The sequence below is a fragment of the Conexibacter stalactiti genome (genome assembly GCF_033542075.1).
Taxonomy (GTDB): Bacteria; Actinomycetota; Thermoleophilia; order Solirubrobacterales; family Solirubrobacteraceae; genus Conexibacter; species Conexibacter stalactiti.
Window position 1 is genome coordinate 1 of sequence record NZ_JAWSTH010000015.1, and the last position, 55638, is coordinate 55638.

Below are 55638 nucleotides of genomic sequence, written 5' to 3' on the forward strand. Positions count from 1 at the left end.
GCAGGTCGTGCTCGGCGACGAACGCGCCGCGCGCGACTACCTCGCGACGCTGCCGGTCGCGCTGCTGCGCGGCCGCGAGGCGACCGCCGCGCTGCCGGAGCCGCTCGGGCGCCTCGGCATCGAGACGCTCGGCGAGCTGGCGGCGCTGCCGCGCGCCGCGGTCGCCGACCGCTTCGGCGCGCCCGGCCTGCTCGCGTGGGAGCTGGCGCAGGGGCGCGACGGAGCGCTGAGACCGCGCGAGGAGCCCGAGCGCGTCGAGGAGGAGCTGGAGCTGCCGGAGGCGATGTCGGGCGTTCAGCTGGAGCGCGCGCTCGGCCTGCTCGTCGACCGGCTGCTGGCGCGCAGGGAGCGGCGCGGCCGCTCGCTGCGCGCGGTCGTGCTGGCGGCGACGCTGGTGGAGGGCGGCACGTGGCGCGAGCAGGTGCCGTTCCGCGAGGCGCACGCCGACCCGCTGCGGATGCGGCTGGCGCTGGCGGCGCGGCTGGCGCTGCTGCCGGCGCCGGCGGAGCGGCTGCGGCTGGCGGCGGTCCGCTTCGGCCCGGCCGCCAGCGATCAGCGCTCGCTGCTCGACGAGGCCGGCGCGGAGCGGCGCGCGCGGCTGCGCGAGGGTGTGCGCCAGGCGCGCGCGGCGGCCGGTCCCGACGCCGCGCTGCGCGTGCTCGCCGTCGATCCCGACTCGCGCGTGCCGGAGCGGCGCGCGGTGCTGACGCCGTTTGAATGAGCGCGCGCGGGATCACGTCCGGCCGTGCCGTCGCGGGCCGCGCGGGCGCCTCCGTCGCCGGCGGCGGCGCGACCGCCCGCAGACACCGGCTCGCGACGCCGAGGCGCGCCCGCGTGCGCGCCGACGAGCACGACGGCCGCCCGCAGGTCGTCGACGGGCGCGAGATCGACGCCGTGCGCGAGTCGTGGCTGGTTGAGGACCGCTGGTGGAGCGAGGCGCCGCTGCGGCGCCGCTACTGGGAGGTCGTGACGGTCTGCGGCCGCAACCTCGTCGTCTTCCACGACCTGCGCGAGGGCGGCTGGTTCCGGCAGCGGTGAAGCGTCTGCCCACCCCGCGTCCGCGGCTCGCGCGCGGGCGCTCAGCGGGGCTCTCTCACCGTCCGCACGACGGTGCCGTCGGCGGCCCGCCAGATCATCTGCGGCGGCATCGCGTCCTCGGCCGGGCGGTCGACCTTGAACGCGACGACGTTGTCCTGGACCGGCAGCGTCAGGCGGATCTCCTCGCCGTAGACGATCGCCGGCCGATGCGGCCCGCGGCTGACGCGCTCGGGGTAGATCGCCTCGATCGTCGCGACGCCGTCGGGCACGAAGCCGGAGACGGTCGAACGGTCCTCGGAGCCTCGCTGCGAGGAGCCGAACAGCCCGTGTCTGCGGAACCGGGCGAGGTCGACGCCACCGCCCCCGGCGCCGCCGCCGAAGCCGAAGATCACCTCTCTGGCGGGGAAGCCGCCGGCCGGGTGCTCCTGGCGGTTGAGGCGCGCCTCCTCGCTCAGCGTCAGTCTCCGCAATCTCGGCCCGGCGCCGTCGAGCAGGTCGACGAGCAGCCGGTGTCTCGTGCGCAGGCAGGCGCGTGTCAGTGGCTCCGGCAGATCGCGGCTCTTGGCGATCACGAGGTAGTGCTCGCTGCCGTCGGCGGCGCGCGCGAGCCGGATCCAGTCGATGTAGACGCCCTCGGCGAAGGAGAAGGGGAAGCGCGGGAGGTCGGCAGCGAACTCGCGGTCAGCGGGGATCTCCGGCCGTCGCAGCAGCGCGAAGGTGTCGCGCATCGCCTGGCTGGGGGCGTCGTGCGTGACGGTCGTCTCGTGCTCGGGGTCGAACTGCTGCACGCAGCTCGTGTCGGCGGCGCGCATCGCTCTCGTGGCGGCGTTGATGAGCGCGATCGCGCGGCTCTCCAGCCGCTGCGCGGCGGCGTCCTCGCGCGAGATCGCGGCGGCGCCGGCGGGGAGGGCCGTCAGCGCGATGGCGGCGCCGGCGGCGGCGCTCAGGATCGTTCGACGCATTCACCAACCGTACGAGACGCGCGCGCGCCAGGTCGCAGACAACAGATATCTGGTGCGTGCTCTGAGTGGCGTCCGTCCGCCGCGCATGCGAACATATGTTCGTGTCATATGTCGAGCTGCACGCCCATTCCGCCTTCTCGTTCCTCGACGGCGCCTCGCTGCCGGACGAGCTGGTCGCGGCTGCCGTGGAGCTGGGACACGACGCGCTCGCGCTGACCGACCACGACAACGTCTGCGGGGCGATGGAGTTCGCCCGCTCGGCCCAGGCGCTCGGCCTGCGGCCGATCCACGGCGCCGAGCTGACGCTCGACGACGGCCGTCACCTGACGCTGCTGGTCGAGGACGAGCGCGGCTGGCGCAACCTCTGCCGGCTGCTGACGCTCGCCCACGCGCACACGCGTGGGGAGGGGCGCGCGGGCGGCGCGTCCATGGGGGAGGGCGGCGGCGGGCGCGCGGGGGACGCGCCCGCCGCCACAGACCTCGCGCGCGTCGAGGGGGACGCGCGAGGAGGACGCACATCGGGGGAGCCGGAGGCGGGGACGCCCGCCTCCGGCGTGCGTCCGGAGGGAGCCGCCGAGCTCGCGACCGCGCCCGGCTGGGCCGGCGCCGCGGAGGGTGGCGCGGCCGGCTTCGCGCGCGGGTCCTCGCGCCCCGCCAGGCGCGAGGACCCGCTCGTCGCCGCCGCGCTGCCCGGCGCGCGCATGGGGACGCGCGCGCTGCGCGGCCGCACCCGCCAGGCGAGCCAGCCGTTCGTCTCGCTCGCCGCCGTCGCCGAGCACGCCGAGGGGCTCGTCTGCCTCAGCGGCTGCGCGACGCACGGCGTCCACGACCTCGCCTCGCTGCGCCTGCTGCGCGCCGCCTTCGGTCGCGAGAGCCTCTACGTCGAGCTGCAGCGGCCCTACCTGCGCGACGACCGCGCGCGCAATCGCCGGCTCGTCCAGCTCGCGCGCGAGCTGGAGCTGCGCTGCGTCGCGACGGGCAACGTGCACACCCACACGCGTGCGCGCGGGCCGTTGCAGGACGCGCTCGTCGCCGTCCGGCTGCACACGACGCTCGACGCCTCCGAGCCTGGCCGCCGTGGCAACTTCAGTCACGTGCTGGCGAGCCCGCAGGCGATGGCGGCGCGCTTCGCCGCCGATCATCCCGACGCCGTCGCCGAGACCGCCCGCCTCGCCGACCGCCTCCGCTTCGACCTGACGCAGGGGCTCGGCTACCGCTATCCCGGCGCCGAGGACGACAGCGCCGATCGCAGACTGGCGGAGCTGTGCGGCGACCGCCTCGCCGACCGCTACGCCGACACCAGCGCCGCCCATCGCGCGGAGGCGCGGCGCCGGCTCGACGAGGAGCTGCGGATCATCCGCAAGCTCGGCCTCGCCGGCTTCTTCCTGCTGCACCGCGACATGCTGGAGCTGGCGCGCGAGGTCGCCGTCGAGGTGCGCGGGGCCGACAGCGCCCGCGCGCTGCTGCCGCCCGGCCGCGGCCGCGGCTCCTCGGTCTCCTCGATCGTCTGCTACCTGACCGGCCTCTCGCACGTCGACCCGGTCGCCAACGAACTGTTCATCGGCCGCTTCCTCAACGAGGAGCTGCAGGCGCTGCCCGACATCGACCTCGACTTCCCGCGCGACGTGCGCGCGGCGCTGATCCCGCGCATCCACACGGTCTTCGGGGAGCGCAACTCGGCGCTCGTCGCCGCCTTCCCGACCTACCGCGCGCGCGGCGCGATCCGCGAGCTGGGCAAGGCGCTGGGGCTGCCGCCGGGGGAGATCGAGCGCGTCGCGCGCGGCTCCGAGGGCTGGTCGGCGCGCGACGTCGCCGCCGACATAGCGAGCGCGCTGGGGGAGCGGCGCGTCGGCAGCGGCCGCTGGGCGTGGCTGGCGCGGCTGGCCGAGCAGGCGCACGGCCTGCCGCGCCACCTCTCGCAGCACTCGGGCGGGATGGTCGTCGCGACGCGTCCGCTGAGCGACTGCTGCCCGATCGTCCCGGCCGCGATGGAGGGGCGCCAGATGGTCCAGTGGGACAAGGACTCGTGCGCCGACGCCGGCTTCCTCAAGATCGACCTGCTCGGGCTCGGGATGCTGTCGGCGGTCGAGCGCGCGGTCGAGTCGATCGCGGCGACGCGCGGCGAGCGGATCGACCTCTCGCGCATCCCCTACGACGACAGCGCGACCTACGAGGCGATCCAGAACGCCGAGACGACCGGCGTCTTCCAGATCGAGAGCCGCGCGCAGATGGCGTCGCTGCGGCGCACACGGCCGTCGAACCTGAAGGAGCTGACGATCCAGGTCGCGATCGTGCGGCCGGGGCCGATCCAGGGCGGGGCGGTCAACCCCTACATCGAGCGCCGCCAGCGGGAGCGGATCGACCCCTCCTTCAAGGTTCCCTACGACCATCCCTCGCTCGTCGGACCGCTGAGAGAGACGCTCGGCACGATCATCTTCCAGGACCAGGTGATCGAGGTGGCGATGGCCTTCGCCGGCTTCTCCGCCGGCGAGGCGGAGGGGCTGCGGCGGGCGATGAGCCGCAAGCGCTCGGAGGCGGCGATCGAGGCCCATCACTGCAGGTTCGTCGAGGGCGCGCTGGCGACCCACGACGACGTGACGCCGGAGCTGGCCGAGCGCGTCTTCCAGATGGTGCGCGGCTTCTCCGGCTTCGGCTTCCCGAAGGCGCACGGGGCGGCCTTCGGCCTGCTCGCCTACCAGTCGACGTGGCTGCGCGTCCACCATCCGGCCGAGTTCCTCTGCGCGCTGCTGAACGAGCAGCCGATGGGCTTCTACCCGCCCGACGCGCTCGTGCACGAGGCGCAGCGGCGCGGGATCGAGGTGCTCGCGCCGGAGATCAACGCGAGCGAGACCGAGTGCACCTCCCACACCGGGGACGACGGGAAGGTGCGCGTTCGGATCGGCCTCGGCTACGTGCGCGGCGTGCAGCCGCACGACGCCGAGGCGCTCGTCGCCGCGCGCCGGGCCGGCGGGCCGTTCCGCGAGGTCGCCGACCTCGCTGCGCGCGCAGGCGCCGGTCGCCCTGCGCTGGAGGCGCTCGCCTGGTCGGGCGCCTGCGACGTGCTCGCCGGCGGCGATCGCCGCGTCGCGCTGTGGCGGCTCGGCGTCGCGGTGCCCGGCCGCCGCGTGCCGGGCGGCACGCAGCTGGCGCTCCCGCTGGAGCTGCCGGGGGCGCCGGAGCTGCGCCAGCTCGGCGCCTGGGACGGGATGCTCGCCGACTACGACACGACCGGGCTGACCGCGCGCGCCCACCCGCTGAGACTGCTGCGCCCGCGGCTGCCGCGCGATGTCGTCACCAGCCGCGAGCTGGCGTCGCTGCCGCACGGCGCGACGGTCAAGCTCGGTGGGATGGTCGTCGCGCGGCAGCGGCCGGGCACCGCGCGCGGGATCGTCTTCCTGCTGGTCGAGGACGAGCACGGCACCGTCAACCTCGTCGTGCGGCCGGAGCTGTACGAGACCAGACGCCTGACCGTCCGCACCGAGCCGCTGGTGCTGGTGGAGGGGACGCTGGAGCGGCTGCCGGCGGCCGGCGGCGGCATCAGCATCCTGCTGGCGCGGATCGCTCCGCTCGACATACCGGACGCGCGCATGGGCAAGGTGATCGCGAAGGACTTCTCGCCGCTCGACGAGGCCGAGCGCCACGCGATCGAGCAGCACGAGCAGCAGCGCGCGGCGGCCGGCGGCGGCTCCGCGCGCGACTTCCGCGGCGTCGCGCCTGAGACGATGAACTTCGGCCGGGGGCGCAGCCGCAATCGCAGCCGCTGAGAGCGCGCGCTGACGCGACACAACAGTTCGCCCTTCCATTCCATGGTGGGTTCCGGATAGGGTCGCTCCGATGCTCGCAACCGTGGTGTTTCTCGCGTTCTGGGTGGTCGTCGGACTCGGGCTCTTCTTCCTCGCCGTGCGCGGAGGCCCGCGCGGCGTGCGCGCGACGCTCCAGTCGCAGAAGCCCGGCGCCCGCACCTTCGCCGTCATCGCCTTCACCGTCTTCTACGTCGCTGTCGGGATCGCCGTCCCGGCGCTGTTCATATTCGGCGACCGCGACAGCGCCGACGCCCACATAAACGGGACGACGATCGAGCTGACGAAGCAGGAGGAGGAGGGGCGGGCGCTGTTCGGCACCGGCTGCGCGAACTGCCACACGCTCGCCGCCGCCGAGGCCGTCGGCAAGGTCGGTCCGAACCTCGACGTGCTCAAGCCGCCGCAGGAGCTGACCTACGACGCGATCGTCAGAGGCCGCCAGCGCGGCGGCGGCACGATGCCCGCCGGCATCTACTCCGGCGCCGAGGCCGAGGCCGTCGCCGCCTTCGTCGGCGCGACCGCCGGCCGCTGACGCCCGCGCGGCGGCCGCCTCGCGGCCGCGCGTGCGCCCTGCCGCGAGTGCGCACACCGCGCGTGTGTCACACCGCGAGTGCGTCGCACCGCGCGTGCGTCCTGCCGCGCGCGCGGGTACCCTCGCCGACATGGACACCGCGCATGCCCGTGAGCTGCTGGCCCGCGAACGCGCTCGCGTCGAGCGCGAGCTGGCCGGCCTGATCCCGCCCGGCGGCGAGAAGCAGGAGCTGACGCACCTCGACCAGCATCTCGCCGACGGTGGAACGGAGCTGTTCGAGCGGGAGCGCGACGCCGGCTTCGTCGAGCAGCTGCGCGAGGAGCTGGCGGCGATCGAACGCGCCGAACAGCGCCTCGCCGACGGCAGCTACGGCCGCTCGGTGCAGAGCGGCGAGCCGATCCCCGACGCGCGCCTCGAAGCGGTCCCGTGGGCGGAGCGGACCGTCGCCGAACAGGCCGCCTACGAGCGCAGCTGAGCGGCCGGCGCCAGGTGCCTCGCGCGCCGCTTGGCCGCGCGCGCACGCGCCACCGCCGCGTCATCGGCGCCCGTGCAGCCCGCTTGAGGCCGCGTGCCACAAGAAGCCCGCATTTTCCGACCGAGGCTTTCCATAAGATCCACCGGATGCAGGTCAGAATCTGCAAGCCGTTGGTAGGATCGCCGTGTCATACCGCTGAATTCCCGTCTGCCGCACGGGAAGCGGGGGACCCACGACAACGGGGCGAATCGCGCGTCCGCGCATAGCGCCGCTCTTTCGGTGCGAGCCCGTCAGCTAACCCCGCAAGCTCGAGAAAGAGGACCGACAGAGATGCCAACCGCAGAGGCGCCGTCACGCGCCGGTCGCAGCGCGAGCCAGCAGGGCGAGCGCCGCACGATCGTCATCAGGGGCCAGGTCGCGCCGCCGCCGACCCGCCGTCATGACTACGAGTACGAGACGACCGCGCGTCGTCATCGCCCCCGTCGCGCGAGCGAGCGGATCGCCGGAAGCCGTCCCGACCGTGCCGCGATGTACGCGGTGCTGATGGGCGTCTTCCTGATCCTCGTCGCCATCCTCACCGCCTCCGGCGCCTGACAAACGCGCTGGCCGTGGAGCCGGCGCGACAAGGGGCGAGCGCAATCGGCCGTCCGCCCCCATAGCCGGCGCAAAAGGAACCGTGAGCCTGGGTTTAGGTCCCGCTCGTATAAGGGGGGCGAGAACCTCTACGACCCGGGTGCGCGCCATGAAGACTCCGATGAGTCGGTTCCAGATCCACGACGACCTCACAGCACCGGAAGGCTCGGTCCCTGTCCTGCGCGGCGCCCTGGCGACCGGCGGCCAACTGCCCAACTTCGTCGGCGCCCTCGCCGGCTCCCCGGCCGCCCTGCGCGGCTACGCGCGCTTTCGCAGCGAGCTGCGTCACGGCCACCTCTCCGCCGCCACGCTGGAGCGGATCGCGCTCGCGGTCGCGGAGGAGCGCGGCTCACAGCCCGGCATAGCGATGCATTCGCGTGCCGCCCGCGCCGCCGGCCTCGGTCTCGACGAGGTCGCGCTGGCACGCGACTTCGACTCCGGCGACGCGAAGGAGGCGGCGCTGCTGCGCTACCTGCGCGCGCTCGTCGTCGACGGCAGACCGCCGCTGCACCTGCACGAGGAGGCGCGCGAGCTGGGCTGGGAGGACGAGGAGATCCTCGAGGCGATCGCGACCGTCGCGCTCGAATCGCTCGCGGCGATGGTCAACGTCGCCGGCGAGGTGCCGGTCGACGGCTCGATCGAGCAGTCGCGCACGCTGCGCGCCGCCTGACATCGCCCGCATGGCCAGGGGGCCGATGCGGGCGTAAGCTGTGCTCGATGGCGGTCGAGCAGGCATCGGAGCGGAACGCGGCATGCGCCGCCGGCGACCCCGCCGGTGCCGACAGCGCCGCCGACGCCTGCTGCCCGCACTACCACGAGGCGATCGAGTTCCTCGGCAAGCGCTGGACCGGCGCGATCGTGCGCGTGCTGATGAACCGCTCGCCGCAGCGCTTCAGCGAGATCGCCAACGCCGTCCCGGAGCTGTCGGACCGGCTGCTGTCGGAGCGGATGAAGGAGCTGGAGGCGCGCGGCGTCGTCGCGCGCACCGTCTCGCCGCCCCCGCCGGCGCCCCCGACCCGGGTCGAGTACGCGCTCACGCCGATGGGACGCGAGCTGGAGCCGGCGCTGGCCGCGCTGGAGTCGTGGGCCCAACGCTGGCTGCCCGGCTGTGCCGACGCCCCGTCGCGGTAGGCTCCAATTCCCGTCGCCACGCCCGAAATTGACCCCAGGAGCCCTTCGACATGACTGACGCCGCGCCGCCGCTTACCCCTGACGACGTGCTGCGTCTCGTGCAGGAGCGCGACATCCGCTTCATCCGCCTCTGGTTCACCGACATCCTCGGTCAGCTGAAGGCGTTCTCGATCAACACCAGCGAGCTGTCCGACGCCTTCGAGGGCGGGATGGGCTTCGACGGCTCCTCGATCACCGGCTTCAACGCCGTCGAGGAGTCGGACATGATCGCGCTGCCCGACGCCTCGACCTTCGCCTCGCTGCCGTGGCGGCCGGAGGAGCAGGGCGTCGCGCGCATGTACTGCGACATCAAGACGCCTGAGCAGACGCCGTACGAGGGCGACCCGCGCCACGTGCTGCGGCGCGCGCTCGACCGTGCGAAGGCGATGGGCTTCGACGACTTCATGGTCGGCCCCGAGCTGGAGTACTTCTACTTCAGAGACGCGAGGGACCCGACGCCGATCGACGAGGGCGGCTACTTCGACCTCACGACGCTCGACGCCGGCTCCGACCTGCGCCGCGAGACCGTGCTCGCGCTCGAGCAGCTCGGCATCCACGTCGAGTACACCCATCACGAGGTCGGTCCCTCGCAGCACGAGATCGACATGCGCTACGCCTCGGCGCTGAAGATGGCCGACGACTGCATGACCTACCGCATCACGGTCAAGGAGTACGCGCGCAAGTACGGCCTCCACGCGACCTTCATGCCGAAGCCGCTGTTCGGCGAGAACGGCTCGGGCATGCACACCCACCTGTCGCTCTTCAAGGACGGCAGAAACGCCTTCTACGACCCCAACGACCAGTACTACCTGTCGGACGTCGCGAAGGCCTTCATCGCCGGCCAGCTGCGTCACGCGCGCGAGATGAGCGCGATCTTCGCCCAGTGGGTCAACTCCTACAAGCGGCTGGTGCCGGGCTACGAGGCGCCGGTCTACGTCGCCTGGTCGCGCCGCAACCGCTCCGCGCTCGTGCGCGTGCCGATGTACCACCCCGGCAAGGAGCAGACGACGCGGATGGAGCTGCGCTGCCCCGACCCGGCGTGCAACCCGTACCTGACGTTCGCGGTGCTGCTGCAGGCGGGCCTGGAGGGGATCGAGCACGGCTACGAGCTGCCGGAGCCGATGGAGAAGAACCTCTACCACCTCGCGCCCGACGAGCGCCGCCGCCTCGGGATCGAGCAGCTGCCCTCGACGCTCGGCGAGGCGATCGAGCTGACCGCCGACTCCGAGCTGGTGCTGCGCACGCTCGGCGAGCACATGTTCAACCGCTTCGTGGAGATCAAGCGGCAGGAGTGGGACGACTACCGCGTGCAGGTCACGCAGTGGGAGCTGGACCGCTACCTGCCGGTCCTCTAGCAAGGCTGCACGGGCCCGGCCCGGTCGCGCACCCGCAAGGGCGCGCGGCCGGGCCGAAGCCGCCCGCAGCAGCGTGCGATCAGTGGCCGGTCGGCGCGCTGAACGCGACGAGCGTGCTGTTGCTCGTGCAGTTGATGTTGACCTCGAAGGGGACGACCTTGCAGCGGTAGGCGACCCCTCTGACGGAGAATCTCTCGACCTGCTGGTACGCGTTGAAGCGCTTCAGCCAGGTTCTGGCGACGCCGGCCGCCTGCGGGCAGCCGAACGCGGGCGTGCTGCCGAGGCCGGTCGTCTCGATGATCAGACCGCCGACGCCGGTATGGATCCCGCCGCAGTTGAGCAGTCTCTCGGGCGTGCCGAACTTGAGGATCAGCTTGGCGCCCTTCGGCAGCGACTTGACGGCGCTCAGCTTCGACGTGAAGAGCGAGCCGCCGAGCGCGTAGTTCGGGTCGTAGAGGTCGTACGCGCCCGCGGTGTAGGCGGGCGTCGAGTTGACGCCGATCAGCTTCAGGTTGGTGCCGGGCAGCTCGATCTTCAGCGTCTTGGCGCTGGCGCCGCCTGCGAGGCTGATCGTCGCGGTGCAGCGCGCTTCGCTGCCCTTGCAGACGACGGTCTGGCTGCCGGCGGCCTGCGCGGCGGTCGGAGCGGCAAGCGCGCCCGCTGCAATCACGGCGAGGGGGGCGAGGCGGGCGAACTTCGTCAGCTTCATCTGGCGTCCTTCGGGTAGGGGATCGCCCTCTCATCGGCTGCGAGCGCCGATTCCATGAGCCCTGGTCAGGACGCTGCGGAGGAGGGCTTCCCCTCACCGGCCTCCGCCGCGGTCGCCGCGGCCGGCTCGTCCTCCTCCTCATCCTCGTCGTGCGCGGTCGCGAGGCGGTGGCCGAGCTCCGACGGCCACCAGACGCGGTCGCCGACGTCGAGCACGATCGCCGGCACCAGCACCGAGCGCACGACGAAGGTGTCGAGCAGGACGCCGACGGCGATCGTGAAGCCGATCTCGGTCAGCACGACGAGCGGCAGCACCGCGAGCGTCGAGAAGGTCCCCGCCAGCACGATCCCGGCCGAGGTGATCACCGCGCCGGTGACCGCGAGGCCGCGCACCGTCCCCAGCCGCGTGCCGTGCTCGTGCGCCTCCTCGCGCACGCGCACCATCAGGAAGATGTTGTAGTCGACGCCGAGCGCGACGAGGAAGATGAAGGCGAACAGCGGCAGCCCCGGATCGACCCCGGCGAAGCCGAACACCTGCATGAAGAAGAAGGCGCCGATCCCCAGCGCGGCCGCGTAGGAGAGGATCACGGTCGCCATCAGCAGCAGCGGCAGCAGCACGGCGCGCAGCACCAGCACCAGGATCAGGAAGACGACGACGAGCACGAGCGGCACGATCACGCGGTTGTCGCGCGCGGTCGAGACGCGCAGGTCGCGTTCCTCGGCGGTCGGGCCGCCGACCAGCACGTCGTCACCGCCGGCCGCCTTCGCCGCCTCGCGCAGCGGCGGGATCACGTCGAACGCCTGCTCGCTGTACGGGTCGGCCTCCAGCGTGACGGCGATCCGCACGCCCGACCGCGGGTCGCGCTCGACCGGCGCGACCTGCGCGACGCCCGGCACCGCGCTCAGCGCTCTGAGCACCGCGGCGACCCGCGCGGCGTCGGCGCCCGCGCTCGCGCCGCCGGCCTCGTCGCCGGGCGGCACGATCACGATCGTCGGGGCGTTGGCGCCGGCCGGGAACGACTGCGCGATCAGCTCCTGTCCCTCGACCGACTCGACCTGGTCGCGGAAGGAGTTGCCGCTCGTCAGGTCGGAGTTCATCTGCGTCAGGCCGAGGCAGAGCACCAGCAGCGCGACGGTCGTGCCGATCCAGACGCGCCGCGGCCGCACGCGGATCCGCTCGCCGAGCCGCCGCCACCAGCCGTGCGTCTCGTCGGTGCCGGCGCCGCCGTAGCGCGGCACGAACGGCCAGAAGGCGCGGCGGCCGGTGATCGCCAGCAGCGCCGGCAGCAGCGTCAGCATCGCGAGCATCGCCAGCGCGACGCCGAAGGCCGAGACCGGCCCCAGGCCGGCGGTGCCGTTGACCTCCGCCAGCGACAGGCACAGCAGCGCGGCGATCACGGTCAGGCCGGAGGCGAGCACCGCCGGGCCGGCGCGCCGCAGCGCGATCGCGACCGCCTCGTGCTTGTCCTCGTGGCGGCGCAGCTCCTCGCGATAGCGGGCGACGAGCAGCAGCGCGTAGTCGGTCCCGACGCCGAAGACGAGCACGGAGAGGATTCCGGAGGTCTGGCCGTTGATCGTGACGCCGGCCTCGGCGAGGAAGTAGCCGATCCCGCGCGCGATCACCTCGGCGAAGATCACGGTGAAGAGCGGGATCGCCCAGAAGATCGGGCTGCGGTAGATCAGGATCAGCAGCACGAAGACGAGCGACGCCGTCGCCAGCAGCAGCGTGCCGTTGATCTGCTCGAAGACCTTCACGGCGTCGGTCGAGAAGCCGGCCGGCCCGGTCACCTCGACCTGCAGGCCCAGAGGGACCGCTTCGTGGACGCGGTCGCGGAGCGCGTCGGTCGCGTCGATCAGCGTGTTGTCGGAGGTCGGTCCGCTGGTGTCGACGTCGGCGATCAGCAGCGCGGCCGCGCCGTCTCTGGAGAAGATCGGCGGCGGGATTCTGGCGGTGCCGCGCGGCGGGTCGGCGTTGATCGCCGCGCGATCGCGCACGATCGCGGCTCTGTCAGCCGCCTGCAGGCCGCCGTCGCGGCTGTAGACGATCACCGCCTCGGTCTGCTCGCCGGAGGGGAACGCTCTGACGGCCTCCAGCGCCTTGACCGACTCGGCCTTGCCGGGCAGGAACGAGACCGGGTCGTTCTCTTCGACGTCGCTCAGCTTGCCGGCGAAGGAGCCGAAGACCGCGACGAGCACGAGCCAGACCGCGAGCACCGCGAACTTCGCGCGGTGACCGGAGGCGACCGTGAGGAGCTTGCCGGCAGTGGAGATCTGCGCAGGCTAACCGCGTGCGGCGGTGCCGTGCGCAATTTCCAGCATTTCGGGCACACGCACGAGCTTGACGCGCGGCCGGCTGTGCGGCTCGCCGAGCGCGCGCTCGTGCGCGTCGATCGCGCTCCAGTCGTCCCACGTGACGAGGTGGGGGACTCGCTCGCGCAGCCAGGCGGCGACCGCCGCGGCGTCGGAGCGCTCCGGCTCGGGGGCGCCGAGCCGGCCGGCGTCACGGTCGGCGACGATCAGGTCGACCGTCTCGTGCGCGTCCTTCTTGTTGGTGCCGATCACGCCGCTGGGGCCGCGCTTGATCCAGCCCACGGCGTACTCGCCGACGGCCCGCTCGCCGTCGTCGCCGACGACCCGCCCGTCGTCGTTGCGGATCAGGCCGCGGCGCTCGTCGAACGGGACGCCGGGCAGCGGCACGCCCCGGTAGCCGATCGAGCGCAGCACGAGGCCGCACTCGATCGTCTCCTCGGCGCCGGTCGGGACGGCGCGCAGCCCGCCGCGCGCGTCGGGCTCCAGCCGGTTGACGGCGACGCGCAGGCCGGCGACGGCGTCGCGCTCGTCGCCGAGGATCTCCAGCGGCGAGCGCAGGAATCTCAGCAGCACACGGTGACTCTTGCCGGCCGGCGGGCGGCCGGCGTACTCCCACAGGATCTCGACGTTTCTGCGGTGCGTCTGGTCCGCGGCGTCGGAGGCGATCCAGGCGGCGGAGTGTGGGTCCAGCTCGACCTCGGCCCGGTCGACGAACACGTCGGCGCGCTTCAGCTCACCCAGCTCCAGCAGCTCCGGGTTGGTGAAGGCGGCCTGCGCCGGCCCGCGCCGGCCGAGCACGACGACCTCCTGCACCCGCGCCTGCGCGAGCGCCTCGATCGCGTGATCGGCGGTGTCGGTCGGGGCGATCTCGCCGGGGTCGAGCACGAGCATTCGCGCGACGTCGATCGCGACGTTGCCGTTGCCGATCACGACGGCCCGCTCGGCGCTCAGGTCGAACTCGCGGTGGGCGTGCTCGGGGTGGCCGTTGTACCAGGCGACGAACTCGGTCGCCGGATGCGAGCCGGCGCGGTCCTCGCCGGGGATCCCGAGCCGGTTGTCGGTCGAGGTGCCGATCGCGTAGACGACGGCGTGGTAGCGCTCCAGCAGCTCCTCGCGTTGCACGTCGCCGCCGAGCTGGACGCCGCCGAAGAAGCGGAACGCGGGATGTCTGGCGGTGCGCTCGTAGGCGCGCGTCACTCTCTTGATCTTCGGATGGTCGGGCGCGACGCCGGCGCGCACGAGCCCGAACGGCGTCGGCAGCGCGTCGAACAGGTCGACCTCGAAACCGGCCTGCAGCAGGAAGTCGCTCGTGTAGAACCCGGCTGGTCCGGCTCCGACGACGGCGACCCGCTGCGCTGATGGCATACGTCGAGCCTAGCCGACCCGGCGGCGCTCGCGCAGGGGTTCCGCGGCCGTCTGCCGCGCCAGCGTGCGGTCGGTGGTCGCGGCCGGCGGCTGCCAGAGGAAGCCGTCATAGCGGCTCGGTCTGCCGACGCGCGGCGTTCGCCCTCCGCGACAGGCGCGCCGCTGCACGACGATCCGCACGAGCGCCCGCGGCGGCTGGCGCAGGACCAGCGTGACCGTCCGCGAGCGGACGCGGCCGGCGCGCATCGGCACGACCCGCCGCGCGAGCAGGCGCGTGTCGGCGCCGGCGCCGCGCAGCGTGAGCGCGAAGCCGCAGCCCGGCGCGTAGTGCGTCCGCCCGGGGTCGAGCGTCAGCCGCAGCCGCGCACCCTCGACGCGCAGATCGTCGACCGTCACGTCGGCGAGCTGGACGGACTCGCAGTCGGGCGCGACGGTCGCCGCCTGAGTCGCGCCCGTGATGCCGTCGCGGCCGTCGCCGCAGCGGACCGGCCCGCTCGGGTCGGCGAAGCTGTCGTCGCCGCTGCCGCCGTCGAAGCTCGCCTTCGACCCCGCGAAGCGGTCGTCGCCGGCGCCGCCGAACAGCAGCGCCCCCGCGTCGCCGCGCAGATCGTCGTCGCCGCCGCGGCCCTCGACGCGGTCGGCGCCCTTGGCGGCGGACGGCACGGGGGAGGTCGCGTTGAGCGCGTTGTCGTGCTCGTCGCCGATCAGCACGTCGTCGCCGCTCCCGCCGTCGGCGTTCTCGATCCCGCTCAGCCGGTCGCCCTCGCCGGGGGCGCCGCCGACGCCGGCGCCGAGGTCGACATGGACGGCGCTCGTGCGCTGGTAGCGGACCGAGTCCTGGCCCGGGGAGTTCGGGTCCCCGGGACCACCGTCGATCAGGTCAGCCGAGAACGGTCCCTCGGGCGGGTCGTCGACGATCGTGTCGCCGCCGGCTCCCGCCTCGATCCGGTCGGCGCCGGCGCCGCCGGCGATGGCGTCGTTGCCAGAGCTGCCGGTGATCACGTCGTCGCCGGGGCCGCCGTCGAGCTTCGCGCCGTGGCCGTCCGTGGCAATCAGCGAGTCGCTGCCGTCACCGCCTTCGATCTCGACGTTGGTCGGCACGAGGCCGACGCGCACCTCGTCGTCCCCGTCACCGGCCCTCAGCACGACCGTGCGCGAGGAGCCGGCGAGGTTGCAGACCGCCGCGCCGTCCGGCAGCGCTCTGCACTCCCCGCCGACGCGGATCGGACCGGCCGCGTCCCTCAGCACCACGCCGCCCGAGCCGGGAGCGATCTCGACGCGGTTGACCTCGCCGGGATCGGCCGTCCACGTGATCGTCGTGACCGACGGCCATTGGCCTCTCGGCGCGTACTCCGCGACGGTCGCGGCCGTCACCGCCGAGGCGCCGGCCGCACCGGGCAGCAGCAGCGGCGCGAGCAGCGCGGCGGCGAGGAGCGAGCGGAGCTGCGTGGGGAGGCGCATGCACTCCGAGACGGCGCGCAGCCGCTCGAGTTGCGCAGATCAGCCAAGCAGCCTCAGCAGCGCGTCCGGGTCGGTGACCGGCGCGCGGCAGGTGAAGCGCTCGCAGACGTAGGCGGCGGCGCGGCCGTCGAGCGCGTGGCGGCCTTCGAGCAGCTCCGGTACGGCGGACGCGTCATCGGCGTGCGCGCCGGGGGCGGAGTCGACCGCGCCCGCCAGCACGACATGCGGGCGGAAGGCGCCGCGGACGGCGCGCAGCAGCGGGGCGGCGCTCTCGGCCGGGCCGACGATCGCGACCTCGTGCACCTCCGACTGCTGGAAGTCGATCGCGCGCAGCAGGTGCGCGAACGCCTGCGGGTGGTTCGCGGCGAGCGGGTGCAGCAGCGCGATCACGCTCTCCGCGCGGCGCTCGTACTCGGCCTCGCCGGTCAGCCGCGACAGCCGCAGCAGGCCGTTGGCGGCCGCCGACTGACCCGACGGGATCGGTGTGTCCTCCAGCTCCTTGCGGCGCGTGACGAGCTGCTCGTGGTCGGCGGCGGTCTGGAAGAAGCCGCCCTGCTCGTCGTCGCCGAACTGCGCGATCGTGATGTCGGCGAGGCGCCGAGCGGCCGCGAACCAGCGCGGCTCGAACGTCGCCTCGTAGAGCGTCAGCAGCGCTTCCAGCAGGTAGGCGTGGTCCTCCAGGTAGCCGGGCAGCGTCGCGCGGCCGTCCTTCCACGAGCGCCGCAGGCGGCCGTCGTCGTCCTGCACCGAGGTCAGCAGGAAGCCGGCGGCGGCGCGCGCGGCGTCGAGGTAGTCGTCGCGCTCCAGCAGCGCGCCGGCCTCGGCCAGCGCGGCGATCGTCAGCGCGTTCCACGAGGTCAGCCGCTTGTCGTCGAGGCCGGGGCGGACGCGCCTGTCGCGGACCGCCAGCAGCCGCCGTCTGATCTCCGGCAGCTCGGGCGGCTCGGGGGCGCTGCCAGCGGCGCGCACGAGGATGTTGACGCCCTCGAAGTTGCCGCGCTCGCTGGCGCCGTACCACTCGACGGCGGTCGCGAGCAGCGCCTCGTCGCCGCCGAGCGCCGACCGCAGCTCGCCGAGCGACCAGACGTAGAACTTGCCCTCGACGCCCTCGGAGTCGGCGTCGAGCGCGGAGTAGAAGCCGCCCTCGGGGCCGCGCATCTCGCGCAGCGCCCAGTCGAGCGTGTCCTCCGCGACCGCCCGCAGCAGCGGCTCGCCGCTGACCTGCCAGCCGTGCAGGTAGGCGCGCGCCAGCAGCGCGTTGTCGTAGAGCATCTTCTCGAAGTGGGGGACGACCCAGGCGGCGTCGACGGCGTAGCGCGAGAAGCCGCCGCCGAGCTGGTCGTGGATCCCGCCGCGCGCCATCGCGCGCAGCGCGTCGAGCGCAACCGTCGTCTCACCATGGGCGAGCAGCAGCTCGATCGCCGAGGACTGCGGGAACTTCGGCGCGCGGCCGAAGCCGCCGTTGACCGGGTCGGCGTTCTGGCGCAGCGCGTCGACGGCGTCGTCGAGCATCCCCGGGTCGACCATCGCGCCGCTCGGCGCGAGCCGCGCGCCGCCCTCCAGCCGCTCGACGATCCGCGCGCTCTGCTCCAAGATCTCCGCACGTCTGTCGCGCCACGCCGCGGAGATCGCCTCCAGCACCTGACGCCAGCTCGGCATCCCCTGGCGCGCCTCGGGCGGGAAGTAGGTGCCGGCGTAGAACGGCACCTGGTCGGGCGTCGCGAAGGCGTTCAGCGGCCAGCCGCCGTGGCCGGTCATCGCCTGCACCGCGTCCATGTAGATCGCGTCGACGTCGGGCCGCTCCTCGCGGTCGACCTTGACGCAGACGAACAGCTCGTTCATCAGCTCGGCGATCTCGGGATCCTCGAACGACTCGCGCTCCATGACGTGGCACCAGTGGCAGGCCGAGTAGCCGATCGAGATCAGCAGCGGCACGTCGCGCTCGCGCGCGGCCGCGAGCGCCTGCGGTCCCCACGGCCGCCAGTCGACCGGGTTCTCCTTGTGCTGCAGCAGATAGGGGGAGGTCTCGTTCGCGAGCGCGTTGGCCATGTCTCGACCCTAGTACGTTGCGGGAACACCACCACCACAGGAGCCCTGCAAGCCGTGTCAACGAACCGCGAGTCCGTCACCGCGATCGGCGCGCCCGCCGCCGTCGGTCCGTACGTCCACGCCGTCCGCGCGGGCGGGATGCTCTACTGCTCGGGCCAGATCCCGCTCCATCCCGAGACCGGCGAGCTGGTCGGCGAGACGACGGCCGAGCAGGCCGGCCGCTGCCTGGAGAACCTGCAGGCCGTCTGCGCCGCCGCCGGGGCGACGCTCGCCGACGCGGTCAAGATCACCGTCTACCTCGTCGACATGGACGACTTCACCGCCGTCAACGAGGTCTACGCCTCCTTCTTCGAGACCGATCCGCCGGCGCGCGTGGCGGTCGCGGTGTCGAGACTGCCGCGCGGCGCGAGCGTCGAGCTCGACGCGATCGTCGCGCTGCCGGGCTGAGGCACGGGGTGACCGTCGACCTGGAGCGGGTGCGCCGGGCGGCGGTCTCCTACGCCGAGGTCGTGCGCGAGACGCCGGTGCTCAGCTCGCGCACGCTCAGTGAGCGGGTCGGCGCGACGATCGCGCTGAAGGCCGAGAACCTGCAGCGGACCGGCTCCTTCAAGCTGCGCGGCGCGCTCGCGAAGATCGCGGCGCTGGAGCCCGAGCGGGCGGCGGCCGGTGTCGTCGCCGGCAGCGCCGGCAACCACGGCCAGGCGGTCGCGTACGCGGCGCGGGCGCGGGGACTGCCGTGCGAGGTCTTCATGCCGATCGGCGCGCCCAACCAGAAGGTCGACGCCTGCGCCGAGTTCGGCGCGACCGTGCGGCTCGTCGGCGCCTCGGTCGACGAGTCGCTGGCGGCGGCGCGCGAACGCGCGCGGCAGACAGGGATGGCGTTCGTCCACCCGTTCGACGACGAGGACGTGATCGCCGGCCAGGGCGGGATCGGGCTGGAGCTGGCGGCGCAGGTGCGCGACCTGCGGCTGGTCGTCGTGCCGGTCGGCGGCGGCGGGCTCGTCAGCGGCGTCGCGGCCGCGTTGAAGACACTGCGGCCGGAGGTGCGCGTCGTCGGCGTGCAGGTCGACCGTTGCGCGCCGGTGCCGGCGTCGCTGGCCGGCGGCGCGCCGATCGCGATCGAGCGCGCGACCCCGACGATCGCCGACGGGATCGCGGTCAAGCGGCCGGGGGAGCTGACCGTCGCGCTGATGCGCAGGTGGGTCGACGAGGTCGTCGTCGTGCCGGAGGACGGCGTCGCGGAGGCGATGGTGCTGCTGCTGGAGCGGGCGAAGCTGGTCGTCGAGGGGGCCGGCGCGGTCGGCGTCGCGGCGCTGCTCTCCGGCGCGGTCGCGCCGGCGGCGGAGGGCACGACGGCGGTCGTGCTGTCGGGCGGCAACGTCGACGCGGGCCTGCTGGCGTCGGTCGCGCGGCGCCACGAGTCGCAGGCGGGGCGCCGGCTGGTGCTGCTGACGCGCGTGCCCGACCGGCCCGGCGCGCTGGCGACGCTGCTCGGCCTCGTCGGCGCCCAGAACGCGAACCTCGTCGACATCACGCACGTGCGCGAGGGGCTCGACCTGCACGTGCGCGAGACGGCGGTCCAGCTGGTGCTGGAGACGCGCGGTCGTGCGCACGCTGACGAGGTGCTGCGTGCGATCGCCGATGCCGGGTACGTGACGAGCACGCTCGCGGAAGGCAGTGGCGACGCGCCAGCTTCAGATTAGGATCCAGAAGTTGGTCGTATAACTACCTTCAACACCATGTTGAAGGAGTGCCCCATGTGGGACCCGCGCGAGTTCTCCGAGACCTACCGCCGCCTGGCCCCTGTCGCCGTTCGAGCCGCCGATCGCGTGCTGCACGATCGCGCGGCGGCGGAGGACGTCGCGCAGGACGTCTTCGCCCGCCTCTGGGAGCGGCCCGGCGCATACGACCCCGCTCGCGGCTCGCTCACCAGCTACGTCGCGATGGTCGCCCGCAGCCGCGCGCTCGACCGCTGGCGCTCACGCCAGGCGGCCGACGCGGCGACCGAGCGGATGTCGCGCGATGTCGAGCTGCAGACCGACGGCAACGCCGCCGAGCTGGCCTACCAGCGGGCGCGCGTCGAGGCCTCGATCGAGGCGCTCGGCGCGGCGCCGCGCGAGCAGCGCCAAGCGGTCCTGCTCGCCTACGGCGCGGGTCTCAGCGCGCGCGAGGTGGCGGCGGCGACGAAGGTCCCCGTCGGCACCGCCAAGAGCCGCATCCGGCTCGGCCTGATCCGCACGCGCGAGGCGCTCGGGATCACGGGCATCGCCGACCCGCCGGTCGGCACGGTCGCCTGACCCCGCGACGGCCGGTAGCGTTGGCGATGATGGCGAGGCTCTCGATCGGAGAGGTGTCGGCGCAGACCGGCGTCGGTGAGGGGACGCTGCGGATGTGGGAGCAGCGCTACGGCTTCCCGACGCCGGAGCGGACCGCCGCCGGCGCCCGCCGCTACAGCGAGCGCGACGTCGAGCTGATCCGGCAGATCGCGCGCGACCGCGACCGCGGGCTGGCGATGCGCGCCGCGATCGCGCGCGCGCAGCAGCCGTCGGGCCGCGACGTCTCCGTCTTCGCCGCGATGCGCAGGGAGGTTCCCGGGCTGATCCCGCAGCGGCTGTCGAAGTGGGCGCTGGTCGCGATCAGCCGCGCGATCGAGGACGAGTCGCTGGCCGCGGCCGAGCGGCCGGTCGTGCTCGCGACCTTCCAGCGCGAGCGCTTCTACCGCCACGTCGAGCGGCGCTGGGAGGAGCTGGCGCGAACGGCCCGGCTGGCCGTCGTGCTGGCCGACTTCCCGGCTCCGGAGATGCCGCTGTGGAAGCCGATCGAGGTGCCGATCGCGCCCGACGTCCCGCTCGTGCGCGAGTGGGCGCTGGTCGTCGACGCGGCCGGCTATGCCGCCTGCCTGTCGGCGTGGGAGATCCCCGACCAGGAGGAGGTCGCCGACCAGGACCGCCTCTTCGAGGCGATCTGGACGGTCGAGCCCGACGCCGTCCGCGAGGCGGCGCGGGTGCTGCTGCGGACCGCGGTCGCCAACGGCCCGGAGCTGCTCGGCAACGCCGAGCGGTTGCTCGACGACGTGCCGCCGGCGCGGGCCGACGCCGTCCGTCAGCTCAACGCGCTGACGAATCGGATGGTCGGCTACGTCGCGCGCGCGGGCGTCGCCGCTCCGCCGGCGACGCCGGTCTGAGCTTCGACGCGGGCGTGACGGTAGGCGCGCGCCTCGTCGACGAGCGCGGCGATCAGACGGCTGCCCTCGTCGGCCTCGGGGTGCCACTGGACGCCGAGCACGAAGGCGTGGTCGCGTGACTCGATCGCCTCCGGCAGCTCGTCCTTCGTCGCCCAGCCGCTGACGACGAGGCCCTTTCCGACCCTGCCGATCCCCTGGTGGTGATGGGACTTGGTGCCGTGCAGCTCCTCGCCGGCGGCGCGCGCGGCGAGCGATCCGGGCGCGAGGCGGACGTCGTGGTCGGCGCCGTCGAAGGTGCCGATCGCCTTGCGGTGCTCGTGGTGGCCGAACTCCTCCGGCAGGTGCTGGCGCAGCGTGCCGCCGCTGGCGATGTTCAGCAGCTGCATGCCGCGGCAGATCCCGAGGTAGGGCAGGTCGCGCTCCATCGCGGCGCGCGTGACGGCCAGCTCGAAGGCGTCGCGCTCGGCCATCGTCTCCTGCGTCTCCGGATGGCGCTCGGCGCCGTAGAGGGCGGGGTCGATGTCGTTGCCGCCGGCCAGGATCAGCCCGTCGACGAGGTCAAGCGCCTCGTGCGGGTCCTGCGTCAGGACCGGGTCGGGGGCGATCATCAGCGCCATTCCGCCGGCGGCGCGGATCGCGTCGAGGTAGTTGGTGGGGGTGAGGGCGGCCTGCTGGTCCCAGACGCTCCAACGGGCGCGTTCCAGCGAGGTGAGGATGCCGATCACGGGACGATTGGCCATCGCCTCAGGGTAACGCGGTTCAAACGTGACGCAGGCGTCACCTTCGTGTACGGTGGAGTCCATGGAGGAGAACCGGCTGGACTACGACTGGCTCGTGATCGGCTCGGGCTTCGGCGGCAGCGTCTCGGCGCTGCGACTGTCGGAGAAGGGCTATCGCGTCGGCGTGCTCGAGAGCGGGCGACGCTTCCGCGACCGCGACTTCCCGAAGTCGAACTGGAACCTGCGGCGCTACTTCTGGCTGCCGAGACTGGGGCTGAAGGGCTTCTTCCGCATCTCGACCTTCAAGGACGTGACGGTCGTCAGCGGCAGCGGCGTCGGCGGCGGCTCGCTCGGCTACGCGAACACGCTCTACGTCCCGCCGAGACGGTTCTTCGACGATCCGCAGTGGGCGGCGCTGAACGACTGGGAGCAGGCGCTGGCGCCGCACTATGCCGAGGCGCAGCGGATGCTCGGCGTCGTCCAGACGACGCTCGACGACCCCGCCGACGACCTCCTGCGCGAGTTCGGCGAGCACCTCGGCGTCGGCCACACCTACAGAAAGACCCCGGTCGGCGTCTTCCTCGGGGAGGCCGGCAAGACCGTGCCGGACCCCTTCTTCGGCGGAGAGGGCCCCGATCGCACCGGCTGCACGCAGTGCGGCCGCTGCATGGTCGGCTGTCCCGTCGGCGCGAAGAACACGCTCGTGAAGAACTACCTCTGGTTCGCCGAGAGACGCGGCGCGCAGGTCGTCCCCGACCGCACCGTGATCGACGTGCGGCCGCTCGGCGCCGCCGACGGCAGTGAGGGCTACGCCGTCACGCACGTCCCCTCCGGCGCCTGGCGCGAGCGCGACAAGGTGACGGTGACCGCGCGCGGCGTCGTCGTCGCGGCCGGCGCGCTCGGCACCAACAGACTGCTGCAGCGCTGCCGCCTCGGCGGCTCGCTGCCGAAGATCTCCAAGCGGCTCGGCGAGCTGGTGCGCACCAACAGCGAGGCGATCCTTGCCGTGACGGTGCCGAAGGACTACGCCGACGACCTCACCAGACGGGTCGCGATCTCCGGCTCGATCTACCCCGATCCCGACACCCACATCGAGACCGTCACCTACGGCAAGGCCGGCGACGCGATGTCGTTCATGTACACGCTGCTGGTCGGCGACGGCACGCGCGTGACACGGCCGCTGAAGCTGGTCGGCGCGGCGCTCAGATCACCGGGCACGTTCGTGAGACTGCTGTGGCCGAACGGCTGGTCGCGCCGCACGATCATCGTGCTGGTGATGCAGACGCTCGACAACGCGATCGCGCTGCGGGCGAAGAGAACGCCCTTCGGCGGGATCCGCCTCACGACCGAGCAGGACGCCGACAGACCGAACCCGACGTACATCCCGATCGCGAACCAGACCGCCGAATGGCTGGCGGAGCGGACCGGCGGCGTCGCGCAGTCGTCGCTGATGGAGGCGGTCAACATCCCCTCGACGGCGCACATCCTCGGCGGCGCGGCGATCGCGGGCGATCCCGAGCACGGCGTCGTCGACGCCAACCAGCGCGTCTTCGGCTACGAGAACCTGCTCGTCTGCGACGGCTCGGCCGTGCCGGCGAACGTCGGCGTCAACCCGTCGTTGACGATCACCGCGCTGGCCGAGCACGCGATGAGCCACGTTCCGCCAGCCGCAGGCAGCGCTGATAGCGCAGCTTCTGCGCTCGGCTCTTCCGCGGCAGCGCCCAGCAGCGGCCGCGCGCCTTCGCCCGCTTGACGCAGAGGGCGCGCTTCGCCGCGCCCCGCACGGTCGCGCAGCGCCGCACCGCGAGGCAGGTTCTGCGGGCCGTGCCGCGCTTGCCGTCGCAGGCCGCGCGCGGCTTCGGCGCGGGGCTCGACGGCGTGAGCGGCGTTGACGGCGTGACGGGCGTCACGGGCGTCACGGGGGTGGGCGGGGGTGTGGTCGGCGGCGGCGTCCCGTCGTCGCGCGGCTGCTCGACCGGCGGGGTGACGACGCCGGCGCCGGCTGCCTGGAGCGCCTTCAGCGCGTCGATGCGGCCGCCCGTGACGGTCTTGCCGGCGAGCGAGCCGGCCGGCACCGTCCCGGCCTTCAGCGCGACGGCGACCTGCGCCGGCGTCAGCGCCGGAGCGGCGGCGCGCACCAGCGCGGCGACGCCCGCGACGTGCGGGGAGGCCATCGAGGTGCCGGACATCGTGCCGTAGTCGTCGGTCGCGCCGGCGACGTGGACGGAGCCGCGACAGACGATCTCGACGTCGTCGACGTAGACGCCGTCACCGGTCGGCGCGGCGCCGTCGTCGTCGAGCGTGAAGCGCACGCCGACGGGGCCGGCGGGGATCTCGTAGAGGTCGCGCTCGGCGCCGTAGTAGGTGGAGCCGTCGCCGCCCGCCAGGGTGTCCAGTTCGATCCAGCCGTCGGCGGTCTGGACGTCGACCCAGAGCTGGTCGCCGGCGGCGAGTCTGTGTCGCACCAGGTAGCTCAGCAGGCACTCTCTGTGAACGCCGGGACCTGCTTGTGTACTTCCGTACAGAACGTTGTGGCTGCCGACTGCGTAGTCGCCGACGCTGTCGGCGGCGGCGTTGCCGAGCGATTCGATCCCCGCCGGCTGGATCGACCAGCTGCCGGGACTCCAGCCGGGGGCGAAGCCCGGCCCGTCGAAGCGCTCGCGCAGCAGCACCTCGTGCGGTCGCGTCGTGCTGAGGATCGAGCTGCCGGGCGCGGCGAGGTCGACGCTTCTCGCGCCGTAGTTGGAGTAGCTGGCGTCGAACTGGCCGTTGGGGCCGAGCGCGGCGACGCAGACGATCGTCGGGGCCGTGGCCGAGCAGGGGAAGTCGGGCCAGCTGTCGTTGTCGCTGGCGTCGTTGCCGGCCGCGACGACCAGCAGCGCGCCGCGCGCGGCGGCCTGCGCCGCCACGTCGTTCCACAGCGCCGTGAAGGCGGCGGTGTCGCCGGGGGAGGCCGGGGCGCCGAGGCTGAGGTTGATCACCGAGGCGCCCTCCTGCGCGGCATAGAGCGCGCCTCTGATCACGTCGCTCATCGAGCCTCTCCCGTCAGTGCCGAGGACGCGCACCGTCATCAGGCGCGCCTGCGGCGCGACCCCGGCGACGCCGACGCCGTTGCCGGCAACCGCCGCGGCGGTCCCGGCGACGTGGGTGCCGTGGTCGTGGTCATCGCTCGGGTCGGCGTCGCCGTCGGCGAAGTCCCAGCCGTGCAGGTCGTCGACGCGGCCGTTGCCGTCGTCGTCGAGGCCGTTGGGCAGCTCGCCGGGGTTGCTCCACAGGTTCGCCGCGAGGTCGGGGTGGACGAGGTCGACGCCGGTGTCGACGACGGCGATCGTCTGGCCGGCGCCGCGGGTGGTGTCCCAGGCGGTGAGCGCGCCGACGTTCGCCAGCCCCCACAGTCGCGGGAAGAGCGGGTCGTCGGGCGCCTGCGCACGGGCGTTCACGGTCAGGTTCGGGACGGCGTAGCGGACGGCCGGCTGGCGCTCCAGGCGATCCGCGGCGGCGTCGAGCGAGCCGTCGACGGCGACGACCTGCGCCCCCGGCAGGCCGAGGCCGCGGTCGAAGTCCGCGCCCGCGCGATCGCGCGCGGCGGCGCGCTCACGGGCGCTGACGCCATCCTCGAACAGCACGATCAGCTCGCCGGAGGCGGCGGTCGTCGTCGCGGCGCCGGCCGGCGCCGGCAGCGCCAGCAGGCCCAGCGCCGTCAGCGCGGCGGCCGTGGTCTTCCTGAACAACGGATAGTCCTGTTCGTGGAGCGTCGACTGTGGAACGGCATCGCACATCCGTGCACTTCAAGTCGGTGATCGCCACCTGCACCCCGAGCTTGATGACTGCCCGACATATGTAACTGCACACGGACAAACGGAAAACTGGCGCACAGGAACTTGCCCGTGTGTCGATGACAGGGAATGTCGCGGGGAGTTCGGAAGGGGGCTCATCGCGCGTATCTCGCCGCAACAGGGGGGAGGCCCTGATGAAATCCAGTATCCGTACGAAGCTGCTCGGCAGCTTCATGATCGTCGTGGCATTGATGCTCGTGCTCGGCTTCGTCGCGATCGCACGCTTCGGCGCGGTCGACAAGGTCGCGACCGACGTCGACGCCAGAACCGTGCCGACGTTGCAGAACCTCGGCTACGTCAACGGCCTCATCCACATGTATCGCGAGGCGCAGCTCGTCGCGCTCTCGAACCCGGCCGCCGTCGACCTGCCGAGACTGCAGGCGACGCTCGACGGCTACGAGCAGACGATCGCCAGATCGTTCGCGGTCGTGAGAGAGAACCTCACGAGCGCGGCCGACCGCGCGACGCTCGCGCGCACGCAGGACGGCTGGGAGAGATACCTCGCCGACGCCCAGCGCGCCTTCGAGACCGAGGGCGACGCGGCGAGAATGGCGGCGCTGAGAGCGGCCGTGATCGACGGTGAGGGCGCGAGCGGGTTCGCGGCGACGACCGAGGCGTCGATCGCGCTCAACGAGGCGGTCGGGAGAGTCTCCGACGCGCAGGTCGCGAAGGTCCACGACGCCGTCGACAGCGGCCGCACCTGGACGCTGGTGCTGATGGCGGCCGGCGCGCTGGTCGCGATCGGGCTGGCGCTGCTGCTCGGCCGCACGATCGTCGGCGGGCTGCGGCAGATGGTCACCGCCGCTCGCGGGATCGCCAGCGGCGACGTCGACCAGACGATCGACGTCAGATCGCGCGACGAGATCGGCCAGACGGCCGACGCCTTCCGCGCGATGATCGCCTACCTCGACGAGATGGCCGACGCGGCGCGGCGGATCGCCGCGGGCGACCTCGCGGTCGAGGTCGTGCCGAAGTCCGAGGCCGACGCGCTCGGCACCGCCTTCGCGGAGATGAGCGCGGAGCTGCGCGCGGCGCTCGGCGACAGATCGTGCCTCGACGCGCTGGTGGTGCGGATGGACTCGATGAGCTCGCACTGCATGATCGACCTGCAGGCGGCGCTGACGGCGGCGCGCGACGGCGACCTGACGGTCGAGGTCACGCCCGTGACGACGCCGCTCTGCGCCGAGGACGGAGCTGAGCTGGGCCGGCTCGGCGGGATCTTCAACGAGATGCTGGACCGCGCGAAGGGCTCGATCGACGCCTACAACGCGATGCGCGAGAGAGTCTCCGGGCTGCTGCGGCAGATCACGCAGGAGACGCAGCACGTCGCGGCCGCCTCGCAGCAGATGGCGACCACCTCGGAGGAGTCGGGGCGCGCGGTCGGCGAGATCGCCTCCGCCGTCGGCGAGGTCGCGGCCGGCGCCGAGCGCCAGGTCCGCACCGTCGGCGAGGCGCGCCTGCTGAGCGAGGAGGTCGTGCTCGCGACCCGCTCCTCCAGCGAGGAGGCGACCGAGACCGCCCGCGCGGCCGAGCAGGCGCGCGCGGTCGCCGAGGACGGCGCCGACGCGATCGCCCGCGCGACCGAGGGGATGCGCGCGCTGGAGCAGATGTCCTCCGGCGTCTCGGAGGCGATGCGCTCGCTCGGCGCCAAGTCCGACGAGATCGGTGGGATCGTGGACACGATCACGGGGATCGCGGAGCAGACGAATCTGTTGGCGTTGAATGCGGCGATCGAGGCTGCGCGCGCGGGTGAGCAGGGTCGCGGTTTCGCGGTCGTGGCGGAGGAGGTGCGCAAGCTGGCGGAGGAGTCGCAGGAGGCGGCCGCGTCGATCTCGGCGCTCGTCGCGCAGATCCAGAGCGAGACCGGTGCCGCGGTCGAGAGAGTCGAGTCGGGCAGCGGCGAGATCGAGCGCGGCGTCGCGACCGTCGACGAGGCGCGCGCGTCGTTCGTGCGCATCGGCAGCTCGGTCGAGGACATGAACGGCCGCGTCGAGCGGATCGCCGCGGCGATCGCGCAGATCGCCGAGCGGACCGTGACGATGGACGGCAACATGACCGAAGTGGCGGCCGTCGCGGAGCAGTCGTCGGCGTCGACCGAGCAGGTCTCGGCCTCGACGCAGCAGACCTCCGCCTCGACGCAGGAGATCGCCGCCTCGGCGCAGCAGCTGGCGCAGAACGCCGAGGAGCTGGGGCGGCTCGTCGGCCGCTTCACGCTCACGCCCGCCTGAGCGCGCCCAATCGGGGTTCTTTCCTGGAGGCCGGGGCTAAGCTCGGCCCTCAGGACATTCCCCGGAACCGGAGCGCTGAACGACGATGGCCGTAGCGATCGACAAGACGGACGAGCAGAAGGCGATCTGCGAGATGGTGCGGCAGTTCGCCGACGAGCAGATCCTCCCGAACGCCGAGCACTACGACCACGCGGACGAGTTCCCCGAGCCGATCGTCGAGCAGATGAAGGAGCTCGGCCTCTTCGGCGTCACGATCCCCGAGGAGTACGGGGGCATGGGGCTCGACCTCACGACCTACGCGATGATCGTCGAGGAGCTCTCGCGCGGCTGGATCTCGATCTCCGGCGTCATCAACACCCACTTCATCGGCTCCTACCTGCTGATGAAGTTCGGCAGCGACGAGCAGAGACAGAAGTACCTGCCGCGGATGGCGACCGGCGAGATCCGCGCCGCCTTCTCGCTGTCGGAGCCGGAGCTGGGTTCCGACGTGGCGGCGATCAAGACGGCCGCCAAGAAGCTCGACGACGGCGCCTACGAGATCAACGGCCAGAAGATGTGGGTCACCAACGGCCTCCGCTCCGACCTCGTCTTCGTGCTCGTCAAGACCGACCCGAACGCCGAGAAGGCCCATCGCGGCATGACCTGCTTCATCGCCGAGAAGGAAGCCGGGGTCGGCGAGAACACGGGTGAGTACAAGGGCCTCAACGTCCCGCCGCAGCTGAGAAAGATGGGCTACAAGGGCGTCGAGTCGACCGAGCTGGTCTTCGACGGCTACCGCTGCCCGGCCGAGAACATCCTCGGCGGCGAGGCGGCCGGCCTCAACAAGGGCTTCCCGCAGATGATGGACGCGCTCGAGCTGGGCCGCGTCAACGTCGCCGCGCGCGGCGTCGGGATCGCCCAGCGGGCGCTGGAGCTGGCGCTGCGCTACTCGCAGGAGCGCAAGACCTTCGGCAAGCCGATCGCCCAGCATCAGGCGATCCAGTTCAAGCTCGCCGACATGGCGACGCAGGTCGACGCCGCCCGCCTGCTGACCAACCGCGCCGCGCGCATGAAGGACGCCGGCGAGCGCTCCGACATCGAGGCCGGCATGGCCAAGCTGTTCGCCTCCGAGGCCGGCCGCTTCTGCGTCGAGGAGTCGTTCCGCATCCACGGCGGCTACGGCTACTCGAAGGAGTACGAGATCGAGCGCCTCTACCGTGACGCGCCGCTGCTGCTGATCGGCGAGGGCACCTCCGAGATCCAGAAGATGGTGATCGGCAAGAAGCTGCTGGAGCGGCACAAGATTTGAGCCGCTTTGCGCCGAGGCCATCTTCAAGTGGTCTCGGCGCAGCATTTCTCGCGACTTCTCTCGGAAAGTCGTGCATCACCGTGGCAGCTTCAGTTCAACCGTTTGAATCCATCCGTGTTTCTCTGTATTTCTGCTGACGGTTAATGGTGAACTTGGCGTAAAGGCGTTCGACACAGTGCCGATCACGGCAAGTGAAAGCCACTCACTTGCGTTCGTGGTCGCGCGGACGCCGACGGCATGCGACCAGGCATGCTGGAAGACACCGAGGAGATCGCTGTGAAGCTGACCGTCAGGACGAAGCTGCTTGGCAGCTTCCTCGCAGTCGTAGCGCTCATGCTCGCAGTCGGGGTCGTCGCGATCGGCAAGATCGGCTCGATCCACGACGTCACGAAGGCGTTCGGCGAGGACACGATCCCCAGCGCGCTCGCCGCGGGCAGCATCCAGAGCGACGTCAACAGAGTGCGCAAGGACCAGCTGCGCCAGGTCAGCAGCGCCGCGCTGCACCCGGAGGACCCGAGATTCGCCGCCGACGCCGCCGAGGCGGTCGAGGAATCGCTCGCGAGCATCCAGGCCGACCTCGCGAGATCGCGCAGACTGGCCGACGACGCCGCCGACCGCGCGCCGCTGGAGCAGTTCGACAGAGCGTGGCTGGCATACCTCGAAGCGGCCTCGCCGTACGTGGCGCTGACCGAGCAGAGAAGATATGGGCCGGCGCTGAGAACGCTGACCGAGGGCACCGCCGACGTCGCCTACGACGACGTCAAGGCCGCGATGGAGGCGCTGACCGCACGCCAGTCGACGGTCGTCGCCGGCCAGAACGACCATGCCGAGTCGGTCGTCAGCTCCGCGCGCGCGCTCGTCTTCGGCCTGTTGGTCGTCGCCGTCGTCGTCGCGCTGACGCTCGCGCTGCTGCTCTCGCGTCAGCTCGGCAACGGCCTGCGCCAGCTGCTCGCGGCCGCCCGCGGGATCGCCGGCGGCGACGTCGACCAGCGCGTCGAGGTCAGAACGCGCGACGAGCTCGGCGAGACCGGCGTCGCCTTCAGGGAGATGATCGCCTACCTCGACGAGATGGCTGTCGCGGCGCGCTCGATCGCGGCCGGCGAGCTGGCCGTCGACGTCCGCCCGAAGTCCGACAGAGACGCGCTCGGCAACGCCTTCCACGAGATGAGCGAGGAGCTGCGCGCCGCGCTCGGCGACAGATCGTGCCTCGACCAGCTGGCCGCGAGAATGGACTCGCTCGGCTCCAACTGCCTCGCCGGCCTCGAGCAGGCGCTGACGGCGGTCGCCGAGGGCGACCTGACACGGACCGTCGAGCCGGTCACGACGCCGATAACCGCCGCCGGCGGCCAGCAGATCGGCAGGCTGGCGGAGTACTTCAACGCGACGCTGGCGAGAACGCAGGCGTCGGTCGTCAGCTACAACGGCATGCGCGAGAAGGTCACGACGATGCTGCACGACATCTCGCGCGAGTCGCAGACGGTCGCGGCCGCCTCGCAGCAGATGGCGACGACCTCGGAGGAGTCGGGCCGTGCCGTCGGCGAGATCGCGGCCGCCGTCGGTGAGGTCGCGGCCGGCGCCGAGCGTCAGGTCCGCACCGTCGCGGAGGCGCGCAGCCTCGCCGAGCAGGTCGTCGGCGTGACGCACAGCTCCAGCAGTGACGCCGAGGAGACGGCGACCGCCGCCGAGCAGGCGCGCGCCGTCGCCGAGCAGGGCGCGGGCGCGATCTCGCTCGCCAGCGACGCGATGGAAGCGGTCCAGACCTCCTCCACCGAGGTCACCGCGACGATCCGCGCGCTCGGCGAGAAGTCCGGGCAGATCGGTGGGATCGTGGACACGATCACGGGGATCGCGGAGCAGACGAATCTGTTGGCGTTGAATGCGGCGATCGAGGCGGCGCGCGCGGGTGAGCAGGGTCGCGGGTTCGCGGTCGTGGCGGAGGAGGTGCGCAAGCTGGCCGAAGAATCGCAGGAGGCCGCTTCCACGATCGCCGGCCTGATCGCCGAGATCCAGCGCGAGACCGGCCATGCCGTCGAGGTCGTCGTCAGCGGTGCGCAGCGCACCTCCGACGGCGTCGAGACGGTCGAGCAGGCGCGCGAGTCGTTCCTCCAGATCGGGACGTCGGTCGAGGACATGAGCGGCCGCGTGCAGCAGATCGCCGCCTCCGTCGCCGAGATCGCCGACACCGCCAGACGGATGCAGCGCAACATGTCCGAGGTCGCGGCCGTCGCGGAGCAGTCGTCGGCGTCGACCGAGCAGGTCTCGGCCTCGACGCAGCAGACCTCCGCCTCGACGCAGGAGATCGCCGCCTCGGCGCAGAGCCTGTCGCGCACCGCCGAGGAGCTGGACCGCCTCGTCGCGCAATTCACCTTGGCGTAAGAAAGCGGTAGGAGCAGGGAGTCTGGCGTCGCCACGCTCCCGCTCCTTCCGATCACCGGGGTATGAAATTCACCGTTCGCACGAAGCTGCTGGGCGGCTTCCTCCTCGTCGTCGCCCTGATGGTCGCGGTCGGCGTGCTCTCGCTGACGAAGCTGAGCGCGATCAACGACGTGACCGGGCAGCTGAGTGACAACGGCGTGCCGAGCGTCGAGGCGGTCGGCACGATCAACGGCAGAATCAACGCCGTCCGCAAGGACCAGCTGCGCTACGCCACCGCCCCCGACCCGGCGACGAGACCGGGCTTTCTGGAGGACATCAGAGCCGGCGACGCGGCCGTGAACAGAGCGATCGGGCAGCTCCGGTCGCTCTCGACCGACGACGCCGACCTCGCGCGCACCGACGCCTTCGCGACGGCGTGGGAGAGATACGTCGAGGCGACCGCCGGGCTCGGGCAGGCCGGCGGCATGGAGGCCTCGATCGAGGTGCTCGTCAACGACACCGGCAAGGGCGCGTTCGACGCGCTCGAGGTCGCGCTCGCCGAGGTCCAGAGATTCCAGAGCACGCTCGCCGACAGACAGGGCGCCGAGGCCGACGACACCGTCGCGGGCGCCAGAGTCGTGATCCTCGTGCTGCTCGTCGTCGCCGTGCTCGCCGCGATCGCGATCGCGCTGCTGCTGGCGCGGCAGATCGCCGGCGGCCTGCGGCAGATGGTGACCGCGGCGCGCGGGATCGCGCTCGGCGACGTCGACCAGCGCGTCGAGGTCACCAGCCGCGACGAGCTGGGCGAGGCGGCCGACGCCTTCCGCGCGATGATCGCCTACCTCGACGAGACGGCAGAGGCGGCGCGGCGGATCGCCGCGGGCGACCTCGCGGTCGAGGTCGTGCCGAAGTCCGAGGCCGACGCGCTCGGCACCGCCTTCGCGGAGATGAGCGCGCAGCTGCGCGCGGCGCTCGGCGACAGATCGTCGCTGGAGGCGCTGACCGAGCGGATGGACTCGCTCAGCACGCACGACCTCGCGGCGCTGGAGACGGCGCTGGCCGCCGTCGCCGACGGCGACCTGACGGTCGAGGCGCCGATGACGACGTCCGCGATCGTCGCCGAGGACGGGCTCGCCGCCGGCCGCTTGGCCGAGATCTTCAACGCGATGCTCGCGCGGCTGAACAGCTCGGTCGAGGGCTACAACGGCATGCGCGAGAAGGTGACCGCGATGCTGCGGCAGATCGCGACCGAGACGCAGGCGGTCGCGGCCGCCTCGCAGCAGATGGCGACGACCTCTGAGGAGTCGGGCCGCGCCGTCGGCGAGATCGCGAGCGCCGTGGGCGAGGTCGCGGCAGGCGCCGAGCGCCAGGTCCGCACCGTCGGCGAGGCGCGCGAGCTGACCGAGGAGGTCGTGCTCGCTACGCGCAGCTCCAGCCAGAACGCCGAGGAGACGGCGCAGGCCGCGGAGGCGGCCCGCACGGTCGCCGAGCAGGGCGCGACCGCGATCGCCGAGGCGACCGACGCGATGCAGGCGGTCCAGTCCTCCTCCGCCGACGTGACCGCGACGATCCGCGCGCTGGGCGAGAAGTCCGGCCAGATCGGCGGGATCGTCTCGACGATCACCGGGATCGCGCAGCAGACCAACCTGCTTGCGCTCAACGCCGCGATCGAGGCCGCGCGCGCCGGTGAGCAGGGCAGGGGCTTCGCCGTCGTCGCCGAGGAGGTGCGCAAGCTCGCCGAGGAGTCGCAGGAAGCGGCCTCGTCGATCAGCGGACTGATCACGCAGATCCAGCGCGAGACCGGCCGCGCGGTCGAGGTCGTCGAGAGCGGCGCGCAGCGCACCTCCGACGGCGTCACGACCGTCGAGCAGGCGCGCTCGTCGTTCCTCCAGATCGGGACCTCGGTCGAGGACATGAGCGGCCGCGTCGAGCAGATCGCGGCCGCGATCGGCGAGATCTCGCAGCGTGCGACGCGGATGGAGGAGAACATGGCCGAGGTCGTCTCGGTCGCCGAGCAGTCGTCGGCCTCGACCGAGCAGGTCTCGGCCTCGACGCAGCAGACCTCCGCTTCGACCCAGGAGATCGCGGCCTCCGCGCAGGAGCTGTCACGCACCGCCGAAGAGCTGGAGCGGCTCGTCCAGCAGTTCAAGCTGGCGCACGTGTAGGCTTCGCGGCCTGAGTTCCTCCTCTGACACCAGAGCGCTGATCGAGCAGGCAGTCCGGCACTTCCTCGAGGAGGTGCCGGCGCTGCAGCCGCTGAAGCTCGTCGTCGGGCTGGAGCTGCGCGGCCGCGGCGACATCCAGATGTACCGCGTCGAGCTGCCCGGTCCTGTCGTCGTCAGAGACATCGCCTCCGACGCGAGAGTCCGCCTGGAAGTCCCGCGCGCGGCCTTCAACCAGCTCGCGACCGAGGGCAGAGTCAGACAGTGGCGCGCGGCCTTCGAGCATGGTGACGCGAAGGTCACCGGCGTCGAGCAGATCATCAGACTGATCCGGCAGGTCGTGGAGAAGCAGGAAGAGCGCTCCCGCACCCGCAGAGCCCGCGGGCACTAGTAGCGGTAGCGCGGCGGCTCGCGTCCTTCGTCCTCGTAGGCGTTGGGGCCGCGCGGGTCCCACGAGGTCAGGTTGAAGCGCAGCCGGGTCCAGAAGGACAGTCTCTCCCACTCGCAGTCGTACCAGTCGGGACGGCCGAACTTGTCCTTGAAGGCCCACGGCGGGAACATCGGTCTGCCGTCAGCGTCGAGGGTCCATTCCTTCAGTCTCTCAGGGGTTATCGCCATCTCGGTCACCCTACGAGCGCGGTCAGCGCAAGTCCACACAGCACAAAGAGGATTCCGCACATCACGCCTGTGAACAGGCGGCTGAGGCGGTCGTACTCGCGTTCCGATCGCTGCTCAAGGCGGCGCATCCCTCTGATCATCGCCTCGTAGAAACGCGCGTCGCTGGTCATGCCGTCGCCCTCGTGCAGCAGGCGCTGCGCATCGGCGAGCGTCAGTGCGTTCGGCGATCGCTCGCCGCTCAGCAGCCGCCCCACCGCGACCACCGTCACCACCGCGCCGCAGACCGTCACGATCAACGCGACGCCGCAGGCCGGACCGCCGCGAGCGACGGCGCTGGCGGCCGGCCCCGCCAGCAGCGCCAGCCCCGCCGCGCCGGCGGCGAGCACGGGGGCGAGGCGGGCGCGCAGCTCGTGGGCGCGGCGGTCGTGGGCGTCGAGCGCGCGCAGGGCGAGCGCGTAGAGGTGGGCGAGCGGGGCGGACATCGGACCGCTCCGACGCTACGGACCGCATCGCGGAGCGTGGGCGCGGGTTGGTGACGATGTCGCGGCGTGACGGCTGGGTTTCCCCCGCCCGTCAACAGATCCGCGACAGAGGCGCCACAATCGGCGCACGAAGTGAGCGACGAAGGAGACAGAGGGGAACGATGCTGAGCCGGGAGAAACTGCTGCATCCAGCGACCGTGATCGCGCTCGTGGCGCTGTTCGTATCGCTCGGCGGCGTCACGTACGCCGCCGCGACGATCGGCACCAACCAGATCAAGAACAGCGCCGTCACGAACGCGAAGCTGCGCGACGGCGCCGTCAGCGGCTCCAAGCTGCGCAACGGCGCGGTCGGCCGCACGAAGATCGCCCGCGGCGCCGTCCGCGGCGACCGGATCGCGAGAGAGGGCGTGACGGCGCGCGAGCTGGCGAGAGGGGCGGTCAACGGCGCGGTGCTCGCCGATGCCGCCGTCTCCAACGCCAAGCTCGGCCTCGCGGCGGTCACCGGCGTCAAGCTCGCCGACGGCGCGGTCGCCGGCTCCAAGCTGGCCGACAGAGGCGTCGCCGGCTCCAAGCTCGCCGACGGCGCGGTCGGCACCGGGCAGCTCGCCGACAGAGCGGTCGCCACGGCCAAGCTCGCCGACGGCGCCGTCACGGCCGCCAAGCTGGCGCCCGGTGCGGCGGTGGCCGGCAGAGGTCAGCTGCTGAGCGCGCGTCAGCAGCTCAGAGATGGCACGACCGACCTCGTCGTGCTCGACCTGCCGGCGGTCGGCACGCTGCGCGCGAGATGCGCCGGCGGCGACGTCACGGTCACCGTCAGAACGGTCGCCGGGACGGTCAGAGAGGTCCAAGCCGTGGTCCAGGAGAGAGGCAGAGCGGACGCCTTCGTCCGCACCGTCAACGGCGAGCTGTCGGGCGCGTTCACGGACGAGTCCTCCTCGACCTGGCAGGTCGCCTCCGACGGCGGGATCGCGACCCTCTGGGTCGCCACCGCGCCGTCCGGCAGCAGCTGCGTCGTGACCGCTCAGGCGCTGGTCTCGTAGCCGCGCCCGCGCGCCGGCCCAAACGGGGCTGGCGCGCGATCTGCTCTGGCAGGATGGCCCGCATGAATCGATCCCGACGCAGCTGCCACGCCGTCCCAGGCTCCAACGAGCGCTTCCTCGAGAAGGCGACCGGCCTCGACGCCGACGAGGTCTTCCTCGACCTCGAGGACGCCGTCGCCCAGGGCGAGAAGGCGAGAGCGCGCGGCCAGGTGATCGCGGCCCTCCACGACCTCGACTTCGGCGACAAGACGGTCGTCGTGCGCGTCAACGGCACCGACACGCCGCACTACTACCGCGACCTGATCGACGTCGTCGAGCAGGCCGGCGACAAGCTCGCCGCGATCATGCTGCCGAAGGTGCAGACGCCCGGCGACGTGGAGATGACCGACAAGCTGATCACGCAGATCGAGCTGGCCAAGGGCTGGCAGGTCGGGCGCATCGGGATCGAGGCGCAGATCGAGGACGCGAAGGGCCTGATCGCCTGCGAGCAGATCGCGACCGCCTCGAAGCGGATGGAGACGCTGATCTTCGGCCCCGGCGACTACTCGGCCGCGATCGGCATCCCGATCACGACGATCGGCGGCGTCCCGGAGGGCTACCCGGGCGACCACCTCAACTACCTCTACAGCCGCCTCGTCGTCGCGGCCCGGGCCGCCGGCATCCAGGCGATCGACGGGCCGTACGCGAACTTCAAGGACGAGGAGGGCCTGCGCACCCGCGCCGGGATCGCGCGCGCGCTCGGCCTCGACGGCAAGTGGACGATCCACCCGAGCCAGATCGCCGTCGTCAACGAGGTCTTCAGCCCGTCGCAGAGAGAGTTCGAGCGCGCCTCGGCGATGCTCGACGCCTACCGCGCCGCCGCCGACGAGGGCGGCCAGGGCGCGGCTATGTTCGACGGCGAGATGATCGACGAGGCGAACCGCAAGATGGCAGAGCGCGTCGTGCAGGCCGGACACGCCGCCGGCTACGCCGCATAGCGGCGCTCGCCGACTGATACGGCGAGGAGGAGACGGGCGCGCGCAGCGCCCGTCGCCGCCGCGCGCCGGACGGGCAGCGGCCTGACAGGCCGCCGCGCTCGTCCTCGGAGGGGCTACAGCCCATACGCCTCGGCCAGCTCGGGGTCGCGCTCGGCGAGCGAGCGCGCGAGCGTGACCATCACCTGCGCCTGCTTCCAGGTCGCGTCGTCCTGCATCTTGCCGTCGATCATGTGGACGCCGCGGCCGTCAGGGATCGCCTCGATCACCTTCTTCGCGAAGGCGACCTCGTCGGGATCGGGGCTGAAGACCTTCTTCGCGATCCCGATCTGGACCGGGTGCAGCGACCACGTGCCGACGCAGCCGAGCAGGAAGGCGGCGCGGAACTGCGCCTCGCAGCCGTCGACGTCCTTGATGTCGCCGTAGGGCCCGTAGTACGGCAGGATCCCCGTCGCGGTGCAGGCGTCGACCATGCGCGCGAGCGTGTAGTGCCACGGGTCCTGCTGCGCGGTCGCGCGCGGCGCCTCGGGGTTGGCGGGATCCGGATCGTCGATCACGCGGTAGCCGGGGTGACCGCCGCCGACGCGCGTCGTCTTCATGCGGCGAGAGGCCGCGAGGTCGGCCGGGCCGAGCGAGATCCCCTGCATGCGCGGGGAGGCCGAGGCGATCTCCTCGACGTTGGCCATGCCGAGCGCCGTCTCGAGGATCGCGTGGATCAGGATCGGGCGGTCGAGGCCTGCCTTCGCCTCCAGCTGCGCGATCAGGCGGTCGGCGTAGTGGATGTCCCACGGCCCCTCGACCTTCGGCAGCATGATCACGTCGATCTTGTCGCCGGCCTCGAGCACCGCGGCGGTGATGTCGTCGAGCACCCACGGGCTCTCGAGCGAGTTGACGCGCGTCCACAGCGTCGCGCTCGGGTCGAGCGAGTTGGCGATGCTGACGAGGCCCGCGCGCGCCGCCTCCTTGCGGTCGGCCGGGACGCCGTCCTCGAGGTTGCCGAGCACGACGTCGGCCTTCTGCGCGATGTCCGGCACCTTCGCCGCCATCTTCTCGTTGCTCGGATCGAAGAAGTGGATCATCCGCGACGGGGTCGCGGGTACGTCCAGCAGCGGCGCGGGAGCGCCGTTGGCGAGGGGCTTCAGGAAGTCACGGGGATTGCGCACGGGGAGGGGCTCCTGTTCAAGAGATCGCGCCCGATCGTAGGCATCCGGGGTTCTCACAGACCCCGATACGGCATCCTTGCCGCCTTCGCATCCCCAGTCCCTGCCAGTGAGGAGCACCGAATGAGCGAGACGACGAACCACGTCGACACCGACCAGGCCACCCGCGAAGCCTCCGGCGCGCACAGCTACGGCCGCTACCTGGAGGAGTTCGAGGAGGGCGCGGTCTACAAGCACTGGCCCGCCAAGACGGTCACGGAAGCGGACGACCACCTCTTCTGCCTCATCACGATGAACCACCACCCGCTCCACATCAACGACGTCTACGCGGGTCAGTCGCAGCAGGGGAAAAATGTAGTTGTCGGACCGTATGTCTACTCTCTCGCGCTCGGAATGTCCGTTTCGGACATCTCCGGAAAGGCGATCGCGAACCTCGCCACCGAGGGCCTGAGCCATCCGAACCCCGTCTTCCACGGCGACACGCTGTTCGCGGAGACGGAAGTGCTGGAAGTCAGACCTTCCCGTTCCAAGCCCGATCGCGGCCTCGTCAAGGTCCACACGCGCGTGCTCAACCAGGATGGCGTGCTGGTCGCCGAGTTCAGACGGCTGGTGCTCGTCCCGAAGCGCAATCCCGGCACCGAGTAGCTCGTCAGAACGTCAGCGTTCGGGTGGTTCTGGAAGCAGCTTTCCGAAAGCGATGAAATACTGCCGCGGATGCCACGCGAGCCAACCGAGGGAGTGCACGTGAGCATCACCGAGACCGACGCCCCCCCGACCCGCCACGAGAAACTCCTGGCCTGGGTCGAAGAGGTCGCCGCTTTGACCCAGCCGGACCGCATCCACTGGTGCGACGGCTCCGCCGAGGAGTACGACCGCCTCGCGCAGGAGCTGGTCGACGCCGGCACGTTCGAGCGCCTCTCCGACGCGAAGCGCCCGAACTCGTACCTGGCGCTGTCGGACCCGGGCGACGTCGCCCGCGTCGAGGACCGCACGTTCATCTGCTCGGCGTCGGAGGACGACGCCGGGCCGACGAACAACTGGCGCGACCCCGACGAGATGCGCGCCCACCTCGACGGCCTCTTCAAGGGGTCGATGCGCGGGCGCACGATGTACGTCGTGCCGTTCTCGATGGGGCCGCTCGGCTCCGAGATCGCGCACATCGGCGTGCAGCTGACCGACTCGGCGTACGTCGCCGTGTCGATGCGGATCATGACCCGGATGGGCAAGGGCGCGCTCGACGTGCTCGGCGACGACGGTCACTTCGTGCCGTGCGTCCACTCCGTCGGCGCGCCGCTGGCGGCGGGCGAGAAGGACGTCGCGTGGCCGTGCAACGCGGACAACAAGTACATCGTCCACTTCCCCGAGACGCGCCAGATCTGGTCGTTCGGCTCCGGCTACGGCGGCAACGCCCTGCTCGGCAAGAAGTGCTTCGCGCTGCGGATCGCCTCCGTGATGGCACGTGACGAGGGCTGGCTCGCGGAGCACATGCTGATCCTCAAGCTGACCTCGCCCGAGGGCGTCGTGAAGTACGTCACGGGCGCCTTCCCGTCGGCCTGCGGCAAGACCAACCTCGCGATGCTGATCCCGACGCTCGAAGGCTGGACGGTCGAGACGATCGGCGACGACATCGCCTGGATGAAGTTCGGCGAGGACGGCCGCCTCTACGCGGTCAACCCCGAGGCCGGCTTCTTCGGCGTCGCGCCGGGCACCAGCGCGAAGACGAACCCGAACGCGATCGCCACCGCGCGTGAGAACGCGATCTTCACCAACGTCGCCAGAACCGCTGACGGCGACATCTGGTGGGAGGACCTGACCGAGGAGCCGCCGGCCGGGCTGACCGACTGGCACGGCAACCCGTGGACGCCGGAGTCCGGCAGACCGGCCGCGCACCCGAACTCGCGCTTCACGGTCCCGGCCGATCAGGACCCGGCGATCGCGCCCGAGTGGGAGGACCCGGCCGGCGTGCCGATCGACGCCTTCCTCTTCGGCGGCCGCCGCTCCAGCGTCGTGCCGCTCGTGCACGAGGCGTACGACTGGGACCATGGTGTCTTCCTCGGCGCGACGATGGCGTCGGAGACGACCGCCGCGGCGACCGGCGCGGTCGGCAGACTGCGGCGCGACCCGTTCGCGCAGCTCCCGTTCGCCGGGTACCACATGGGCGACTACATCGGCCACTGGCTGGAGATCGGGCGGCGCGAAGGCGCGCAGCTGCCGAAGATCTTCTACGTCAACTGGTTCCGCAAGGACGAGGACGGGCGCTGGCTGTGGCCCGGCTTCGGCGAGAACAGCCGCGTGCTGAAGTGGGTCTTCGAGCGCACGGCCGGCAGCGACGCCGGCGTCGAGACGCCGATCGGCATCCTGCCGACCCCGGACGCGCTCGACACCGACGGCCTCGACATCTCCGCCGCCGATCTCGCGGAGCTGCTGAAGGTCGACGCCGAGGAGTGGAAGGCCGAGCTGCCCTCCATCCGCGAGCACCTGGAGAAGTTCGGCGACCGCCTGCCGAACGAGATGCGCCAGCAGGTCGACGCGCTGCAAGCGCGTCTGGACGCCGCTTAGGACGCACCCGCCCCGGCACGCGGCCGGGGCGGGGCCATTGACCTCTCGCTACGCCAGCAGCTCCTGCGCCACCGGCGGCAGGTCGTACGCTGCGCGCAGCTCCTCGAGGTCGACCTCCGTCGCGCCCCAGAAGTCCCACTCGGCGGCGACGATGTCGGTGCTCATCGCGGCGCCGCGATCCCACGCGGTCCAGAAGCGGCGCGGCTCGAAGTAGCCCGTCGCCGCGCCGGCGATGTCGTTGAGGTGGATCCCCAGGTGCCAGCTGAACAGCACCGGCAGCACCTCCGCGGCCATCGGATGGTCGGGGTGCATCGCGCCGATGAAGGTCGAGACGCACAGCTCGCCGAGCTGCGAGGTCGAGTAGCCGCTCAGCACGTGCGAGGAGTCGTGCGGCGTCGTGAAGCCCTCGGCGAGGCCGCCCGGGTTGCCGGGGAAGGCGAAGCCGTGGCTGACGAAGTGCTCGTGGAAGGCGTGGCCGAAGGTGTTCGGCGGCAGCTGTCCGAGCGCCGCGTATCTCGCCTCCAACGCCGCGTCGGGAGCGTCTCTGTACGGCAGGAAGGGGGCGATCGCGTCGCTGTCGATCCCCGCCGTCTCCAGCTGGGGGAACGACTCGGCGTTCTTGCGCACGATGCACGCCGCCGCCTGCGCGACCTCGCCCGCGGCCGTCTCGGCGAGGATCCGCAGGTAGTCCTCGTCGCTGCCGAGCGCGTCGGCGAACTGCTGCACGAGCGCGGTCTTCTCCGCGTCGATGCGGCCGCCGACGAGCGACATCACCGCCAGCAGCCGCACCGCCTGCTGCGCGTCGTCGTGGCTCAGCAGCGCGTCGGCGAGCTGCTGCGGCTCGCGCGGCGTGATGGTGTCGGCGTCGCCGGGGTCGCGCCCGAGCACGATCTGCGCGCAGGCGGCGATCGTCTGCCGGTCGATCGGCGCGACGCCGTCGTCGCCGTGCGCGAGCGCGATCGCGCGCATCGCGCCGAGGATCGCGTCGGACTGGGGGCGGGCGACGCGCAGGATCATCGCGCGACCGCCGCGGCGACCTCGCGCACGAACGGCTCGACGGCCGGCCAGCGCTCCTCCTGCACCCACAGGCGGCAGCCGCCGCCGCTGCGGCGGCCGGGCGCGCACGAGAAGGCGACCTCGCGGACGCCCTTGCGGTTGGGGTCGCCGACCTCCACGTAGAGCATCCCGGTGATCATCCGCGTGGTGCTGGCGAGCCGTTCGGTGAACAGCTCCAGCACCCGCCCGTCGAAGGTCATGATCACGGGGCCCTGCACCGGATCGTCGTGCACGAGGTCGGACATGCGCGCAAGCGTGACAGGGGCGGCGGATGGGGGACGCACTAGCATCCGGCCGATGTTCGACCACGTCACCGTCCGCGTCGGCGACCGCAACGCAGCCGAACGCCTCTACGGCGCGGCGCTCGCGTCGCTTGGGATCACGCAGACCGGCCGCGACGACGAGTTCGTCCAGTGGGGCGACTTCTCGATCGCGGGGGCGAAGCCGGGCAAGCCGGCGACCCACCGGCTGCACGTCGGCTTCGTCGCGCCGTCACGGGCGCACGTCGACCAGTTCCACGCCGACGGGCTGGCGGCCGGCGGCGTCGACGACGGCGCGCCCGGTCCGCGGCCGCAGTACCGCGACGACTACTACGGCGGCTTCCTGCGCGATCGCGACGACAACAGCGTGGAGGCGGTCGTCCACGGCGCGCTGCGCGCCGACGGCCACGTCGACCACCTGTGGGTCCGCGTCGCCGACCTCGCCGCCGCGCGGCGCTTCTACGACACGGTCGCGCCGTTCGCGCGGATCGAGCTGGCGGCCGAGCTGCCCGGCCGGATCCGCTACTCGCGCGCCGACGGCGGCGGCGGGGGATCGCTCTCGCTCGTCGCGGACGGGCCGCCGACGGAGGGCGTCCACCTCGCCTTCCCGGCGCCCGACAGGGCCACCGTCGACGCCTTCCACGCCGCGGCGGTCGCGGCCGGCTACCGCGACGACGGCGCGCCTGGCCCGCGCCCGCGGTACGCGCCCGGCTACTACGGCGGCTTCGTGCTCGATCCGGACGGGAACAGCGTCGAGCTGGTCCACTACGGCGCCGCCTGAGCGCGCCGCCGGGGCTCACTCCGCGGGCGCCGCCAGCAGTCCGATCAGCAGCGCGAGCTGCTCGCCGTAGCGCGCGGCGAACTCGGCGGAGTCCGGTTCGAGTCCGGTGAAGCGGCGCACGTCGCCGGGGAAGCTGACGCCGGCGCTCGCCGCGCCCTGCAGTGCGAGCATCACGAAGGCGGGGTCGAGGCGAGGATCGAGCTCGCCGGCCTGCTGGCGACGGCGCAGGTCGGCGACCTCGGGCGGCTCCTCGCCGTCGGCCCCTTCCGCGGCGACGGCGGCGGGCAGCGTGGCGTCCTCCATGCACTCGCGCACGAACAGGCGCGTCAGATCGCGCTGCTCGACGCTCACGCGGGCGTACGTCGCGACCAGCTCGCCGAGCGGCATCGAGGGGTCGGCGAACTCGCGCTCCTGCGCCAGCCAGCGCTCCGCGAGCGCGTCGTAGAGACCCTGCTTGCCGTCGAAGTGGTAGGAGATCAGCTGCTTGTTGACGCCGGCGCGAGCGGCGATCTCGCTGACGCGCGCGCCGGCGATCCCCTTCGCCGCGAACTCGGTCAGCGCCGCGTCGAGCAGCGCCTGGCGGGTGCGCTCCGGGTCGCGCGGCGCGCCCGCGCGGCGACCGCGGCCGCGCGCGGCGCCCGCCGGCTCCGCTGCCTTCGATCTCTCATCGCTCATCTGCGCGAAGCCTACCGCCCCGAGCGGCGAATCATCCATCTGGTTGACAATTTCATCCGGATGGATGAGAATGCTCGCCATGCGCGCCGAGTTGACAGAGATCCCCGCGGTCCTCAGTGCCGCCACCGAGTTCGAGCATCAGGTCGAGACGCTGATCGCGAAGGGCTACGCCTGGACGGCCGGGCTGACCGACGAGCAGTTCCGCGCGCTGGTCGCGCCGCTCGCCGCCCATGTCGCCGAGCTGCCGGGCCCTCCCGCGCTTCCGGAGGCGCCCGGCGAGCCGCCGCGGCCGATCCCGTTCGTGCTCGTCGTCGACCGCACGCTCGTCGCGCCGATGCGCGCCGCGGAGCAGATCGAGCGCCGCGGCCGCAGGGCGATCGTGACGATGCTGACCGCGGAGGACCTCGACGCCTTCACGCCGATCGAGTCGGTCACGCCGCCGGCCGGCGGCGCTTACCTGCTGCTCGACGTCGACCTCGGCTGGTCGACGAGGAACGATCCGCCCGCCCGCGCGCTGCCGCTGCTGGAGGCGCAGGGCCGCTCGCCGCTGACGCTGGAGGAGGGGATCGCGCTCGTCACCCACCAGCCGGAGGCGGTCGCGACCAACGCCGGCTTCTCGCTGCTGGGCTCGCGCCGCGGCGACCGCAGAGTGACGGCGATGTGGATCAGCAGAGGCAGCCCGAAGCTCGGCTGGTGCTTTGCCGGCGCGCCGCACACGTGGCTCGGCTCCGCGTCGTGCGGCGGGCGGGTGGGGCTGGCTTAGAACAGCCGCGCCGTCCCGTCGCCGTGGACGCGCTCCAGCTCCAGCAGCCGCAGCTTCGTCTCGACGCCGCCGCGCGCGGAGAAGCCGCCGGTGCCGCCGCTGGCGGCGACGATCCGGTGGCACGGCACGACGATCGGCCACGGATTGCGGCCGAGCGCCTGCCCGACCGCGCGCGCGGCGCCCGGATCGGCGCCGAGCCGCCGCGTCAGCTCGCCGTAGGTGACGGTGCGCCCGGGGCGGACCTCGCGCGCCAGCGCGTAGACGGCCCGCGCGAACTCTGGCAGCTCGCGATCGTCGAGCGCGACGTCGGCGAGGTCGTCATCAGCGCCGTCCAGCAGCGCGACGATCCCGTCGCGGGCGCGCTGAGCGGCCGGCGTCAGCGGCAGCGGCAGCGCGCGCGGCGCGAATCGCACCAGCCGCGCGCGGGTCCGGTCGGCGTCGCCCTCCGGCAATTGCACGGCGACGAGGCCGTGGTCGTTCCAGGCGATCCCGCAGGCGCCGAGCGCCGTCTCGAAGATCGCGAAGCCGTGCTGCTCCTCCATCGCGACCGACGCTAGCAGCGGCGGCGGCCGGTCCGTCCGGATCCGGCGCGCCGCCGCGAGACGGCTGCGCTCAGCGCACGCCGATCAGGTCGACGACGAAGACGAGCGTCTCGTCGGGACCGATCACGCCGCCGGCGCCGCGCTTGCCGTAGCCGAGCAGCGGCGGGATCGTGATCTTGCGCCGGCCGCCGACCTTCATCCCTCTGACGCCCTCGTCCCAGCCCTGGATCACCTGACCCTGGCCGAGGCCGAACTTGAAGGTGTCGCCGCGATCCCAGGAGGCGTCGAACTGCTGGCCGTTGGACCACGAGTGGCCGACGTAGTGGACCTCGACGATCTTGCCGGCGACCGCCTCGTCGCCGTCGCCGACGACGATGTCGTCGATCTCCAGCTGGTAGGAGGGCGGCGTGTCGGCCGGGATCTCGACGGTGGGCTTCTCGTTCGTGCTCATGCCGCCACGATAGCCGCGACGGCCCTCCGCACCGGCGGCGACCCGCTAGTGCGGGTCGTCGCTCGACGAGGCCGGCGGGCGCGACTCCTCCGCCAGCGAGGTGATCGCGAGCGCGCCGCGGGCGGCGGTCTCGAGCACCTCGGTCGCCTCCTCGGCCGAGCGCGCGTACAGCTCGACGAGCAGGTGGACGACGATCTGGTCGTCGTCGTGCTTGTGGAAGCGCACGTGCGTGAAGAACTCGCGCGTGCCGTGGTCGCCGAAGGCGGCGTATGACAGCGCGTCCCCGGCTTCGGGCCCGGAGCAGGTCTCGACGTCGTCGGCGTCGACCGTTACGGTGCACGAGGCGACCCACGGCGTGCCGGCGACCATCCGCTCCCAGCGATCCTCGATCGGCTCCACCCGTCCGTTGTGGAACCCGAGGTGCGGCTGGTCGTGCATGCAGTCGAGGCACTGCACGACGGCCTCCTGCATCTCGTCGACGACCTCCGCGCGCTCGCCCGTCTGCGGGTCGATGCGGTGGATGCCCTCGTAGTGGACCTGGACCTCGAGATTCTGCGACCAGCAGCGGTAGCAGCGAAGCCAGCTCCGGACGGTCTCCTGATCTGTGGAACCTTCCATTCGAGAGGATTCTATTCTCCCCGGTGCGGCGGGAGCACCCGCCCTGGACCAGGAGCGCCGCTTTGGGCGATCGAAAGGGACCGATCGGGGTCGTGCTGGCGGGCGGGAGCGGCCGCCGGATCGGCGGTGGGAAGGCCGTCGTGGAGCTGCACGGGCGCCCGCTCGTGAGCTATCCCGTCGGCGTCCTGCAGGCGGCGCTGGGCCGCGTCGCGGTCGTCGCGAAGGCCGACACGGAGCTGCCGCCGCTGCCCGGCGTCGAGATCTGGACCGAGCCGGAGGAGCCGCGCCACCCGCTCGCGGGGATCGTCCACGCGCTCGACGGCGCGCAGGGCCGCGCGGTCGTCGTCGCCGCCGGCGACATGCCGTTCCTGACCGAGCAGCTCGTGCGTCACGTCGCGACCGCGGAGGCCGGCGGGCGCCCGGCGGTCGTGCCGCGCGCCGGCGGCCGCATGCAGCCGCTGCTGGCCCGCTACGAGCCGCCCGCGCTGCCGCTGCTGCTGTCCGCGCTGAGCGGTCCGCCGCGGCCGCTGACGGAGGTCGTCGAGCGGCTGGAGCCGCGGCTGCTGGAGGCCGACGGCGACGCCGAGGCGTTCTTCAACGTCAACCTGCCGGAGGACCTGCTGACGGCGACGGCGATGATGGACCGGACCGATCCAGCTTCGCGATGACCCGGCCTACCGAATCCCGCCGGAGTCAGCCTCGCGCGTGAGCCTGGCGAGGATTCGGCGGTGCCCCACGACGCCGACGAGCCCGAGCGGCAGCGGCAGCCAGTACGAGAAGAGCCGGTAGGCGAAGGTCGCCAGGACGGCGTTGCCGGCCGAGACGCCCGCGAGCGTCAGCATGCCGGTCAGGCCGGCCTCGACGAAGCCGAGGCCGCCCGGCGTCAGCGGGATCTGCGCCAGCACCTGCGCGGTGCAGAAGGCGAGCAGCACGAGGCCGGGGCTGGGGGAGGCGTTGACGGCGGCGAGCGCCGCCAGCAAGGTCGCGAAGTCGAACGCCCAGCGCCCGACGGTCGCCGCCAGCGCCCGCTTCCAACGCGGTCCGAACGTCGCGAGGATGCGGTCGCGCTCGCGCAGCAGCCGCTGCGACAGCCCGGTGACCGGCGGCGCGTCGCGCCTGAGGCGGTTGCGCAGCCGCTGGACGTTGTGGCCGATCCAGACGAGCAGCTTGTCGCCGCCGAGCATGATGCTGCCGAGCACCGCCAGCACTGCGAAGACGGCGATGCCGATCGCGGCGACCTCGATCAGGTTCTCGTCGACGCCGCCGCGCAGCAGCGTCGGGATCGCCAGCACCGGCAGCGCCAGCACCATCGCGAAGGTGAAGAGGTTGACGACCGTCAGGCCGCCGACGGCCTTCTCTCTGTCGACGCCGGCCTGCACGAGCATTCTGTACTGCAGCGCGGCGCCGAGCGCGCCACCGCCGGGCGCGATCTTCGCGAGCGCGTTGCCGGCCAGCTGCGAGGTGATCACCGGCGCGATCGCCACCGGCCGCAGGGCGAGCTGCTGCAAGAACCAGAGGCAGCCGAGCGAGCAGCCCTGCAGCACCAGCATCACCATCAGCCACGTCCACTGGAAGCGCTGCACGTCTCTCCACGAGCCGAGCGTGTCGAGCAGGCTCGGCGCGACGAGGTAGAGCGATATGCCGGTCACGAACAGCCACGCGCCGGTCTGCATCAGCTTGCGGCGGCGCGACGCCTCCTCCTCGGGCGTCGTGATCGCGTCGAACTCGCCGGTGACCTCGACGCGCTCCTCGATCGCTCTTTCCAGGCGCTCGCCGAGGTGGGGGTGTGGGCGTGGACGGGGATTCACGACGAGAGAAGCATCACAGGGTTGCAGGCGGCCGGCGCGGGCGGCGCGTCGGATAGCCTGCTCTGGATGCGTTCCCCCCACTCGTCTTCGCTGGCGCTGGCATGCGCCGCGCTGCTTCTGCTCGCCGGCTGCGGCTCGGGCGAGGAGGGCGGCGGAGCGACCTCGCCGAACGCCAGACCGGCGCCGGCCTCCTCGCCGCAGATCGCCTCCGCGGCCGACCCGGTCGCCTCCGAGTTCCCGCAGCCGGAGGGACGCACGCTGCAGCAGCTCGCCGACACGCTCGAGCCCGGCCCGGAGGTCGGACTGGCGAGCTCGGTCTACACGCCTGGGATCAACCGCCTCGCGTTCGGTCTGATCGACGCCGAGAACAAGTTCGTCTACGGCAGAACGGCCGTCTACGTCGCGCGCAAGCCGACGGCGAAGGCGAGCGGGCCGTTCCCGGCGCCGGCCGACTCGCTGGAGGTGCGGACCGCCTTCCGCAGCCAGACGAGCAACTCGACGCCGGGCGAGCTGAAGGCGATCTACCACGCCGAGGTCGACCTGCCGCAGCCCGGCCGCTGGTTCATCCTGACCGTGACGAGACTGGGCGGCAGACTGTACGGCGCGACCGCCGACGTCAGAGTCAGCGCCAGAAGCGACATCCCCGGCGTCGGCGACCCCGCCCCGAAGGTGGAGACGCCGACGCTCGCCTCCGTCGGCAACGACGTCTCGAAGATCGACACGCGCACGCCGCCGAGCGAGATGCACAGAGAGGACCTGCGCGACGTGCTCGGCAGAAAGCCGGTCGCGCTGTTGTTCGCGACCCCGGCGCTGTGCCAGTCGCGCGTCTGCGGGCCGGTCGCCGACATCGGCGCCCAGCTGCAGGCCGCCTACGGCGACAAGGTCGAGTTCATCCACAACGAGGTCTACGTCGACAACGACCCGAGAAAGGGCCTGCGCCCGCAGCTGACGGCCTTCGGCCTGCGGACCGAGCCGTGGCTGTTCACGATCGACGCCGACGGCAGAGTCGCGGCGCGGCTGGAGGGCGCGTTCGGGATCGAGGAGTACCGCGAGGCTGTGGAAGCCGCGATCAGAGGCGCCGACGCGAGCGGCGCCGCCGGCTCCTAGCCGCCGATCGCGCTCATCGAGCGCGCCGGCTGCACGAAGCCGGCGTCGTTGACTCTGTGCTTCAGCTCCTTGCGCCAGACGGCGTCGCGGATCACGTCGATCAGCTCGTCGTCTGAGGCGCCGGCGCGCAGCGGGTCGCGCAGGCTCGTCTCGTTATGCGAGAAGAGGCAGGTGCGGAGGTTGCCGTCAGCGGTCACGCGGATGCGGTTGCAGTCGCCGCAGAACGGCTCCGAGACGGGGTTGATGAAGCCGATCCGGCCCTGGCCGTCGGCGAAGCGGTAGACGCGCGCGGTCGCGCTCGGCTCGCGCGGCTCGGCCTCCAGCGGGTGAACGGCGTGGATGATCGCGCGCACCTCGTCGCCGGTCAGCACCTGGTCGCGCGACCACGTGTGGTCGGCGTCGAGCGGCATGAACTCGATGAAGCGGACCTCGTAGGGGTTGCGGCGCGCGAACTCGGCGAACGGGATCGCCTCCTGCTCGGTGAAGTCGCGCAGCGCGACCGCGTTGATCTTGATCGGATGGGCCTCGGGGTGGGCGGCGAGCGCCTCCAGCCCGGCCAGAACCCGCGGCAGCGCGTCGCGGCGCGTCATCTCGAAGAAGCGGTCGCGCTGGAGCGAGTCGATCGAGACGTTGAAGCGGTTGACGCCGGCCGCCACGAGCGCGGCGGCATCGCGCTCCAGCAGGTAGCCGTTGGTCGTGACCGAGAGGTCGCGCACGCCGTCGATCGCGGCCAGCATCTCGACCAGCTTGGGGAAGTCGCGCCGCACCAGCGGCTCGCCACCGGTCAGCCGCACGTCGTGGACGCCGATCTCGCTCAGCAGCCGCACGATCCGCGTGATCTCCTCGAACCGCAGCACGTCGGAGCGCTCGAGCCACGGCAGGCCGTCGGCCGGCATGCAGTACTGGCAGCGGAAGTTGCAGCGGTCGGTGACGGAGATGCGCACGTCTCCGATCAGCCGGCCATGTCCGTCCCGCAGCGGTTCGCGCATCGACACAGCGTATCGGCGGCTGGGCGGAGCGACGAGACGGCGCGGAACTTTTCCGCGCCGTCGTCGTCTGAACGTTCCATGATGAGCAACGGACGGATCCGGAGCTGGGTCGCCACCACCGCCGCCGCCTGCGCCGTGGGCGCGGCCGCGGCGCCGCCGGCAGGCGCCGGGGCGCCGGTCGGCGAGACGATCGCCGACGGCATCCCGCAGCTGCCGGTCGTCGACGACGAACGCGGGAGCGTCGCGTTCGTCGCGGCGCCCGGCATCGTGCGCGTCGTCGACCTGCGCGCGGGCACGACGCGCGACACCGACGTGCGCGGGGGCTGTGCGCCCAACGCGATCCGGCCGCTCGTGGTCGACGCCGCCGACGGCGCCGTGCTGCTCGCCTGCGAGGTGCCGGTGAAGGAACCGTGGCCCGGTGGGCCGACGCGCGCCCGCACGCCGCGGATCCTCGACACCGCCGATTGGACGGTGAAGGTCCCGGCCGCGCTCGAGCAGATCGGCGACGGCTTCGTCGGGCTCGCGACCGCCGGCATCGTGGTCGAGTACCAGGAGAGATCGGGCCCGTGGTGGGCGGTCTACGACTGGCGCACCGGCGCCCACTCGTCCGGCGACCCGCGCCAGGTCTGCGCCGGCTGGCGCGTCGTCTCGCGACGCGACGGCCGCAGAGCGCTGTCGCCGGCGTACGAGCGCTGCGACGGCAGCGACCGCGGCGTCCTGCCGGTCGCGCCGGCGACGGCGCTGACCCTCTACGAGGATCGCGTGAGCTGGTCGGTCCGCGGGATCGACGACACGATGCCGCTGTCGGTCCTGCTGCCCGAGTGCGGAGTGCTCGCACGCTGGGAGATCGGCGCGATCGACGTCGTCGACCACCTGCCCGGCGCGCTGCTGATCAGCTCGACCGGTCGCGGCAACGGGCCGCTGCGGCTGACGCGGGTCCCGCTCGACGGGCTCTGCGAGCGAGCGGTCGGCCGCTGGCGGCTGCGCGCGAGCGCGGGCGGTCGCACGGTTGCAGCGGGCGTGCTGAGCGCGCGCGTCGCCGACGCCGTCAGCGGCGCTGAGACGGGACCGGTCGCGCTCGCCGGCGCCGCGCCGCGGCTGCGCGTCGGGGCTGGGAGAGCGGTCCGGCTGCGCGCCGCCGCTGCCGCCCAGCGCGTTCGCTGGCGGGTCGCCGGCGGTGGCTGGCAGCGCGCCGCCGGAAGCGACCGCGGCTGGCGGCTGACAGTGCCGAGACGGCTGCGCGGCAGCCGCCTGATCGAGATCGAGACGCGCTTGCGCGACGGTGGCGAGCTGCGCCACAGCGTGCGCCTGACGGTGAAGGGGAACGGCAGATGAGGACCTTCGGAGCAGCGAAGCGGGCCGTCGCCGTGGGCGCGGCGGCCGTGCTCGCGATCGGCGCCGGCGCGGCCGGCGCGGTCGCGGCGCCGGTCGTGGTGCAACCGCCGGGGCAGCCGGTCGCCGAGGTCGTCCCGTCCTCGCTCGTGGCCGACGGCGAGCGCTACGCCGCCTGGATCACGCTCGACCGCGTGCTCCACGTCGTCGACGAGCGCGATCCGGACGGCTCGTTCGAGATCGCCGTGCCGGAGAGCTGCGTTGAGATCGACAGAGGAAACCCGATGGCGCCGGGCGGCCAGTACCTGCTGACCTGCGCGAGAGGCAGTGGCTTCGAGCTGCGCTGGAACCACCTGCGGCTCGACCTCGCCACGCGCAGCTGGCACGAGCTGGCGGCCGGCCGCTGGGACTCCCCGAGAATCGGCGTGCCGTGGCAGCGGCCGCAGACGATCGGCAGCCGCTGGCTGGAGCTGGACACGTCCGACGAGACGACGAAGCTGGGCGACTGGCGCAGTGGGGAGACGATCGACGTCGTCGGCGAGGCGACCGACGCGATCGACCTCGGCGGCGACCAGCCGCTGCGCCGGATGTGCGCGCCCTTGACGCGGCCGCTGCCGGCCGACTCGCGCCGCTGGATGCCGTTCGCACCGACGCTCTACGACGGCAGCACCGCCGTCGCCTCGCATCCGGGCGGCAGACTGTCGGCGCAGCGCTGCGGCGAGCCCCGCCGGACGCTGCTGTCCGACGGCTATCCCGACCGCGTCCAGCTCGGCAGCGGGCTGCTCACCTACACGGCGTACACGAACGACGACGCCGACGTGGCCTTCTTCGCCTACCTGCCGAGCTGCCGCGTGCGGCTGGGCTGGGCGGCCTCGTTCCCGACGGCGGCCGCCCACACCGCCGGCGTGCTGTGGATCGAGGCTCGCAGAGAGCAGAACGACTACACCAGAGCGACGGCGAGACGGCTCGCGCTGCCCGACGTCTGCGCGGCGATCCCGGTGCTCACCGTCGCGACCCGCGGCCGGGCGACCGGCCGCCTGCGGGCCGCGGCGTGGCAGGCGCCGGCGTGGGGCGGCGCCGAGGTCGCGCTGCTGCCGCGACCGGGTGCGACCCCGCCACGACAGGGGCACGCGGGGCAGGCCGTCCTGCTGCGCAGCGCCAGAGCGGCGCGCCGCGTGAGCTGGCGGGTCGACGGCGGCAGAGCGCGGTCGGCGCGGCGCGTCGGCCGCGACGGCCGCCGCTGGCGCTTCACGCCGCAGCGCAGCGCGGCCGGGCGCGAGGTGACGGTGACCGTTGCCGGTGCCGGCGCGGGCGGCGGCTCCGCGAGCTTCCACTTCAAGCTCGGAGCCTGAGCGACGGAGGGAGCGGCGCGGCGGCTGGCCGCGCTGCTCCGACCCGCGCTCGCCTCAGCCGGTCGCGAACAGCTCGCGCGCCCGCTGCACGACCAGCTCGGGCCGCTCCTCGGGCAGGAAGTGGCCGGTATCGGCGACCCACTCGATCTCCAGGTTGGGCGCGTATCCGCGGTGCTCGTCGTCGCGCGCGCCCTGGAGGATCGGATCCTTTCTGCCCCACAGCAGACGCGTGGGGGTGCTGAGCGGGCGGTCGTGGAAGCCGCCGGAGGCGAGCGGCTTCAGCTCGTGCAGCAGGAAGGAGCGGTAGTACTGCGCGCTCGCGAGCGCGTGCTCGGGCTGCTTCAGCACGGCGACGAACTGCTCCAGCTCGTAGTCGCTGTAGCGGCCGTGGCTGCGGGCGGAGATCAGCACCTTCTTGGTGAACTCGCCCTGGCGCATCAGGCCCTGGCCGAGCCCCGGCGCGGCGAGCGCGGCCTGGTACCACAGCGCGGACAGCCGCTTCAGGCTCGGCCGCTCGGCCGGCCCCCACAGGTGCGGGATCGAGCAGCCGAGGAAGTGGTTGATCCGCTCCGGCGCGGTGAGGCAGATCAGGAAGCCGGTGAAGGCGCCCCAGTCGTGGCCGATCAGGTCGACTCTGTCGAGCCCGAGCGCGTCGAGCAGGGCGATGTTGTCGTCGGCCATCTCCTGCTTGACGTAGCCGCGTCTGGGCGCGTCGCTCCAGCCGAGGCCGCGCAGATCGGGCGCGATCACGCGATGGTCTCTGCCCAGCTCGGTGAGGATGTCGCGCCACATCCACCAGTGCTGCGGCCAGCCGTGCAGCAGCAGGATCGGCGGCGCGTCCCGCGGCCCGCCCTCGGCGACATGGAGACGGATCCCGCGCACGTGGACGTCACGGTGCTCGATCCCTTCGACCTGCGGCAGCGGAAGGCTCATCGGCGCAGCCTAACTGGCTGCCTGGCCAGTCTGCGCAGGGTGCAGGCGCGGCTGCGCGCCAGACGCGCTCAGGCGTCGCGGTCTCTGTACAGCATGATGCCGACGAGCACGGCCGCGAAGCCGATCGTTCCGAACGACAGCGCCGTGCCGAGGTTGGCGGCGCCGGCGAGCCCGGCGATCACGCTGACGACGACGAAGACGGCGACGAGGAGGGCGAGGTCGCGGAGCACGACCGCGAAGTCTGACGGACGCGACGGCGCGGCGCCGTGCGGGCGCAACTTCAGGCTCGTGGAGCCGTCTGAACATGCAGCAACCACGGAAGGAACTCGGATGACCAGGGGAAGAACAGCACGGGCCCGCGCGGCCCGTCGCGCGGTGCTGCTCGCAGCCGCCGCGATCGGCGCCGTCGCGCCCGCCGCGGCCGCCGCGACGCCGGGCGAGAACCTCGGCAGAAGCCTGAACGGCGGCGTCGTGACCGACGGCCACCGGACGGCCGCGTTCCACCTCGACGCGGAGACGCTGCGGATCGTCCGCGACGGCGCGACGCGCGACGTCGCCCTGCCTCCGAACTGCAGCCCGAGCACCGCGTACGCCAACGGCCTCGGCCTGTCCGCCGCCGGCGGCGGCCAGCTGCTGCTCGTCTGCATGGTCCAACGGCCCGACGCGGCGCCCGGCCAGCTCGCGCGCGAGCCGCGCTTGATCGACGCGGCGACCGGCGTCATGCACGTGCCGGCGGGGATCGCCGAGTGGCGCACGCAGCCGGAGTCGCCGACCGTGTACCACTTCGACGGCGTCGGGGCGGCCGGGATCTCCGCGTACGCCTGGGACCACGGTCGCCCTGCGATGCCCGTCGCGCGCGACTGGCGCACCGGGGCGCTGCTGCCGCAGCCGGGCGAGACGCCGCAGGATGCCGGCAAGGTCGCTGACCTCGACCGCTCCGACGGCGTGCAGCGGATGTGCGCGCCGCTCGCCCGCTTCGGCAGCGAACAAGGGGCGGACTGGGGCTTCTGGCCGTACCAGTACGAGGCGCCGTACGGCGTCGGACAGCAGCCGGCGGTCGGGCCGATCGTCGTCCAGCGCTGCGGCGAGCGCACCACGACGACGATCGCCGACGACAGCCCCAGCCTCCAGATCGGCCGCGGCCATGTGGTCGGCGCCTCGACGGAGCGTCGCTTCGCCTACGCGTTCGGCTGCGGCGTGCGGCTCGACTGGAGCGTGGTCGACGGCGGGCGCACGATCGGCCTGCTCGACGACGCCGTCGTGCTGGCGGAGCTGGACGCGGCGGCCGGCGGTTCGCGGATCGTGCGGGTGCCGCTCGACGGCCTCTGCGCCCGCGCTGCCACCGCCGGTCGCACGGTCGTCGCCTCCGGCGGGCGCGATGTGACGGCGGCCGTGCGTGCGCTCAGCTACGCCGACACGCCGACCGGTGCCAGCGCGAGACGTCTCGCGAGCCTGCGGGTGCGCGCGCCGCAGCTGACGCTGGGACCGGCCGGGCGCACGCGACTGACCCTCGGTCGCACGGCGAGCACGGTCCGCTGGCGGATCGGCGACAGCGGCCGCTGGCGCGCCGCGGGCGAGAGCGGGCGCGGCTGGCGCATCGATCTGCCGCGCCTGGGCCGTGAGCGGCTGCTCACGGTCCGCACGAGCGCCGGTGATGGCGAGGCCGCGACGGTCGCGGTCCGCGTGCGGCCGGGGCGCCGCTGAGCGGCGCCCCGGAAGCCCGGCTCAGCCGCCGCCCAGCGTCAGCGTGCGGCTGTCGCTGCGTCCGCCGGCGGTGACGGTCGCTCTCACGTCCGCGCCGTCGACGGAGCGCGCGAACGCTCTGCCGTCCTTCGTCAGCCTCACCGTCGCGATCGCGGCGATGCGGCCGGCGGGGATCGTCACCCGGCCGCTGCCGAGTCTCACCGCCAGCGGGCGAGGGCCGTTGCCGATGACCATGCCGGTCAGCGCGACCTTCGCCGCGCAGGCGCCGCGCAGGTCGCCGTGGCGCTGGACGCGCAGCGCGAGCGTCCCGCCGCCGCCGCCGCGCACCAGCTTCGACGCGCGCACGCGGCAGCCGGCTGGCGGCGCGGTCGGCTTGCGGCAGCCGTCGCTGCCGCCCTGACCGCCGGCGCGCGGCGCTCTGCGCGCTTCCAGGAACGCCTCGAAGCGGGTCGGCTCGGCGGTCATCACGCCGTCGACGCAGAGGTCGAGCAGCCTGCCGTAGACGGCGTCGTTCTCCTCCGACTTGTCGAGCCAGACGTGGACGGCGATGCCGGCTCCGTGCGCCTTCTCGATCCGCTCGGGCGTCACGATCTCGAACTCCGCCCCGCCGATCGCGTACGTGATCGGGATCTGCAGCGCCTTCGTGCCGGCCGGCGCCGGCGTGCCACCGAGCAGGAAGCCGGAGATGCCGTCGACGCCCGGCGCGACGTCGAAGCGCGGGGCGGCGGCGTGGAAGCGGTCGACGGCGGCCTGGTCGAAGGAGACGACGATCACGTCGCTGCGGCCCGCTCTCTTCAGATACGC

At 72.7% G+C, this 55638-nt stretch carries 50 protein-coding genes, 2 pseudogenes and 1 riboswitch (1 of these 53 only partly in view); of the genes and pseudogenes, 30 read left to right on the forward strand and 22 right to left on the reverse strand.

The annotated features are described in order from the left end of the window. Positions 1–721 (forward strand): annotated as a pseudogene (locus tag R7226_RS08055) (hypothetical protein); the annotation flags it as partial. Continuing rightward, positions 718–1038, forward strand: a complete 321-nt coding sequence (locus R7226_RS08060; protein ID WP_318596555.1) for a hypothetical protein — start codon at positions 718–720, stop codon at positions 1036–1038. The pseudogene R7226_RS08055 and the gene R7226_RS08060, both read left to right, overlap by 4 nt. A 41-nt stretch (positions 1039–1079) precedes the next feature. Here the strand turns inward: R7226_RS08060 and R7226_RS08065 are convergent, their stop codons facing one another. Beyond that, positions 1080–2000, reverse strand: coding sequence for a hypothetical protein (locus tag R7226_RS08065; RefSeq protein WP_318596556.1), 921 nt, complete (start codon positions 1998–2000; stop codon positions 1080–1082). A 95-nt stretch (positions 2001–2095) separates the two neighbouring features. On the opposite strand from R7226_RS08065, the gene R7226_RS08070 reads away from it, so the two are divergent. From R7226_RS08070 to R7226_RS08100, 7 genes are all read left to right on the forward strand, one after another. Beyond that, complete coding sequence (locus R7226_RS08070; RefSeq protein ID WP_318596557.1) at positions 2096–5764, forward strand: DNA polymerase III subunit alpha; 3669 nt, start codon at positions 2096–2098, stop codon at positions 5762–5764. A gap of 70 nt (positions 5765–5834) precedes the next feature. Then, positions 5835–6332: a c-type cytochrome gene (locus tag R7226_RS08075; protein ID WP_318596558.1), complete on the forward strand. Its 498-nt coding sequence runs from the start codon at positions 5835–5837 to the stop codon at positions 6330–6332. Positions 6333–6462: 130 nt separating this feature from the next. Then, entirely contained in the window at positions 6463–6807 is a 345-nt protein-coding gene (locus R7226_RS08080) for a TraR/DksA C4-type zinc finger protein (protein ID WP_318596559.1), read from the forward strand. A 183-nt stretch (positions 6808–6990) separates the two neighbouring features. After that, positions 6991–7131: riboswitch (cyclic di-AMP (ydaO/yuaA leader) on the forward strand. 6 nt (positions 7132–7137) lie between these two features. Next, positions 7138–7401: a hypothetical protein gene (locus R7226_RS08085; protein WP_318596560.1), complete on the forward strand. Its 264-nt coding sequence runs from the start codon at positions 7138–7140 to the stop codon at positions 7399–7401. A gap of 160 nt (positions 7402–7561) precedes the next feature. Next, positions 7562–8110 carry a carboxymuconolactone decarboxylase family protein gene (locus tag R7226_RS08090; RefSeq protein ID WP_318596561.1) on the forward strand — a complete coding sequence of 183 codons (549 nt, stop codon included), beginning with the start codon at positions 7562–7564 and terminating at the stop codon, positions 8108–8110. A 47-nt stretch (positions 8111–8157) separates the two neighbouring features. After that, complete coding sequence (locus tag R7226_RS08095; RefSeq protein ID WP_318596562.1) at positions 8158–8571, forward strand: winged helix-turn-helix transcriptional regulator; 414 nt, start codon at positions 8158–8160, stop codon at positions 8569–8571. Between the two features lie 50 nt (positions 8572–8621). Beyond that, positions 8622–9965 carry a glutamine synthetase family protein gene (locus tag R7226_RS08100; RefSeq protein WP_318596563.1) on the forward strand — a complete coding sequence of 448 codons (1344 nt, stop codon included), beginning with the start codon at positions 8622–8624 and terminating at the stop codon, positions 9963–9965. Between the two features lie 79 nt (positions 9966–10044). On the opposite strand, the gene R7226_RS08105 is transcribed toward R7226_RS08100, so the two are convergent. The 5 genes from R7226_RS08105 to R7226_RS08125 form a co-directional block, all read right to left on the reverse strand. Next, positions 10045–10674: a hypothetical protein gene (locus R7226_RS08105; protein ID WP_318596564.1), complete on the reverse strand. Its 630-nt coding sequence runs from the start codon at positions 10672–10674 to the stop codon at positions 10045–10047. Between the two features lie 65 nt (positions 10675–10739). After that, complete coding sequence (locus R7226_RS08110) at positions 10740–12887, reverse strand: MMPL family transporter (protein ID WP_318596565.1); 2148 nt, start codon at positions 12885–12887, stop codon at positions 10740–10742. A gap of 66 nt (positions 12888–12953) precedes the next feature. Beyond that, positions 12954–14348 carry an FAD-dependent oxidoreductase gene (locus tag R7226_RS08115; protein WP_318596566.1) on the reverse strand — a complete coding sequence of 465 codons (1395 nt, stop codon included), beginning with the start codon at positions 14346–14348 and terminating at the stop codon, positions 12954–12956. A 9-nt stretch (positions 14349–14357) separates the two neighbouring features. Beyond that, entirely contained in the window at positions 14358–15809 is a 1452-nt protein-coding gene (locus R7226_RS08120; RefSeq protein WP_318596567.1) for a calcium-binding protein, read from the reverse strand. Between the two features lie 39 nt (positions 15810–15848). Then, positions 15849–17858 (reverse strand): thioredoxin domain-containing protein, encoded by a 2010-nt coding sequence (locus tag R7226_RS08125; RefSeq protein ID WP_318596568.1) that lies wholly within the window; start codon positions 17856–17858, stop codon positions 15849–15851. Positions 17859–17912: 54 nt separating this feature from the next. Here R7226_RS08125 and R7226_RS08130 point away from each other — a divergent pair, with 54 nt between their 5' ends. The 4 genes from R7226_RS08130 to R7226_RS08145 are packed head-to-tail and all read left to right on the forward strand — an operon-like array spanning position 17913 to position 21042. Beyond that, positions 17913–18305, forward strand: coding sequence for a Rid family detoxifying hydrolase (locus tag R7226_RS08130; protein ID WP_318596569.1), 393 nt, complete (start codon positions 17913–17915; stop codon positions 18303–18305). A gap of 8 nt (positions 18306–18313) precedes the next feature. Beyond that, positions 18314–19561, forward strand: a complete 1248-nt coding sequence (gene ilvA, locus R7226_RS08135) for a threonine ammonia-lyase (RefSeq protein WP_318596570.1) — start codon at positions 18314–18316, stop codon at positions 19559–19561. A 54-nt stretch (positions 19562–19615) separates the two neighbouring features. Beyond that, positions 19616–20155 carry a sigma-70 family RNA polymerase sigma factor gene (locus R7226_RS08140; protein WP_318596571.1) on the forward strand — a complete coding sequence of 180 codons (540 nt, stop codon included), beginning with the start codon at positions 19616–19618 and terminating at the stop codon, positions 20153–20155. 29 nt (positions 20156–20184) lie between these two features. Then, the gene (locus R7226_RS08145; protein WP_318596572.1) at positions 20185–21042 is read left to right on the forward strand and encodes a DICT sensory domain-containing protein; all 858 of its coding nucleotides are present in this window, start codon (positions 20185–20187) and stop codon (positions 21040–21042) included. Here R7226_RS08145 and R7226_RS08150 read toward each other — a convergent pair. Beyond that, positions 20994–21782, reverse strand: coding sequence for a gamma-glutamyl-gamma-aminobutyrate hydrolase family protein (locus R7226_RS08150; RefSeq protein WP_318596573.1), 789 nt, complete (start codon positions 21780–21782; stop codon positions 20994–20996). The two genes, R7226_RS08145 and R7226_RS08150, sit on opposite strands and share 49 nt — an antisense overlap. Positions 21783–21843: 61 nt before the next feature. On the opposite strand from R7226_RS08150, the gene R7226_RS08155 reads away from it, so the two are divergent. Next, positions 21844–23514 carry a GMC family oxidoreductase gene (locus R7226_RS08155; RefSeq protein WP_318596574.1) on the forward strand — a complete coding sequence of 557 codons (1671 nt, stop codon included), beginning with the start codon at positions 21844–21846 and terminating at the stop codon, positions 23512–23514. A 346-nt stretch (positions 23515–23860) separates the two neighbouring features. Here the strand turns inward: R7226_RS08155 and R7226_RS08160 are convergent. Then, positions 23861–25540 (reverse strand): annotated as a pseudogene (locus tag R7226_RS08160) (S8 family serine peptidase); the annotation flags it as partial. Positions 25541–25731: 191 nt separating this feature from the next. Here R7226_RS08160 and R7226_RS08165 point away from each other — a divergent pair. The 5 genes from R7226_RS08165 (at position 25732) to R7226_RS08185 (ending at position 34021) form a co-directional block, all read left to right on the forward strand. Beyond that, positions 25732–27825 carry a methyl-accepting chemotaxis protein gene (locus R7226_RS08165; RefSeq protein ID WP_318596575.1) on the forward strand — a complete coding sequence of 698 codons (2094 nt, stop codon included), beginning with the start codon at positions 25732–25734 and terminating at the stop codon, positions 27823–27825. A gap of 85 nt (positions 27826–27910) precedes the next feature. After that, on the forward strand, positions 27911–29113 hold the full coding sequence (locus R7226_RS08170; protein WP_318596576.1) for an acyl-CoA dehydrogenase family protein: 1203 nt from the start codon (positions 27911–27913) through the stop codon (positions 29111–29113). A 249-nt stretch (positions 29114–29362) separates the two neighbouring features. Beyond that, positions 29363–31489 carry a HAMP domain-containing methyl-accepting chemotaxis protein gene (locus tag R7226_RS08175; protein WP_318596577.1) on the forward strand — a complete coding sequence of 709 codons (2127 nt, stop codon included), beginning with the start codon at positions 29363–29365 and terminating at the stop codon, positions 31487–31489. 62 nt (positions 31490–31551) lie between these two features. Beyond that, positions 31552–33633, forward strand: coding sequence for a HAMP domain-containing methyl-accepting chemotaxis protein (locus tag R7226_RS08180; RefSeq protein ID WP_318596578.1), 2082 nt, complete (start codon positions 31552–31554; stop codon positions 33631–33633). A 73-nt stretch (positions 33634–33706) separates the two neighbouring features. Continuing rightward, positions 33707–34021, forward strand: a complete 315-nt coding sequence (locus R7226_RS08185) for a hypothetical protein (protein ID WP_318596579.1) — start codon at positions 33707–33709, stop codon at positions 34019–34021. Here R7226_RS08185 and R7226_RS08190 read toward each other — a convergent pair. Together R7226_RS08190 and R7226_RS08195 are read right to left on the reverse strand one after the other, a co-directional pair. After that, positions 34018–34248, reverse strand: a complete 231-nt coding sequence (locus tag R7226_RS08190; protein ID WP_318596580.1) for a hypothetical protein — start codon at positions 34246–34248, stop codon at positions 34018–34020. The genes R7226_RS08185 and R7226_RS08190 overlap by 4 nt on opposite strands. Before the next feature lie 5 nt (positions 34249–34253). Then, positions 34254–34730, reverse strand: a complete 477-nt coding sequence (locus R7226_RS08195; protein WP_318596581.1) for a hypothetical protein — start codon at positions 34728–34730, stop codon at positions 34254–34256. A gap of 161 nt (positions 34731–34891) precedes the next feature. Between R7226_RS08195 and R7226_RS08200 the strand changes: the two genes are divergently transcribed. Together R7226_RS08200 and R7226_RS08205 are read left to right on the forward strand one after the other, a co-directional pair. After that, positions 34892–35770 (forward strand): hypothetical protein, encoded by an 879-nt coding sequence (locus tag R7226_RS08200; protein WP_318596582.1) that lies wholly within the window; start codon positions 34892–34894, stop codon positions 35768–35770. Positions 35771–35832: 62 nt separating this feature from the next. Beyond that, entirely contained in the window at positions 35833–36747 is a 915-nt protein-coding gene (locus R7226_RS08205) for an HpcH/HpaI aldolase/citrate lyase family protein (RefSeq protein WP_318596583.1), read from the forward strand. Positions 36748–36860: 113 nt separating this feature from the next. Here R7226_RS08205 and R7226_RS08210 read toward each other — a convergent pair whose 3' ends face one another. After that, positions 36861–37907, reverse strand: a complete 1047-nt coding sequence (locus tag R7226_RS08210) for an HpcH/HpaI aldolase/citrate lyase family protein (protein WP_318596584.1) — start codon at positions 37905–37907, stop codon at positions 36861–36863. 120 nt (positions 37908–38027) lie between these two features. Between R7226_RS08210 and R7226_RS08215 the strand changes: the two genes are divergently transcribed. Both R7226_RS08215 and R7226_RS08220 read left to right on the forward strand, forming a co-directional pair. Further along, positions 38028–38549, forward strand: a complete 522-nt coding sequence (locus R7226_RS08215; protein ID WP_318596585.1) for a MaoC family dehydratase — start codon at positions 38028–38030, stop codon at positions 38547–38549. A gap of 69 nt (positions 38550–38618) precedes the next feature. Next, the gene (locus R7226_RS08220; RefSeq protein WP_404827795.1) at positions 38619–40463 is read left to right on the forward strand and encodes a phosphoenolpyruvate carboxykinase (GTP); all 1845 of its coding nucleotides are present in this window, start codon (positions 38619–38621) and stop codon (positions 40461–40463) included. A 48-nt stretch (positions 40464–40511) separates the two neighbouring features. Here R7226_RS08220 and R7226_RS08225 read toward each other — a convergent pair whose 3' ends face one another. After that, on the reverse strand, positions 40512–41480 hold the full coding sequence (locus R7226_RS08225) for a hypothetical protein (RefSeq protein ID WP_318596587.1): 969 nt from the start codon (positions 41478–41480) through the stop codon (positions 40512–40514). Beyond that, a complete protein-coding gene (locus R7226_RS08230) occupies positions 41477–41764 on the reverse strand; it encodes a hypothetical protein (protein ID WP_318596588.1) in 288 nt (95 codons plus the stop codon). The genes R7226_RS08225 and R7226_RS08230 overlap by 4 nt, the downstream gene beginning before the upstream one ends. 406 nt (positions 41765–42170) lie before the next feature. Between R7226_RS08230 and R7226_RS31710 the strand changes: the two genes are divergently transcribed. Beyond that, positions 42171–42560, forward strand: a complete 390-nt coding sequence (locus R7226_RS31710) for a VOC family protein (RefSeq protein ID WP_404827796.1) — start codon at positions 42171–42173, stop codon at positions 42558–42560. Between the two features lie 15 nt (positions 42561–42575). Here the strand turns inward: R7226_RS31710 and R7226_RS08240 are convergent, their stop codons facing one another. Beyond that, the gene (locus R7226_RS08240) at positions 42576–43235 is read right to left on the reverse strand and encodes a TetR family transcriptional regulator (RefSeq protein ID WP_318596590.1); all 660 of its coding nucleotides are present in this window, start codon (positions 43233–43235) and stop codon (positions 42576–42578) included. Positions 43236–43314: 79 nt separating this feature from the next. Between R7226_RS08240 and R7226_RS08245 the strand changes: the two genes are divergently transcribed. After that, positions 43315–43998, forward strand: a complete 684-nt coding sequence (locus tag R7226_RS08245) for a DUF5701 family protein (protein WP_318596591.1) — start codon at positions 43315–43317, stop codon at positions 43996–43998. Here the strand turns inward: R7226_RS08245 and R7226_RS08250 are convergent. The 3 genes from R7226_RS08250 to R7226_RS08260 form a co-directional block, all read right to left on the reverse strand. Then, a complete protein-coding gene (locus R7226_RS08250) occupies positions 43995–44540 on the reverse strand; it encodes a methylated-DNA--[protein]-cysteine S-methyltransferase (RefSeq protein ID WP_318596592.1) in 546 nt (181 codons plus the stop codon). The two genes, R7226_RS08245 and R7226_RS08250, sit on opposite strands and share 4 nt — an antisense overlap. Positions 44541–44610: 70 nt before the next feature. Further along, positions 44611–44991 carry an FKBP-type peptidyl-prolyl cis-trans isomerase gene (locus R7226_RS08255; protein WP_318596593.1) on the reverse strand — a complete coding sequence of 127 codons (381 nt, stop codon included), beginning with the start codon at positions 44989–44991 and terminating at the stop codon, positions 44611–44613. Between the two features lie 45 nt (positions 44992–45036). Then, positions 45037–45609, reverse strand: a complete 573-nt coding sequence (locus R7226_RS08260; protein WP_318596594.1) for a hypothetical protein — start codon at positions 45607–45609, stop codon at positions 45037–45039. A gap of 62 nt (positions 45610–45671) precedes the next feature. Between R7226_RS08260 and mobA the strand changes: the two genes are divergently transcribed. Further along, positions 45672–46277: a molybdenum cofactor guanylyltransferase gene (mobA, locus tag R7226_RS08265; protein WP_318596595.1), complete on the forward strand. Its 606-nt coding sequence runs from the start codon at positions 45672–45674 to the stop codon at positions 46275–46277. 6 nt (positions 46278–46283) lie between these two features. Here mobA and R7226_RS08270 read toward each other — a convergent pair whose 3' ends face one another. Next, entirely contained in the window at positions 46284–47417 is a 1134-nt protein-coding gene (locus R7226_RS08270) for a lysylphosphatidylglycerol synthase transmembrane domain-containing protein (protein ID WP_318596596.1), read from the reverse strand. A 66-nt stretch (positions 47418–47483) separates the two neighbouring features. Here R7226_RS08270 and R7226_RS08275 point away from each other — a divergent pair, with 66 nt between their 5' ends. Further along, positions 47484–48524 (forward strand): TlpA family protein disulfide reductase, encoded by a 1041-nt coding sequence (locus R7226_RS08275; protein WP_318596597.1) that lies wholly within the window; start codon positions 47484–47486, stop codon positions 48522–48524. On the opposite strand, the gene moaA is transcribed toward R7226_RS08275, so the two are convergent. Further along, a complete protein-coding gene (gene moaA, locus R7226_RS08280) occupies positions 48521–49513 on the reverse strand; it encodes a GTP 3',8-cyclase MoaA (protein ID WP_318596598.1) in 993 nt (330 codons plus the stop codon). The two genes, R7226_RS08275 and moaA, sit on opposite strands and share 4 nt — an antisense overlap. Positions 49514–49594: 81 nt before the next feature. Between moaA and R7226_RS08285 the strand changes: the two genes are divergently transcribed. Beyond that, the gene (locus R7226_RS08285) at positions 49595–50848 is read left to right on the forward strand and encodes a hypothetical protein (RefSeq protein ID WP_318596599.1); all 1254 of its coding nucleotides are present in this window, start codon (positions 49595–49597) and stop codon (positions 50846–50848) included. After that, positions 50845–52197 (forward strand): hypothetical protein, encoded by a 1353-nt coding sequence (locus tag R7226_RS08290; protein ID WP_318596600.1) that lies wholly within the window; start codon positions 50845–50847, stop codon positions 52195–52197. The genes R7226_RS08285 and R7226_RS08290 overlap by 4 nt, the downstream gene beginning before the upstream one ends. Before the next feature lie 54 nt (positions 52198–52251). Here R7226_RS08290 and R7226_RS08295 read toward each other — a convergent pair whose 3' ends face one another. Both R7226_RS08295 and R7226_RS08300 read right to left on the reverse strand, forming a co-directional pair. Further along, complete coding sequence (locus R7226_RS08295) at positions 52252–53130, reverse strand: alpha/beta fold hydrolase (protein WP_318596601.1); 879 nt, start codon at positions 53128–53130, stop codon at positions 52252–52254. Between the two features lie 68 nt (positions 53131–53198). Then, positions 53199–53360 (reverse strand): hypothetical protein, encoded by a 162-nt coding sequence (locus R7226_RS08300; protein ID WP_318596602.1) that lies wholly within the window; start codon positions 53358–53360, stop codon positions 53199–53201. A 100-nt stretch (positions 53361–53460) separates the two neighbouring features. On the opposite strand from R7226_RS08300, the gene R7226_RS08305 reads away from it, so the two are divergent. Then, a complete protein-coding gene (locus R7226_RS08305; RefSeq protein ID WP_318596603.1) occupies positions 53461–54834 on the forward strand; it encodes a hypothetical protein in 1374 nt (457 codons plus the stop codon). A gap of 21 nt (positions 54835–54855) precedes the next feature. Here R7226_RS08305 and R7226_RS08310 read toward each other — a convergent pair whose 3' ends face one another. Further along, positions 54856–55638, reverse strand: the 3' portion of a protein-coding gene (locus tag R7226_RS08310; protein ID WP_318596604.1) for a glycerophosphodiester phosphodiesterase. The gene runs 558 nt beyond the window's last position; only the last 783 of its 1341 coding nucleotides appear in the window; the start codon falls outside the window, past its right edge — the gene reads right to left on this strand; the stop codon is at positions 54856–54858.

What these genes read in the sequence shown, in the direction of transcription:
- R7226_RS08115 (WP_318596566.1), bottom strand. Translation starts at nt 14,348, where the DNA reads ATGCCATCAGCGCAGCGGGTCGCCGTCGTCGGAGCCGGACCAGCCGGG.
- R7226_RS08230 (WP_318596588.1), bottom strand. Translation starts at nt 41,764, where the DNA reads ATGTCCGACCTCGTGCACGACGATCCGGTGCAGGGCCCCGTGATCATG.
- R7226_RS08225 (WP_318596587.1), bottom strand. Translation starts at nt 41,480, where the DNA reads ATGATCCTGCGCGTCGCCCGCCCCCAGTCCGACGCGATCCTCGGCGCG.
- R7226_RS08070 (WP_318596557.1), top strand. Translation starts at nt 2,096, where the DNA reads ATGTTCGTGTCATATGTCGAGCTGCACGCCCATTCCGCCTTCTCGTTC.
- R7226_RS08250 (WP_318596592.1), bottom strand. Translation starts at nt 44,540, where the DNA reads ATGGAGGAGCAGCACGGCTTCGCGATCTTCGAGACGGCGCTCGGCGCC.
- R7226_RS08195 (WP_318596581.1), bottom strand. Translation starts at nt 34,730, where the DNA reads ATGTCCGCCCCGCTCGCCCACCTCTACGCGCTCGCCCTGCGCGCGCTC.
- R7226_RS08060 (WP_318596555.1), top strand. Translation starts at nt 718, where the DNA reads ATGAGCGCGCGCGGGATCACGTCCGGCCGTGCCGTCGCGGGCCGCGCG.
- R7226_RS08170 (WP_318596576.1), top strand. Translation starts at nt 27,911, where the DNA reads ATGGCCGTAGCGATCGACAAGACGGACGAGCAGAAGGCGATCTGCGAG.
- R7226_RS08285 (WP_318596599.1), top strand. Translation starts at nt 49,595, where the DNA reads ATGAGCAACGGACGGATCCGGAGCTGGGTCGCCACCACCGCCGCCGCC.
- R7226_RS08120 (WP_318596567.1), bottom strand. Translation starts at nt 15,809, where the DNA reads ATGCGCCTCCCCACGCAGCTCCGCTCGCTCCTCGCCGCCGCGCTGCTC.
- R7226_RS08080 (WP_318596559.1), top strand. Translation starts at nt 6,463, where the DNA reads ATGGACACCGCGCATGCCCGTGAGCTGCTGGCCCGCGAACGCGCTCGC.
- R7226_RS08085 (WP_318596560.1), top strand. Translation starts at nt 7,138, where the DNA reads ATGCCAACCGCAGAGGCGCCGTCACGCGCCGGTCGCAGCGCGAGCCAG.
- R7226_RS08165 (WP_318596575.1), top strand. Translation starts at nt 25,732, where the DNA reads ATGAAATCCAGTATCCGTACGAAGCTGCTCGGCAGCTTCATGATCGTC.
- R7226_RS08220 (WP_404827795.1), top strand. Translation starts at nt 38,619, where the DNA reads ATGCCACGCGAGCCAACCGAGGGAGTGCACGTGAGCATCACCGAGACC.
- R7226_RS08305 (WP_318596603.1), top strand. Translation starts at nt 53,461, where the DNA reads ATGACCAGGGGAAGAACAGCACGGGCCCGCGCGGCCCGTCGCGCGGTG.
- R7226_RS08140 (WP_318596571.1), top strand. Translation starts at nt 19,616, where the DNA reads ATGTGGGACCCGCGCGAGTTCTCCGAGACCTACCGCCGCCTGGCCCCT.
- R7226_RS08075 (WP_318596558.1), top strand. Translation starts at nt 5,835, where the DNA reads ATGCTCGCAACCGTGGTGTTTCTCGCGTTCTGGGTGGTCGTCGGACTC.
- R7226_RS08100 (WP_318596563.1), top strand. Translation starts at nt 8,622, where the DNA reads ATGACTGACGCCGCGCCGCCGCTTACCCCTGACGACGTGCTGCGTCTC.
- R7226_RS08105 (WP_318596564.1), bottom strand. Translation starts at nt 10,674, where the DNA reads ATGAAGCTGACGAAGTTCGCCCGCCTCGCCCCCCTCGCCGTGATTGCA.
- R7226_RS08255 (WP_318596593.1), bottom strand. Translation starts at nt 44,991, where the DNA reads ATGAGCACGAACGAGAAGCCCACCGTCGAGATCCCGGCCGACACGCCG.
- R7226_RS08275 (WP_318596597.1), top strand. Translation starts at nt 47,484, where the DNA reads ATGCGTTCCCCCCACTCGTCTTCGCTGGCGCTGGCATGCGCCGCGCTG.
- R7226_RS08145 (WP_318596572.1), top strand. Translation starts at nt 20,185, where the DNA reads ATGGCGAGGCTCTCGATCGGAGAGGTGTCGGCGCAGACCGGCGTCGGT.
- R7226_RS08095 (WP_318596562.1), top strand. Translation starts at nt 8,158, where the DNA reads ATGGCGGTCGAGCAGGCATCGGAGCGGAACGCGGCATGCGCCGCCGGC.
- moaA (WP_318596598.1), bottom strand. Translation starts at nt 49,513, where the DNA reads ATGCGCGAACCGCTGCGGGACGGACATGGCCGGCTGATCGGAGACGTG.
- R7226_RS08290 (WP_318596600.1), top strand. Translation starts at nt 50,845, where the DNA reads ATGAGGACCTTCGGAGCAGCGAAGCGGGCCGTCGCCGTGGGCGCGGCG.
- R7226_RS08090 (WP_318596561.1), top strand. Translation starts at nt 7,562, where the DNA reads ATGAGTCGGTTCCAGATCCACGACGACCTCACAGCACCGGAAGGCTCG.
- R7226_RS08205 (WP_318596583.1), top strand. Translation starts at nt 35,833, where the DNA reads ATGAATCGATCCCGACGCAGCTGCCACGCCGTCCCAGGCTCCAACGAG.
- R7226_RS08200 (WP_318596582.1), top strand. Translation starts at nt 34,892, where the DNA reads ATGCTGAGCCGGGAGAAACTGCTGCATCCAGCGACCGTGATCGCGCTC.
- R7226_RS08295 (WP_318596601.1), bottom strand. Translation starts at nt 53,130, where the DNA reads ATGAGCCTTCCGCTGCCGCAGGTCGAAGGGATCGAGCACCGTGACGTC.
- R7226_RS08215 (WP_318596585.1), top strand. Translation starts at nt 38,028, where the DNA reads ATGAGCGAGACGACGAACCACGTCGACACCGACCAGGCCACCCGCGAA.
- R7226_RS08260 (WP_318596594.1), bottom strand. Translation starts at nt 45,609, where the DNA reads ATGGAAGGTTCCACAGATCAGGAGACCGTCCGGAGCTGGCTTCGCTGC.
- R7226_RS08150 (WP_318596573.1), bottom strand. Translation starts at nt 21,782, where the DNA reads ATGGCCAATCGTCCCGTGATCGGCATCCTCACCTCGCTGGAACGCGCC.
- R7226_RS08155 (WP_318596574.1), top strand. Translation starts at nt 21,844, where the DNA reads ATGGAGGAGAACCGGCTGGACTACGACTGGCTCGTGATCGGCTCGGGC.
- R7226_RS08125 (WP_318596568.1), bottom strand. Translation starts at nt 17,858, where the DNA reads ATGGCCAACGCGCTCGCGAACGAGACCTCCCCCTATCTGCTGCAGCAC.
- R7226_RS08245 (WP_318596591.1), top strand. Translation starts at nt 43,315, where the DNA reads ATGCGCGCCGAGTTGACAGAGATCCCCGCGGTCCTCAGTGCCGCCACC.
- R7226_RS08065 (WP_318596556.1), bottom strand. Translation starts at nt 2,000, where the DNA reads ATGCGTCGAACGATCCTGAGCGCCGCCGCCGGCGCCGCCATCGCGCTG.
- R7226_RS08240 (WP_318596590.1), bottom strand. Translation starts at nt 43,235, where the DNA reads ATGAGCGATGAGAGATCGAAGGCAGCGGAGCCGGCGGGCGCCGCGCGC.
- R7226_RS08175 (WP_318596577.1), top strand. Translation starts at nt 29,363, where the DNA reads ATGCTGGAAGACACCGAGGAGATCGCTGTGAAGCTGACCGTCAGGACG.
- R7226_RS08180 (WP_318596578.1), top strand. Translation starts at nt 31,552, where the DNA reads ATGAAATTCACCGTTCGCACGAAGCTGCTGGGCGGCTTCCTCCTCGTC.
- R7226_RS08190 (WP_318596580.1), bottom strand. Translation starts at nt 34,248, where the DNA reads ATGGCGATAACCCCTGAGAGACTGAAGGAATGGACCCTCGACGCTGAC.